Genomic DNA, 57,671 nt, shown 5'->3' with positions numbered 1-57,671 from the left:
TCTCAGTCCAGTCCATGTCGATCAGGTCCCGATGAATTGGGAACCGGGCCGCCTTGAGTTGGTAGCGCAGGCTGCGCACTTGCCGGTCGGCCTGTTCAGCGTCGATCAGTCGGTGTAGCCAAGCTTCGGGCTGAGCGGGTTGGCGGGACTCTTCGGCCAGCAATTCCGACCAGGCCGTCGCCATGCCGTACAGATGCAGGGATTTGAGTTGTGCTGCGCGGTCAATGGACATGTTGGCGCCCCAGCAAATGGTCGTAGCGGCTGCAGTCGGCCATGGGCTCGACTTGCAGGCGCAGCTGTTCAGGCAGGCTGATGCGCTCGGGCCGCTCGGGCGCCGTCAAGCGCCGTAACTCGTTCATGACCACGGCGGCCGTGACCACGCCGCATTCCAGCGTCAGCTCGCAAGCCACTTGCAGCGTATCCAGCCCCACCTCGCGAGCGGCCAGCAGGAGCTCAACAAAGGCGCGGTCGCCTCTGGGTTGCTTCAAGACGCGGTCGCGCACGGCCTTGACGGCCTTGGGGAGATCCCACTCCACAAATGGCGCCCCGTTGCGCAGCGCGCCAGGTTTCTTCTCCAGCACCGGCAGGTAGTGCCAGGGATCAAAGATCAACTGATCGCGCCCAAACCGGCGGCCATGCTGGGCGATGACTTGGCCGTCGATGACGAGCCGAATTTGATCCGCAAACACCCGCACCGACACCACCTTGCCCGCGAAGTCCGCCGGTACGCTGTAGCGATTGCGATCCACGCGCACCAAACAGGTACTCGACACGCGCATCATCTGTTCGACATAGCCTGCAAAGTCGCTCGCCACCGGCCGCAGTCTGGCCCGCTCCTGCTCAAAGCACTGCGCAATCGTGCGCTCGATCTCGGCGGGGTGGCTCCGAGCTGCCAACTCCAAGCAGCGCTTGCTCAGCCATTCATTGAGCAACTCAAAGCTCTTGAAGCGCGCCATCGGCGTGAACAGCCATTCGCGCACATTACCCACCTGATTCTCGACCTGCTCCTTCTCCCAGCCAGACTCCGGGGTGCAGGCCACGGGTTCGAACAAATAGTGATTGGCCAGCGCCATGAAGCGCCGATTGAAGCCAACTCTCCAGCGTGGCCTGAAAGCAGCCCAGCTTGGGCGCGGGCTGATGCTGGTGGACATAACCCAGCGCTTCAATGGTTTGAAGATGCTTGCGCACCCTGGGCCGCGACAATTTCAGATCCCGCGCGGTGGAACTGATGATCTCCTTGCTGACCAAATGCCGCCGCCGGATTTCGGTAATAACTTCCATGTTTAACACCCCAGATTCCCCGGCGAAACCGCCGGATGGTTGCACACCCCAGGGTGGAAGCTATTGGACGCTGTTTACCCCGGGAACCTGGAAAGGTTTGCACGCTGTTTCACATCATGTGCTGGCCTAAACGATTTTTTTGCCGCTCAAATGAGCTTAAACATAACTAGTTATGTGATCGTATTTGATGAAAGATATTTTTATTGGTACTGCAAATTAAGCCTGCGTGGTCGGGTGTGTTTGACCTAACTGCAAATTGAAGTCAACTTCATCTTTTTGCAGCTCTTTCCGCCCTCGGGTAGGCTATAGACGGTGGTCTCACCGATCTGTTGTGCGGCCCCGCTCATGCCCTGGCGCGAGTCGACAATGAGTGTGATGTCATCTACCCGTTGCATAGTCGCGGTGCTGCCATCGGAGCGACTGACAAAAACAAGGTCACCAACCGTGATCATCATCGACCACCCCTCGGGGCCTTGGCAGATCTCTGTGTCGCCTGTGCTGGTGCAAGTACTGCTTTGAGCGAAGCTTGAATTTGCCCCGATGCTGAGCAGCACAAGCAAAACGCGGCCAATTGTTCGGGTGCAGATGCAGGCGACCATCTTTTCCTCTTTGATTGAATTCTCGATGGGGGATCGTCGCAATCGTGCGTGTCAGCGCGATGAATCTGCGGATCACAGGGAGTCAAATGAAGGCAACGATTGCACTTGGCACGTCGATCGATCAGGATCGATCTTTTTCTGGTCAATTCTGCGGCAGTTGACTTCGGTGGTCGTGCAGACCGCCTGTTCGTGCCTGCGTCACGCCCTTGTAACAAGGCATCTTTAACATTTGCTGCGAGTCAAGGCGCTGATGGTGTCTGCTTTGGGTGCGCGGGTGAATGGTGTATTGGTTTGCTTTGCGCTTAAAGGCCTTGTACTTAGGCTTATTCCTGTTTTGGTGAAGCGGTATGGTTATTTGGCGCAACTCTATATTTATTGCGCTACTGCCGTTTGCAGTTGGAATTGCCTTGGCTCAGACGGGTGAGTCGCCGTCAGCTCAAAATTCTAATGACAATATTTCAATTTCGCCGGAAGGTTTTACTTCTGGCGATAACTTTGGTATTGTCGTAAATCAAACTTTCACATCCGCTGGGCAAGAGTTTTATCGAAGATTTACAGATTTTTGGCGGGAAAAGCCAGATTTTGAAAATTACACGCTGGTAATTGTTGAGCGGCCGTCACAGCGATTTGGAAACAGAATTTCTATTAGTTTCAATCAAAAAACTGTATTCACTAGCAACATTCCTACGAAAGTTGATGCGATAAGATCTTTGAGCTCCGAGGCGGTTGATAAGACTCATGCGAATATTATTAGTCTGAGTTTGCGTATGACCGGGGATGGTGATCCAGATATGGGCGGCGATGGAAAATTTTGACCATTGTAAAAATAGTAGCCCTTGCATCCATTAAGAAAATCATGAATTACTCGTATTTTTCGTTTCGAGCTTTTGCTCTTTCGGTGCTTGCGTTGATGTCCGTCGTGGATGTGTCTGCGACCGAATTGATTTATGCGCCGATCAACCCTTCATTTGGCGGAAACCCGAATAATGCACCTGGTTTGATGGCTATTGCGAATGCCCAGAACTCTTTCAAGGCACATGTGAATTCACCGCTGGAGAATTTCAATAATTCTTTGCAGCAGGCAATTCTAAGTCGCCTGTCGTCACAGTCACTGGCCACCATATTCGGCAAGAGCAGTACTTTGGTGCCGGGTACGTATGACACCCTAGCCTATACCATCACGATTACTGACAGTGGCAAGGGTATGTTGACCATCGCCACCACCGACAAAAAGACCGGTGCCACGGTGACATTTGAAGTTTCGTCGACCGACGTGTCGGTAGGCCCCTGATCGTGGGCTTCGCATTGGACGGCGTTGCCGGACTGCCGGCGAATCGCTGGTGTGTGTTATTCGCGCTGATCATGGGCTTGGTGGCATGTACGACAGTACCGCCGTCGAATGTTCGCTCAAACGCTAAGCTCACCCCAAACACAGGAATTTCGCGCGACTTGACTCAATTGCCTAAGCCGAAGGCGCGAATACCGGTCGCGGTTTATGGATTTCGGGATCAGACAGGGCAGTTCAAAACTTCGCCGGAGAGTTCCTATTCCACTTTGGTCACGCAGGGCGCCGCCACGATCTTGATCAAGGCGCTGGAGGATTCCGGCTGGTATATCGCAGTTGAGCGCGAAGGTTTACAGAATCTATTGACTGAGCGGCGCATCATTCGCGCCATTGAATCGCCTGCAGAGAAAGGTAAACCAATCATAAATCTTCCAAATATGATGCCGGCCAGCATTATTATTGAGGGGGGAGTGATTGCGTACGAGTCCAATGTGCGTACGGGCGGTAAGGGCGCAAATTATCTTGGCATTGGCGCCAGTACCCAATATCGGGTTGATCAGGTTACTGTTAGTTTGCGTAGCATTGACGTCAGGTATGGTCAGGTATTGAATTCTGTTTCAGTGACCAAAACTATTTATTCGTATCAGTTTTCGGCCAACGTTTTCAAATACACGTCCTATCAACATCTTTTGCAGGGCGAAACCGGCTTTGCCACCAACGAGCCGGCGCAATTGGCGGTGCGAGAGGCGATCGAAGCAGCTGTTGTGCATTTAACGGTCAATGGTATTCGTGACCGCTATTTGGAACTGCAGGATGCAAGCACGTGGTTCAGCCCTGTCATTCAAAGCTATATGGCCGAAGCTTTGGGCAATATTGGCGAAGAACCGTTGGAAGATGACGCAATGATTCCCATGCGGCCCAACAACAATGCTTTCCGTGAGCCGGTTCAGCCGCTGCCCTTTGGTGTCGAGCCGCCGCAGGCCCCGCCGCGAACACGTGAGCGTGCCCCAGCAGCAAGTCCAGCCCCTTCAACTCAAGCAGTTCCTGGGCCGGTGGCCGCGCCTGTGGCCGTGGCAGCAGTGTCGACGGCAACGCCAACGCCTACGCCTACGCCGGCATCCACGGTGACTCAGCCACGGGCGCCCGCACAGGCCGCAGTTCAAGGCAATGTCGGGCCGACAGCGCAGTCGCAAGTGGCGGGGAATAAGCCGCCACAAGTGGCAGCGCCCATGCCGCAGGCGGCGAACAACAAGTCAGCGTCTGCGCCGGTTAAGCAGGCGAGCCCGGTCCAGCCTGCCCTGGCGCCAGCAGTGCTTGCGGCAACTGCTCCAGCAGCCGTGCCTACACCGCGACCTGGCGTAGTGCCTGCATCTGTGCCTTCGGCTGCTGCCAATTCGCGGGCGGCCCCGGCATCGGCATCGGCCTCAGCGCCAGCGCTGCCTCCAACTCAAGCTCCAACAAGTACGCCCGCTCAGCGGGCGGCCCCCACAACTGCGCAGGCTCCAGTTCCTACAGCTGCAGCCACGCCAAAGCCCGCGCCTGCGCCTGTCCCTGTCCCTGTCCCTGTCCCTGTCGTTGCCGCGCAAGCTCAAAGCAGCGTGACATCGTCTTCCACGGCCGCCACTTCTTCGCTAACACCTTCGGCCACATCGGCTAACGCTCCAATCGCGCCGAAGCCGGCGTCAGCGGCAGTTTCGTCCCAGGTCATTCAGCCCGAGAGTCAGAAACCTACAGGCAAGGAAGACATATTTAATCTGTACTGGAAGAGCCGATGAAAAAGCAGCTTATGGCTGTGCCCATGCAAGCTTGGGTACTTGGCGTGAGCTTGCTGGTGCAGATGTTTGTGCCAACGACTAGCTTTGCCAATGATTTGGTGCGGGCGAGCGATTTTGGCCGCCCTGATATCTTGCTTAACTCGGCCGCCATCATTCAAAAAAACGGCAGTGACTTGATCGGTCGAATCGATCAGCAGTTTGACGCATCAAGCACCGATCGCACACGCAATCCGATCGGTGATGGCAATTTCGCCTACCTGGACCAAGAAGGCTCGCGGCAAGAGGCGCGGTTGAGCCAAACGGGCAACCTTAACCAAATGCTTGTCAAGCAGTCGGGTCAGGGCAACTCGGTCATTGCTGAGCAAATCGGCAATGGCAATAGCTTGAAGGTCACGCAAGACGGTATCGGTAATATATTGACATCTAAGCAGGTGGGTGACCGCAACTCAGTCGATGTCGAGCAGATCGGCAATGGCTATCGCGCCGACATAACGATCTATGGCAACGACAATAGGTCCAGCGTTGTGCAGCCCGAACACGGTTTGACGGTCACGGTGATATTGGGAACGGCAGAGTTGCCGGTCAACGGTTTGACGGTCAAAGGGACCGCCTACTATCCGCCCAAATGAAGTGATAGGGCGTGCAGGGCTATCCTCTCGGCTGATGCGGATTTGAAGGCCTGGGCGAAGATTACGACTGTGCCGCTGAGTGAAGCCAAGCAAGAGGCAAGTCAAGCAAAAGTGCTCGCCTGAGCGTGTTCTCAGCGCTGGTTGATCGTTGCTGTGTTGCCATTGCCGGTCTGGCTGACGTAGGCGAAATTGCGGCCTGCGGCCTGGTTCAAGGTAATGGAGTTGTTCGAGCCCGTTTGCAATAGCGTGGCGCTAGCGCCGCCCAACTGATTGGCGAGGATGCGGTTCTCCGCGCCGGACTGGCGGGCGTTGAAGGAGTTGCCGACACCATCTTGGCTCAAAGCAAGGCTGTTGCCGTTGCCGCTTTGTTTGACGTCGGCAAAGTTGTTGTTGCCGGTCTGGCTGATCAAAGCGCGATTCGTTTCACCGATTTGGTCGATGGCCGCCTGGTTGTTGTTGCCGCTTTGAACGATGGATGCCGAGCCCAACACGATATCGGCGGCGGCTGCTTGGCTGCAGCACAGCGCTGCGGCTAGGCCAGCGGCTGCGAAGCTGATGGAAGCCGACTTGGAAATGAAGTTGACCTTAAGCATGGCGATCTCGTTCCCGTGAAGGTTGGGGCGAGGGCCACGCTTGGAGCAGCAATGATGTACCGTTTGGTACATCGCACCGAATAAGTCGGTGCTTTGCTGGCAACCCCGCTACCGTGGCGCTTTCGCGCTGTAGGCCGGAGGCTTTGCGTCCCCACCTTTCGGCGGGTTTGCCCTCTGTTGAATGTTCGGTCAGCTGGGTTCTTGAAAGTTCCTTGCTGGCCTTGGGATCAAGTGTAGGAGCCGCCTGCAATCAATGCGAGGGCCCGACTGACATGTGCTTGCGTGAACCGCCATTTGTTCACGGTTTTGCTGCTCAGTTTGTGAGCTTTGGCGCGGGGCTCGACGCAATCTTCGTTCGCCTCGCCGGTTCAAGCTCAGCGCTGATTGATCGTGGCTGTGTTGCCATTGCCGGTCTGGCTGACGTAGGCGAAATTGCGGCCTGCGGCCTGGTTCAAGGTAATGGAGTTGTTCGAGCCCGTTTGCAATAGCGTGGCGCTAGCGCCGCCCAACTGATTGGCGAGGATGCGGTTCTCCGCGCCGGACTGGCGGGCGCTGAAAGAGTTGCCGAAACCGTCTTGGCTCAAATCAAGGCTGTTGCCGTTGCCGCTTTGTTTGACGTCGGCAAAGTTGTTGTTGCCGGTTTGGGTGATCAAAGCGCGATTCGTTTCACCGATTTGGTCGATGGCCGCCTGGTTGTTGTTGCCGCTTTGAACGATGGATGCCGAGCCCAACACGATATCGGCGGCGGCTGCTTGGCTGCAGCACAGCGCTGCGGCTAGGCCGGCGGCTGCGAAGCTGATGGAAGCCGACTTGGAAATGAAGTTGAGCTTAAGCATGGCGATCTCGTTCCCGTGAAGGTTTGGGCGAGGGCCACGCTTGGAACAGCAATGACATACCGCTTGGTACATCGCACCGAATAAGTCGGTGCTTTGCTGGCAACCCCGCTACCGTGGCGCTTTCGCGCTGTAGGCCGGAGGCTTTGCGTCCCCACCTTTCGGCGGGTTTGCCCTCTGTTGACTGATCGGCCGGTTCGGAACTCGGGAGTTCTTCGCTGGCCTTGAAAACGAGTGTAGGAGTTGTCAGCGCCAATTGCCATGGGCCAAACTAGCCCTGCGCAGGGAAAACGCTACTTCTTCACGCTATTGGCGCGCTATTCAAGACCTCTTGGGCGGAGATGATTGAATGGCATTTGGGGCTGAGTTTGCTTTCACGGCCTGCCACTTTCCGGGGGAAGATGCGGGGCCGCAAGAGTCAAGCTAAGCTCGTGGAAGCGTGGAAGCGTGGACTCGGGGCCCCGCTACTCCATTGAAAAAGCCCGCCGTTTCGTCATGCCGAGGCCAGAGCCAAGGGCTTGAACGAAACAGGCGGGCCAAGCTTCAAATTCAGCTCGTACGACACGAGCTCAAACGCCGGGCGCAACAGCGTTTAGCGGGGAGTAGTGGCCAGGTTCAAGGCGCCGAGATGACGGCCGTGGTGTGACCCGTCTTGGTCTTGATCGTGTAGTTGTCCTTGTCAAGACCCACCAGTGTGTTGGTGAAGTTCACCACCGCAGCGTCATTGGGCTTGGGACTGGTAAAAGCGCCAAGCTGCAGCAGTGCCAGCTTGTCGCCCGCAATCACTCCAGCCAGTGTAGAGCCGGTTTGCAAGGTGGCCAGCGTGGTGCCGTCATAGACCTTGTCGGCGAACACCACTTCACCGTTGTCGATGGATAAGAGCTTCGGTCGGATCGTTGCCTTCTCGGTCCCAAATACCTTGGTCGGCACGTAGTTCTGGCTGTCTGCCCCGGTCAGGACGTTGCTGTAGATAACGACCTTGTCTTTGGCCGCGTTCTTGTCTGCAAAGCTGCCGGCCTGCACCAGCGTCACCTTGTCGCCGGCAATCACCCCGGCGAGCTTGCCGCCGCTGATGGTGGCGTTGGTGCTGCCGTCGTAGTCGCGGCTGGCTACTTTGGTGCCGCTGATGTTTAGTGCTTTGGGGCTGATATTGGCAACCAAATTACTTGGTTGGGTGAAAACGTAGTTGCCGGCGTCGCCGCCGCTGATCGTGCTGGTGCTGGTGACCTTGATGCTCAGACCGGCATTCTTATTGGCGAACTCGCCCTTTTGCGTGAGTTTGACCTTGTCTGCGCCTATCACGCCGCTGAGGCCTCCACCGCTCAAGGTGGCCGTGCTCTTGCCGTCATAGACCTTGCTTGCGGCCATCATGCCGTTGATGGTCAGGGTCGCCGGTGTGATGTTGGCAGTGGTGCTGCCGGCGTTGGCGCTGAGGCTGTAATTGGCCGCGCCATTGCCGCTGAGCTGGTTCTTGTATTTGACGGTCTTGGCGGTGCCGACATTCTTGTCAAGGAACAGCCCGTGCAAGGCGACCTCTTCACCGGCCAAGATGCCGACCAGATTGCCGCTCAGATTGGCATCCTTGTTGCCGTCGTACACCTTGTTCGCCGTGGCGGACGCGGCTACGTCAAGCGTGCGCTGGCTGATATTGGCCTTGACCGAACCGCCTGCTGCCGACAACACGTAGTTGCCGGCGTCGGTTCCGCTCAGGATGTTGTTGAACTTGACCAGCTTGTTCTTGTCAGCATTTTTGTCAGCAAAATTGCCCGTCTGTTTGAAGGCGAGTTGGTCGCCGTCGATCGCGCCGCTGAGGCTGCCGCCGCTGACTGCCGCGGCGGTATTGCCGTCGTAGACCTTGTCGGCCGCCACCGTGCTGGCGCTCACGGTGAGTACCTTCGCCGCAATGCTGGCGCTCAGGCCCGTGGGCTGCACCAGCTTGTAGTTGCCCGCTGAGGCGCCCGCCAAGGTGCTGGTCGAGGTGACGGCTAAACCACTGCCGACATTCTTGCTGTCGAACTGGCCCGCGCGCTCCAGGCTGACGGTGTCGCCGCTGAGCACGCCGTTCAGGTTGCCGCCGGACAGTTGTGCGGTGGTGTTGCCGTCGTAGGTCTTGTTGACGGCTACGACGGTGCCGGCAATTGCCACGTCCTTAGGTGTGATGTTTGCAGTCAGGCCGGTGGGTTGAACCAGCACATAGTTGCCGGCCGAGGCCCCGGCAATGCTGTTGGTGGCGGTGACGGCGATGCCGTTGCCCGCGTTCCTGTCCGCGAACCTGCCCGCTTGTGCCAGCGTCACCGTATCGCCAGCGAACACACCACCAAGGCTGCCACCGGTGATCGCAGCGGCGGTTTTGCCGTCGTAGACCTTGTTGACGGCGCTACTGCCGCTAACGACCAAGGTGGCCGGTGTGATGTTCAGGCCAGCGCTGACAAAGTTCAGCGCATAGCCCTGCTGGGTCGAGTAGAGGCCCGTCGGCGTGAGCGTGTAGCTGCCGACTTGCTTGGCCGTTGTCGCGGTGCCGGTGAATCCAAGGCTGCCGAGCAAGCGTGCGTCCGGCGTGTCTGAATAGCTGACACTGGCGCCGGCAAAGACCTTGGTGTCATAAGTCTTGCTCGCGCTATTGGCGGTCACAGTCAGCGGGGTCATGAAGGAGCGCAGCAGCGGCGCGCTTTTTCCTTCGTATTGAATCCAGGTGTTGCCGAAGTCCCAGCCCGGGTTGGCATTGCCGTTGGCGGTCGTGGCCGAGCTGAAATTGGCTTGGCTGCGCAGTTGCACGGTGCTCAAGCCATGGGCACCGGCGTCGCTGCCCAGACCCACGCCGTCCGCGATCACATCGCTGTTCCAGAAGCTGTCGCTGATGGCGCCAGCGAAGGCTGAGCCGACCAGACCGCCGGCTGCGGATCCGCTAACGGTGCCGCTGGCATAACTTTGTTGGATGGTAGCGCCGGTATTGCTGCCGACCAGGCCGCCGACTCTGCCTGAGCCGCTGACATTGCCCGAGGCGTAGCTATTGCTGATGCTGTTGTTGAGCGTGTTCAGGCCCACCAGACCGCCGATGCTGTCGCCACTGGTGCCGCCGCTGACCGTGTTGGCGCTGTAGACATTGGCGATGCCGCCGCCGCTGGCATAGCCGACCAGGCCGCCGACATTGTCCAAGCCGATCACGCTGCCGCCAAACAGGCCGATATTGCGCACGCTGGCGCCGTCGAGGTAACCGATCAGGCCCACATTGCTGCGGCTGGCTGCATTGATGGTCAAACCGCTGATTGTTTGATTGGCGCCGTCCAGACTGCCCGTGAACGGGGTGCTAGCTGTGCCGACCGGGACGAAGCCCTTGGCATCCCAAACATCCTTGCCGCCTGGCCCGGTCTTGCTTGCGTCAATGGATAGCCTCAAGTCATAGCGCGCGGCCGGCGCCATGGCCATCAGCTGCAACTGATGGGCGTTGCCGATTGAATTTGCGTATTCGGAGGCGAGCATAGGGCTGCTTCCGCCTATGCTCGCGCCGGTCTCGCTGTTCAAGCTGCCGTCGGCGTTGACGATGACCCAGCCCGCTGCGCCGGGCACATTGGTGAAGCTGAAACCACTGAAATTCGAGGCTTGCCGCATCTGCGTAGCGCTAAGTCCCGCGGAGGTCGTCAAGCTGCTGCCTGCGATGCTATTGCCTATGCCAGTGGCGTTCGCGCTATTCCAGTAGCTGCTCGCGATGGATTTGGTGTTGCGACCCACCAAGCCGCCGACGCCGCTGCTGCCGCTTACGATGCCGCTGGCATAGCTGCCGGACACGCTGCCCGAGTTGACCCCGACCAGGCCACCGACATTGCCGTTGCCCGACACATTGCCAGTCGCGTAGACATAGCTGACCGAAGAGGCGCTGCCGATGTTCTGGCCGACCAAGCCGCCGACCGCCGAGCCGCTGGCGCCGCCGACAACAGCGGCGTTCGAGTAGGCGCTGCCAATGCTGCCGCCGTTGCTATTAGTGCCGACGAGGCCGCCCAGGGCGTTCGTGCCGTTGACCGAGCCGCTGGCAGAGGCGTTGCTGAGGCTGCCCTGGTGCTCGCCAAACAATCCGCCGACCGATATGCTGCCGGCGCTGCCCGTTACGACGCCACTTGCCGAGACCTGCTTCACCGTCCCCGCGTTGAAACCCGCCAATGCGCCAACAAACGATCCGCCGGAAATGCTGCCACCGACCAGCGAAACATTGCTCAGCGTGCCCGAGCTTTCCACATAACCGAACAAGCCAACGCGGTTGGTGGACGGGCGCTTGAGCGTCATTCCACTGATCGAATGGCCCAAGCCGTTGAAGTTGCCGCTGAACGGGTTTACCGCATCACCAATCGGCGCGAAGCCGGCGCCACCGTTCCAATTGGACGTGGCCGCTGCGTTGATGTCGCTGCCTAACGCATAGTTGCCTGCCAAGCCGCCATTGATGCCTTGCAGGCTCAGGGTCGAGCCATCGCCGGCCGTGCCCAGACTGTTGATCACGGTGTAGCTGGTGTTGCCGATGATCAAGGCCGTTGTGGAGCTGGCCGACACATTGGGCAAATTGATGCTCGCACCCTTGCCAAGCTTGAAGCTGCCGTTGCCGCTCGCAACATCAGCGCCATTGGCAGTATTGGCTTGAATGCTCAGCCCTGCGTCCGCTCCCTTGGCGGTGATGCTGGCGTTGACATTCACATCGTTCGAGGCGGTCAGCGTCAAACGGGTGTTGGCCGACCAAGTGACCGCATCATTGATATTCAAGTTGCCTGCGCCATTGCCTGTGCCGGCGCTGCTTAGAAGGCTGACATTGCTACTGGCCAAGCTGGTCGAAAGGGCGGCGCCAGTGATGTCGCCGCCGCTGGCGGCGACCGTGTAGTCCTTGGGGTCGATCAACCAATTGCCAAAGCTGCCCCGGGCGGCTGCCGTCGTCACGTGAGCGTCGGCCGCCACTTTGACCCGTGCGGCCGAAGTTTCCACAGCGCCGCCATTGCCGGCCTCGGGGGCGGAGGCGTCCAGCGTGCCGCCCACATTGACCTGGCCTGCCTGCATATCACCCAGCAGCGAAATCACGCCGCCGCGGTTTTGCAAGGTTTGCGCGCGGATCACACCGCTGTTATTGACCACGGCGGTGACCAGGCGGTCCGCAGCCTTGGCGCTCAGAATCACCGTGCCGCCATCGGCCTGGATCAGTTCTTGGTTATCCGCCAAGGCCTGCAGCGCACCTTGGTCGACCGTCACGCGGATCAGCTTGTCACCGGCAAAATCCAAGGTGCTTTGTTGGCCGGCGGCCAGCGTAATCGTGCCGAGCTGGGCCTGCAAGCTGCCCTTGTTGCTGACCTGCCTGCCCAGCAGGGCGATATAGCCGCCGTCTGCACGGATCTGGCCTTCGTTGATCACCGCTGCCTGGCTGTCACCCTTGAAGACGCGCTGCTTGGCGTCGAGCGCCTTGTCCGCGATATTGAGGGTCGAGGCCACCAGACCGCCAACATTGACCTCGGCCGACTTGCCGAACAAGATGCCGTTCGGATTGATCAGGAAGACTTGGCCATTCGCGTTGAGCTTGCCGTAGATCGCGCTGGCCTCATTGCCCAGCACCCGGTTCAAAGCCACCGCCGAAGCATTCGGTTGCACAAAGGTGACCGTTTCGTTGGCGGCGATACCAAAGCTCTGCCAGTTGATCACTGCATTCTGGCTGTTCTGCAGGACCGTCAATTGTTGAGGTCCGGGCTTCAGGCTCACATTGCCGCTGACCACCAGTCCGCCGCTGGGGGCTGCCTGCAAGGCCGAGCCGGCGACCAGCCATGCGGCGGCGACTGCAATCTGCCGCAGTTGCGCCCGGCTGGCCTGCTGGCGGCGACCAAAGGCAGTTTTCGAGGCTGGTATGAGGCGAAAGGCTTGATACATGATGATCCTTGCAGATGAATAATTGGGGTGACGTCGGGCGAAGGGGCTTGAAGGTCGATTTGAGGCGGTAGGGCGATTGAGGGGCGATCAAAAAGTCTGTTGCGCGCTGGTCCACAGTCGAGGGGAGCGATCTTGGTCGGACAGGGGTGCAGGGCCGGTGCGCCAGGCCAGCGAAGTGATCCAACTCAACCCGCTTGGCCCACTGAAATTGGCGCCAAACCCCAGGCCCGACAGACGCGCTTGATTGCGTGAGCTGTTTTGGATTGGGTTGTGGCTCAATCTGCCAGCGCCGGCATCGAACAGTGCGCTCAATTGCCAAGCCGGACTCAGGTCTAAACGCAATTCAAGATTGAGCAACCAAGCGTCATCACAGGCGGCTTCGCCCTGCGGGTAGGCGCGCACGCCCTGCGCTCCGCCGAGACTGAATTTCTCCGAAGAATCCAGGTTTTTCCCAGCGCTAAACTGGCCGCCTATTTGAGCAGTTATGCTCAAACTCTGAGCGATGGCGGAGCCGCTTGGTGTTGGTGCGGCCGGCTCACTCGGCGCCACCGTCGCGGGCTCAAACGATGTTTTTGGCGCCGGCCTTAACCATGGGTCTAATGCTTGGCCAAGTACCCCCAAGCTCTGCTGGCGCGTCAAGGTGCCGGTCCATTTGGCGTAGCGGCCCGCACTTTGAGGGCCTTTTGCCGCGGCTGCGGCGACGACCGGATCAATTTTCAAACGCCCCTGCACATGGCCGAAGCTCCACCGCAGACTGCCACGGCCGGCCGCATCCAACTGATCGCCGGACAGGCCCAGCAGCAGGACATCGATCTTTTTGTCACTGTGGCTCTGCACACTGTCGATGCGGTCTTGGAGTGATTTGTGATCAAAATTCAGCTGCAATTGCAGCTTGCTGCTGCGGCTGCGCTGCAATGTTTGCAGGGCGTAAACGCTGGCGACCTCGGCCCGGCCATGGGAGAGCAACTCGGCAAAGTCGCCGCCCAGGCGGTAGTTCATGGCCGAGCCGGCCAGCCCCAATTGCATGCCCTGCTGGCCGACCGGCAACTGATAGGCCAGCCGCCCATAGCTATAGGGCCGCCCGGCGGAATAGGCGTTCAATGACAAAGCATCCCCGAGGCCCAGCGGGTTGCTCAAACCGAGCGCCGCATTAGCGCGCCAGATGCCGCTGTAGCGTGTGCCGAAGTTATCCAGTCCGAGGCTCGCGCTGACAGGTGGTAGGCCCTCGGCGCGGATGTCCAGATCGGTGCTGCCGACCGAGGTTCCAGGCGTCAAGGTGGATTGCACCGATACGCCGGCAAGGCTGTTGATCAGCAGCAGCTTGCGCTCCAGGGCGGCGCCTGCCAAAGCTTGCCCGGCTGGCAAATCGTCAAGGTGGGCGCGCAACACCGAGTCCTTGACCCTCGATTGGTTGTCTAGCCGTACTTGGCCAAGCCGCCCTTCCAACACAGTGATATCGAGCATGCCGTCGGCAATGTCTTGCGCAGGCAGATAGGCATTGGCGAGAAAGTAGCCCTGCTGCCGGTAGTGGGCGGTGATGCGGTCGGCGGCTTCGTTCAGTTCCGCCAAACTCAGTTCGCGCCCGATCAGGTCGCTCAACAGCGCGCCCAAAGTGGGCGAATCGAAAACACTGTTCTGGCTAAAGCGAAAGCCCTTCACGAGTAGCCGCGGCCCCCCGTCAGCGACCGCAGGTGCGGGTGGGCTTGGCTCATACAATACCGGCGCGGCCAGCGTGCGCACCGGGGGAGGGCGGCGCAGGCGCTCTTGCTCGCGCATCAGCTGACCGGTGTCAGGCGCGATCTGCGCGAATGAAGAATCCGTTGCCAATAGCAAACACAGCAGCAATGCGCCTGCTCGGCTGTTGAGCATAACTTTAAATTCAAGTGGATTTTTGGCGCAGCTCGCAGCGATGCGTCTGCCTATCAACGCAAAGTAGCGCGCAGGTCGATTCATGGTTCAGCGTGAAGAGGGGGTTCGGTGGTGGCGGCCTGGTGGTAAAGGCTCGTAGTCATGCCTTCGCCCTTAAGGCTTGCGCATACTCTCTCCATCCTGCTGGTTGGCGAATGTAGTGAGGCTTTGTGTCAGTACTGGGGCTCGCAAGCATGATCCGTTCGGTCAAAGGGTATGCCCTGTGGCGCCGGCAAGGCATTGGCCCAAGCGGCGTGCCGATGTGAATTCGAAGTCGCGGCGTTGTTGCCCAGTGCGTGAAATTGAGCGTCAGCGATCGGGCCTTAAGTTGAGGCACTCAAATTAGCCGGCGCCGAAAAAAGCAGAGAAATAGCCTGCTTGTAGTCCGCTATTCACGGCACCGTCAAATTGCTCTCCTACATTCCGTTTCGGTTGCGGAACGTTAGATAAGTCACGGAGAAGGCGCCTACTTGGCCCGGCAGACTTGATTCATCTGACTTCCCGCAGCGCCGAAGTCCCCAGCTTGGATGGCGCGCTCTGCAGGGCGCGGTATCCAAAGAATGAATATTCCCTTTCGACAAACCATTTTTTTAAGAGACCTCACCATGAACTTCAAAGCACTCGCCGTTGCCGCTACCCTCGCATTGACTGTTGGCGCTTCTTTCGCTGCCGATATCGACCTGAATGGCAGCACTCTGGTCACAGCCGCTCCTGGCGATTCCAGCGTATTGTTGGGTTTGGCTGAAGCAGCTCTGCTGGTCGGCGACACGCACGCAAACAACAACGCCGTGATCTATCAAGATGACAGCGTTGGTGCTGCTGCTCTTGAGCAACTTGCTTACATCGACCAAGTGGGTACATTGGGTGGTCTGGCCATGATCGTTCAGTTGGGCAATGCAACTGTTGCCAACGTTGCTTACGTCCAGCAAGTTGGCACCACCAACGCTCGCGCCGTCATCACACAGCGTTAATTCAGTCAGTCCCGCCGCAAGGCGGGGCCTGGATTTGATCTGCGAGAGTGCGAAGCGTTCTTCCTGCCCGAAGTACGGCTTCGCTTGCCTTTTGATGCTGACTGCTTGCCCGCAGTCGGCATCTACTCGTTTGGGGAATGCACCCCTGCAAGCTGCAAGGTCACAGTCGTTTTCCGGGCTGTTTGATCCTGCCATTGCGATGCTTTGCTGCGCGCGATTTCTATATATGGACATGCATGCAAGAACTGGTCATCCTCAGTAGATTGGAGCAGGAACGATTGGTGCGCGCGATCGAAGCGGGCGCGCAGGTGCGGGTCTTGCGCCAGATGTTCATCTGGTGCCAAGGCGGCCTGCGAGGCGTCTTGCCCCATGGCATCATGGTCTGCCTCAAATTCGACCGGGAGGAGCAGGTCACCCATGTCGAATGCCTGAACAGCCTGGTGCGTGATCCCGTCGAATTGGAGCGTTTGTGCAATCCGCTTGACGGGCTGAGCCTGCAATTGGCCCAGTATTGCAGACAGGTGGGGCGGCTGTCCCTGCATATAGACGCAAGCGTTGCTGACGCTGGGCATGCGGGCCAGCATCAGAACATTGAGTTGCAGGGCCTTGGCCTTGCGCAGTTGCGACGGGAGATGAGGCGGCAGCGATTAAGCAATGTGCTGGTGCACGGCAGCGATTGCTTGCCCGGTGGCTCGACCTTTTTTGCCTTGTTCGAGTTGGATGGCCCGCCCACCGAGCGCCATGACTATTTCTTGTTTTTGATGTTGCCCTATTTGCATATGGCTTTCCTGCGCGTGCTCGCCAACCGCGCGGGCTCGAGTGCTGCGGCTGGCCCGACCTTGGCGCTTTCGGCGCGAGAGCTTGAGGTCTTGAGTTATGCCGTCAAGGGCAAGACTAACTTCGAAATCGGCATGATTCTCGAACTCAGCGCCTTGACGGTAAAGAACCACCTTCAAAAAATTTATCGCAAGCTCAATGTGCATAACCGGGTTCAGGCACTGGCTCGGTCGAATGAATTGAAGCTGCTTGCTCCTAGTGCGGATATCAAACAAGCTGCCGAGCCCAAGGGCTTGCGCATGGCGGCACAAGACTGATCTGTTCGGCTCACCGTTGATGAGCCGAAGCGCTCATCCAAAGCCAAGAACCATGTATATGCCTGTCGCATTGCGTGAATAAAGTCTCGAATGTTGAAAGCGACTGTTCGAGCAATTCGCAAAAGCTGTGGCGTAGAACGCGGCAGCGCAATCTGCTCTTGACCAGATGACTTTCAAAGTTAGGGCCACCATCTTGGGCTAGAGGGTGTTGGCTCAGGAGAGGGCCTCGAGGGCAATCGAGGTGCTCACCGCAACAGCAAGTTTCCATCCGTTTGCTTTCACTAACAAACTCACCCACATCATCATGAACATCAAGCAAAACCTCATCGCCGGCGCTTGCCTGGCTGTCTGCTCGGCCGCTTCGTTCGCCGCCGTGACTCCTTTGACCTGCCCAGCCGTCGTTGACCAGGCTACGGCTCAGACCTTCGTGAAGAACTGCGCCGTTGGCCAGACCATCTTCATCGGCGGCGCTTCGACCTTGAAGTCCAACACAACCACTTTGATCAACAATCTGTTCGACACCTCGGTGTCCAACGTCGTCAAGATCAATGACCAAGGCAGCGTCTCCGGCAAGCGCGGCAACGTCGTCGCGTTCTTCGGCATGTCCAAGGCCGCTTTGACCGGTGGTACGTCCAAGCCTTTGCTGGCCATCTACAACTTCAACAACGGTTCCGCTGCCGGTGTCTCGCAGTTGTATGGCAAGCCAGCGCTGATCGCTGAAGCCGACGTTGTAACCGTGGGTTCGACCAAGAACGTCGCCAACGCCCTGTGCTCCACAACCGTGGCTATCCCTGGCTTCACCGACACCGACGGCAGCGTCGTTCCTGAAGTGAAAGCAGGTACCGATGCAGCTCCCGCAGTGACTTGCACATCGCACGCTGCTCAGCAAGCCGATGTCGCCATCTCCGACGTGCGCGCTCAAGAGCTGTATGCCGTGTATGACGCAGCGGCCAAGGGCAAGGCTTCTGACTTGACAGGTACACCGCTGTTCTCGCAATCTTTCGGCGTGAATGTCTCTTGGCCTTTGTACACCGCCTTGCAAGCCAAGAACGGCCTGACTGTTGGCAGCACCGCTGCTGCCGACCAGCCTTCTATCACCAAGGCTGAATATGCCAGCTTGGTGAGCAAGACTGGCGCCATCAAGTCGCTGGCTGCTTTGACTGGCAATAGCGCTTTGACAGCTCCTTTGACTTTGGCTCGTCGTGACGACCTGTCGGGCACACAGGCTGCTTCGAACATCTTCTTCGTCAATGGTCAGTGCGGTGGCAACGGCAGGCAACTGGTTGCCAAGAGCGTTGACCAGGCTGTGGCCAAGGCCGGTGGCTTGGGTGGCGGCTTGGCCATCGTGGAAAAGGCTGACTCGACAGATCTGCTGAAAATCCTGTCGGCTTCCGTGTCGCAAAACGTCAAGGACGCAACTGCTTCGACGACCGACTACGCCATCGGCGTGTTGAACGTCGGCGGTGGCGGCCAAATCGCGGCTAACAAGGCCAACTTCGTCAAGATCGACGGCATCAGCCCAACTTACTATGGCGGCGCTGTTGATTCGCGTACCGGCCTGATCAAGGGCGAGTACCCATTCGCTGTGACCAGCTATGCCTACACCGTGACCAAGGCCATGGCCAAGGCCCCTGAGAAGGCTGCTCTGGCTAAGGCTGTGATCGACGGCTTCAAGAGCTCGGCTCAGTTGAATGGCGGCCTCGCCTACTTCGACGGCTTCAACGCAGCAGTGCAAGCCAAGGCCAAGCGCGCTGGCGACAACAACTGCTCGCCTATCAGCAAGCTGTAATTTGAAAACGGGTGTTCGCACCCGTTGACCCGGACCGGGTCTGAACAGGGCAGGCGCCTCCTCTGGAGGGGCCTGCCCTTCTTTTTTTGGAGGCATTGATCGGGTGCCCGGCGGTTTTCATGCGCATGTCATACCTATTTTTTACATTCTCTTCCCATGACTGATTTGACTCGGCGCATTGTTTGCTCGCCTTCGCTCCATACTTTGAAGACCATGTTCGCCCTGGCTGCAGGCCTGGGTTTGATGGCGGGTGCGACCGTTGCCGCTGAGTCATCGGCGCAGTCACGCGCGCCGGTGGCCAAGGATGAGTCGGCCAAATTGCCTGTATTCGATGTGTACCAGTATGTGGTGGCGGGCAATAGTGTGTTGAAGCCCTTGGAGATCGAGGCGGCGGTAACGCCTTTTCTGGGTGTGGGCAAGAATATCCGCGATGTCGAAGCCGCCCGCGCTGCGCTGGAAAAGAGCTATCACGATGCCGGCTATTTGACCGTGCTGGTGTCGATTCCCGATCAGGCGGTGGATTCCGGCGAAGTGTCGCTGCAGGTGGTTGAAGCGGTGGTCGAGCGGCTCAAAGTTGCCGGTGCCGCATACACCCTGCCCAGCGATATCAAGGCCGGCGTGCCTGAGTTGGCGGCAGGCAATGTGCCCAATTTCAAGACCATTCAAGATCAGCTTGCGCTCGTCAATCGGCGCCCCGACGCGCGCGTCACCCCGGTCTTGAAGGCTGGGCTTTTGCCTGGTACGGTCGAGGTGCAACTGGATGTGGAAGATCAACTGCCGCTGCATGGCAGCGTTGAGCTGAATAACCGCCAAACGCCTAACACCACGGCTTCCCGCCTGATGGGTAGCTTGCGTTACGACAATCTTTGGCAACTCGGCCACAGTGTCAGCTTGACCTTGCAAACCTCGCCGGAACGTACCGGGGACGCCAAGGTGGCGGCGCTGACCTATGTGATGCCGACTGGCCGAGCCAACGATGCCTTGTCGATCTATGGCGTGCGTTCACGCAGTGTCTTCGCCAGCCTTGCCAACGCACCGGGCATGGGGCTGCTGGGCGACTCGGACACGATGGGTATGCGCTACTCGATGCCGCTCAAGGGCAGCAGCGAAACCGCGCAATCGCTGTCCGCCGGCTTCGACTACAAAGATATCCGTCAAACCACCAAATTGGCGGATGGCAGCGGCATTGCTTCGCCGGTGTCCTATATGTCAATGGCGGCCGGCTACTCGCTCAATCTGTTTGGCCCCGAGCGCAGCAGCAGCATTGATCTTTCTACGGCGCTGGGTATGCGGCGTTTGGGTGGTACCAGCGATGCCGAATTCGACGCAAAGCGCAAAGGGGCGTCGGCCAGTTTTGTAGCGTTTCGCGGTGGTCTGAGGCACAACGATGGCTGGCAGGGCTGGGGTTTGCTCGGCAGGCTTGATTTCCAATTGGCCAGCGGGCCGCTATTGCCCAGCGAGCAGATGTCGGCCGGCGGAGCCGACAGCGTACGCGGCTATCTTGAGGGTGAGCGCGCCGGCGATATGGGCTTGCATGCCAGCTTTGAGCTGCGCACGCCGCAATACAGCCCGGCCGGTGTTGGATCGGCCTGGCGTTTGGGGGGCTTGGCCTTCCTGGATGTGGCGCGCTTGACGACCTTGCGGGCAGTGGCGCCGCAACCGGGGCAGTATTCCTTGGCGGGGATTGGTGTTGGCCTGCGCTTGAGCGCGCCCGGTGGTGTGGCGCTGGATCTGGATGCGGCATCGGCACTGATTGATGGTGACACTACTTCCGCCCATTCAGTCCGCGTGCACGCGCGTGCCGTCCTTGCTTTTTGATCGCCATGGACGTCAGATCTTTCCTGCCTTTCGTGCTGCCCGCTATGCTGCCATCAGGTCGCATTTCGCGCCGCAAAGCGGCGGCGACCTTGCGCCAGTGCTTACGCGGCCGCCGGGCGGCCAGGAAGCAGCAAGTTCAGCAACTGGCTGACCGGGTTCGCCTGTTTGGCTTGGCCAGTGTGGCCGTTTTGATGGCGGCAAATTTGCTGCCCTGTACGCAGGCTGTGGCGCAGACCCTGCCCAAAGTTCCCGTCAATGCCTTGCCCTTGGGGAATACTCAGAAGACCGGCACACCGGTCGTCCTTTCATCGGTGACGGTGAATGCAGGTGTTAGCACCAAGACCCTGACGCAAAAAGATGCCGTCAACATCGTCGATTGGAAGAGCTTTGACATTGGCGCCAAGGCCCGCCTCGACATCGTTCAGCCCTCGGCTAACGCCGTATTGCTGAACAAGGTTGAGGGTGGGGCGTTCCAGGACAAGACCGTCATCGAGGGGGTGATGACTGCAACTGGCCGGGTCTATCTTTACAACCCGAACGGCATCGTCTTTGGCAAGGGTGGCACGGTCAATGTCAACAGCCTGATCGCGAGTAGCCTGAAGTTTGACGAGAACCGCGTCACCTTGGGCCTGTTGCAGCCCAGTGCTGCGCCGGTGTTGGCGATGGACGCCAGCCGTGGCCGAGTGGCGGGCGCGGTGGTGACCGAGGATGGTGCGGCGTTGACGGCAACCAAAGGTGGTTTGTTGATGCTGGCGGGCCCGCAAGTCAGTAATAGCGGCAGCTTGAGCGCGCCCGATGGTCAGGTGATGCTGGCGGCAGGCAGCAAGGTCTATTTGGCGGCGCCCAAGACGACTGATACCGGTACCAGCTTGCGCGGCCTCTTGGTCGAGGTTGCCAATGATGATTTGAAGGGCACGCCGGAGTTGGGCGACCGGGCGGTCGTCAATGGCAGCAGCGGCACGATCAATGTGGGCCGCGGCAACGCCACGATGATCGGTTACGCGGTCAACCAAAAAGGCATGGTGTCGGCCAGCACCTCGGTCAATTTGAATGGCTCGATTTACCTGTTGGCGCGCGATCAAGCGGTATTGAGCAGCAATGGCGTGGACTATGCGGCCTCGCGTACCGGCCCGCTGGTCATGGGTGCCGGCAGCGTCACGCAGGTCTTGGCGGATGGCAGCGACGGCGCGGGCATTACCGCCGCGACAAAGTTCAACAAGTCCAGCGTCAAGATCGATGGTTTGGACATCCGGGTCGAGGCCAACGCGGCCATCGTGGCGCCGGGCGGCGATGTGGCGCTGACCGCCCGCCTGCTCAACCCCAATCCGAACGATCCTGGCGGCGTGCTTGACCCCAGGGCCGAGCAAGTGCGCGTGGATTTGGCGCCGGGCAGCGTGATCGATGTGTCCGGCAGCAGTGGCACGAAGTTGGCTATGGCCAGCAATGTCATCGAGGTCGATCTGCGCGGCACCGAATTGGCCGACAACGTCGTGCTGCGCGATTCGCCCTTGTATGCAAGCAAGGCCTATATCGATATCCGCAAGGGCACGGGTATCGCCAATGTGTCAGGGTGGCTTGGCCTGGTCAATCAAAGCCTGGGTGAGGTCAATGCTGGCGGCGGCACCGTCAGCCTTAGCGCCGGCAGTGCGATCATTCAGCGGCCCGGTAGCAAGATCAATGTGGATGGCGGCTACGTCGACTATCTGCCCGGCTATGTCAACACCAGCCAAATGCTGCTGAATGACAAGTTGGTTGACATCGGCTCGGCTGCGGCCGGCACGCTCTATACCGGCATCATTCGGCAGACCGACAGCCAGGCCAGTTATGAAGCCGGCTACCGGCGCGGCAGCAGTGCCGGTACGGTCAGCTTCAATGCGCCGATTCTGGTGCAACAAGGCGAACTCAGTGGCAAGACGCAGGTCGGTATCTATCAACGCGACCCAAGCGTCAAAGCTGATCTGCGCGTCGACCCGAATGCCACGGTTGTTGTCAACTATGAACGCGAGCCCAGCCCCAAAGCTTACCCGCAGGGTGGGCAGTTGCAGATCAAGGCAAGCGGCGACACCGGCCTTTATGGCAAGTTGGTGGTGGGAGGTCAGGCCACGTTGGCGGCACAAGCCCCCGTAGCTGGCCAGGCCTTTGACCTCGGTCAGGCGGATCAGCGGCTGCTGACGACCGAATTCGATCTTGACTTGGCGGCCTTGGGCAAGGCTGGTTTTTCGCGTTTCTCGGCGGCTACTTTGGGCAATGCGGAGGTCGCCAAGCCTGTCCAATTGGCGCCGGGCGGCAGTCTGGCACTGAGCGCCAAGCAATCCAATCTGATCATTGGTGGTGCTTTGGTCAAGGGCGGTGATGTTGGCCTGAATGCCGGCGTCACAAGCCCTGGCGGCTCTCTGAGTCTGGAGGCTTCCGGCGCTTTGAAATTGGCCGAAGGTGTGAGCGTAGATCTGGCTGGCCGCTGGACCAATGATTTGGCCGCTACGGCGCCAGCGCTTGATGCGGCCGGCAATCCCATGACGCCACTCTTGCTCAAGGGCGGCACATTCAGCAGCACTGCAGACAATTTGTTGGTGGTCGGCAATAAGTTCAGTGTCGACGTTTCGGCCGGCGCTTGGATGAACAAGGCCGGCATCCTGCGTCAAGGATCGGCAGGCTCGATTGCCTTTGGCGACCCCAAGGTCAAGGGCACGCAGATCTTGCGACTGGGTTCGGATCTGAAACTCAGCGCTTATGGTTTCGCGAGCGGTGGTTCCTTGAGTTTGTTGGGCCGCAATATCTGGCTAGGCAAGGGTCAGAGCAATATCTCCGGCGACGATGTATCCCTGTCTCCAGAATTCTTTCAACAGGGTGGGTTTAGCAATTACAGCCTGATTGCCCATGGCAATCTGACCGTCTTGGCAGGCAATGTGATCAGCCCGAAAGCGCTCAGCTGGCAGCTTGCATCGGCCGCCAGTGAACTGCCATCGGCCGCCATGAGCCGCGTCGCGGCGCCGGTATTGCTGGACTTGGCAAGTGCGGGTGCTGTCAGGCCCAGCACCGACCTGTCGCTGCGTGCGGATTTCAACCTCAGCCAGAAACCGTTCAGCACCGGCCTGATCTCGGTCGATGCCGGCGCGCAAGTGCTAATGGACCCGGCAGCCAAGCTGGGCCTTTTGGCCGGGCAGGGCATCAAGGTGCAGGGGACTTTGAATGCGCCAGCAGGCCAAATTTCACTGTTGCTGGACCAGAGCAGTGCGACTGATAGCTATGTATGGCTCGGGCCCAAAGCCAAGCTGTTGGCGAATGGCAGCCGGGAGCGCCTGTTTACCGGTGGTGATGGCATCAGCAGCGGTGATTTGCTCGCGGGTGGCAGTATCACCATTGGTAGCGTCAAGGATGGAGGCATATTCTCGGCTTTGAATGGCTATATCGTGGCCGAGAAGGGTGCGGAGCTCAGCGTCGACGGCATCAGCGCCCGCGACCTATCGTTCAGAGCCGCCGGCGCAGTGACATCGCCCGAGCTTGTTTCCAGCGCCGGCGGGCGTATCGATATGCGTGCCAGCAGCGGATTGCTGTTCGATGGCTCGCTGTCCGGTTCTGCCGGCGGGGCCAATAGCCGAGGCGGATCCTTGACCGTTGCGTTGGAAGGTGAGGGCAGCGAGGAGAGAACAGTGTCGACGCGGCCGGACGGCAGTGGCAAACCTACGGCCTTCGTCACCACGGATTACTTTCCGGTTCAACTGACCTTGTCTTCAAAAGCCCCGGCCAGCGGCGTTGTGCCGACGGTGCTGGTTGCTGGACAGCCGATTTTCGACGCCAAAAATCATTTGCTTGGCACTGGCAGCAGCGGCAGCAATTCGCGCTTGATCAATCAGGGCTGGATCACGGCGAGCAGTTTTTCTGCGGGTGGCTTTGGCCGGCTCAATTTCAAGAGCAGTGACACCTTGAACTTTGATCTGGGCAGAGCTTCATTGAGCTTGTCGGCAGCGGATTCATTGGTTTTGAATGCGCCCAATCTATTGGCTGACCGCAATATTGATCTGACTTCGGCTACGTTGCCGGCCGGCTATTCTTTGAACCTGAATGCGGCATTTGTTCAATTGGGCAGCACCGAACTCAACCGCCAACAGCCCCTGCTCCCGCTGCAGCAAGTCGTCACCCAAGCGGCCGACGATATCAAGAAAATCGACAGAACGGCGCTCAAGCCGGTTGATCCCATCAGCGGCAACGCCTTTTTGAAGGTCAGCGCCGGCACGATAGACCTGATAGGCAATAGCGCTTTGCAGGGATTTCATTCGGCCGATTTGGTGGCCCGCGAGGACATTCGCCTGACTGGCATGAAGCAGGCGGCCGGCTATGTCAGCGGCAGCCTCACGATGGCCGGCCAACTCAGCTTGAGCAGCGCACAAACCTATCCGACCACCTTGAGTGACTTCATGTTGAAGGTAGCTCCGGTCTTGGGCGAGCGGGAATCGGGTACGCTGACTTTTGCCTCCAGCAACAAAGCTGGCAATAGTGCACCGGCTGTTTTGTCTGCCGGTGGCAGTGTGAGTGCGATCGCGACGCACATCATCCAGGCGGGTCGCCTGGTGGCGCCGTTTGGCAGCATTAGCCTGGGCAATCTGGATGCGGGCTTTGACCCTGTCTTGACCCAGGACTTGGAATACCGGGACGGCAGTGTCACGTCGGTGGCCGGTGTCGGTGTGGTGCCACTGGGCTCGGTGAACAATGGCAGTGTGCCCAATGCCAGCAGCTGGGATGCGGTCTTGGCCGACGGCACCGTGGTGAGCTTGAAGCAGAACCCGCAAGGTGCCAGCGCCTACGCGACCGACCGCGTCTTGCCGTCCAAGGCCATCGCCTCGCATGCCACGGCCATCAATGCCTCGCGTGGCGCTTTGCTTGATTTGTCGGGCGGCGGCTCGCTCTACGCCTATGGCTTCACGCCCGGCAAGGGCGGCTCCAAAGATGTGCTGGATTCAAGCAAGACCTTTGCCATTAATCCGAACTTCAGCGGCTCGGTCGCCCCTATTGATGCCAGCTATGGAGACGGCGGGCTGCAAGCGGGCGATCGCATCTATCTATCGGCCAGCCCGGGCCTGCCGGCCGGCTACTACACCTTGTTGCCGGCACATTACGCGCTGCTTCCGGGGGGGTATAGCGTTAGCCAAGCGGCAAGCAGCAGCCGCGACATGTTGGCGAGCAATAACACCACGCTCGCCGACGGATCGATGTTGGTCGCGGGCAAGCTGTCATCGGCGGCGAATAGTCGCTCCCAGGGCTTTGTGCTGTCATCAGGAAAGGTGGTGCGCAGCAAGTCAGCGTTTGACGCCTTCGATGCCAGCAGTTACTTCAAGGCCAAGGCGCTCGCAAATGGCCTGGCGGTGCCCGAATTGCCGGTCGATGGCGGGCATCTGATGTTCGAGAGCAATGGCCTGACAGGCACCGCGCTGAACTTTGACAGTCGAATTTTGTTGGGCAAGGCGGACGGCGGTCGCGCTGGTATTGCAGATATTTCAGCGCCGGATATTGAGGTGGTGTCGATCGCCGGCGTTGGTGCTCGCAATGGCGTCAGGTTGGTCGCCGGCAAACTGAACGATTTGGGCGCTGACAGTCTGCTGCTTGGCGGCCTGCGCAACGCTGGCCCGAATGGACTGAATTTGAATGTCGGCGCAACCAATGTGACATTGGACAACGATGCCCAGCATCCATTGCTAGGCTCGGATATCTTGCTGAGCGCAAATCAGGCGATCAACCTGAATGTGGGAGCCTCACTGCAAGCCAGCACAGCGCCGGAGCGCGCGCCTCAAGACTTGACTGTCAGCGGGTCTTCAGCCTTGCTGCGCGCAAGCGGCGCCGGTGCGGTACAAGTCACCAGTAGCTCAGGCCAGAGTGGCAAGAGCAGCATCAATTTGGCCTCGGGTTCGACGGTAGCTGCAGCCGGCTCTGCCTACTTTGACGCTGCACGAATCAGCTTGGATGGCGACTTGTTGGTCTCCAGGGGCGGGGCCCTGGGTTTCGGGGCTACCAGCATCAGCCTGGGCTCGCAATTCCCGAGCGGATTGGCTGCAGACGGCGGCCTGCTGTTGAGCAATCAGAAGTTGAGCGACCTCGGTAGCTTGTCGCAGTTGTCGTTCAATAGCTATGGCAACAATATTGGCCTGTATGGCGATGTACAGCTAGGCAGTGCGACGCTGGATCAGCTCAGCTTCAAGGCTGCTGGCTTGCAAAACCACGGTGGCACCGCGAACTTTATGGCCGGTGCCGTCCTATTTGACGGGGCTGCCGCTGTTCAGACCGTGGGTGCCGAAAAGACCGGCAGCTTGACAGTGCAGGCCAAGGCCATCGCGATCGGTAGCCAGAGCTTTGCGCTGCGCGACTTTGCCGATGTGTCGCTGAATGCGCAAAGCCAGATTTTCGCCACCGGACATGGTGGGCAATTGTCTACCGAAGGCAATCTGCTGATGGCGGCCGGCCGCTTCAGTGCCATGGCGGCCAGTGATGCCGAATTCAATGCTGGCGGCGATATGCGCTTGGCGCAAGTGGCGAATCCCTTGGCGCCGGTTGCGGCACCTGGACTGGGCGCAAAGCTTAGCTTTGTGGGCACAAACATCACATCCAATGCGTTGATCACTGCGCCGTCAGGTACGGTGGCCATGCGTGCGGACGATATCCTGGATGTGCGCAGCGGCACGATCTCCAGCGCAGGTTTAGGTTTGGGTTTCGGCAGTGCAAAGGTTGCTACACCTGGAGGTACGATCAGCTTGCAAGGCGGCAGGGTCAAGCTTGGATCGGCAGCCACTTTAGATGTCTCGGCGACGGCTGCGGCAGCTGGGTCTTTGCTGGTGGGCGCCGCCAGGCAGGTCCAATTGGACGGGACCTTGAAGGGCAACGCTTCGGCCCTTGTCGGCGGTGATTTGCCTGCTCAAGGCCAGTTTGTGATGCATGCGCCAGATGCGGGTGCTGGCGGCGAATTCGGGCAACTCAATCGCAAATTGAATGAAACGGGATTTACCGAGTCCCGGCAGTTCAACTTCGCTCAGGGCGATGTGCGGCTTGAGGGTAAAGACAAGGTGATTGCGCGCAGCCTGCTGATCGCCGCCGACAACGGCAATATTTTGCTGGGCGGTGACGCCCTGCTCGACGCCTCAGGCCCCAAGGGTGGCAGCATCGAGTTGTATGCGACCAACGCCGATGCCAGCGCCAATCGCGGACAGGTCATCCTGAGTGGCGATGTCAGTTTGCGCGCCAAGGCGACAAAGACGCCGCTTGGTGATGCGGGATCAGTCGGCAATGGCGGCCGGGTGGTGATCGGCAGCTCCAACCGCGATGGTTCGGCAGCCGGCTCGATGAACGGGGGCGCGAGCATTCACTTGGACGGCGGCAGTATTGATGTGGCCGGTATCAGGGCTGTGATCGATGGCGTCGATGGTGCCGATCGCAATGGCAGCGTGACCTTGCGGGCGCCTCAACTGGCAAACGGTCAGGATGTTGCCGTGGCCAGTTTGAAGACGAATATCAAAAACAGCCGTACGACCGAGATTGAAGGCTTCAAGGTTTATCAAGCGAGCACGGTCTCTGCCAACGCGGATAGCACGAGCAACCTTGACGCCGGTAATACCGGTCAGATGTATCTTGACGCGGGCAGGTTCGCCAGCGCAGGAGTGGCCGTGCTGGACCGTTTGAAGGCGGGCGATGTCAAGCTGCGCCCTGGCATCGAAGTTCGCTCACTGGCGGGTGACAACACAGGCGATCTGACCGTGTCCGTGAATGAGTTTGCCGCCAAAGCGGTAGACCGGGGTTGGAATTTGAACGAATGGCGCTTTGAAGGCCAGCCGATCGAACTGACGCTGCGTGCCGCGGGCAACTTGAATGTCTTGGGCTCCATCAGTGATGGCTTTGTCAAGCCCTCCGATGACAAGCTGTCCATGCCTAACTGGGCCTTGGACTCGGCCGCTTCCTCGAGCTTGCGTCTGATCGGGGGGGGCGATTTCACGTCAGCCAATCCTATGGCGGTAAACGCAAGTTTGACGCGCGGTGATGTGCACCTGGGCTTTGCTGATCGCAGCCCTACTTCGGCTGCACCGTTGAAGAATACCGATGCGCCGGTCAGTTTGCTGCGTACCGGCACGGGACGCATCGACATTGCCTCGGGCCGCGACGTTACGCTGGACATGGCCAAGTTCTATGTCAAGGGCGGTAGCGACCTGGATACCAAGGGGACCCCCTTGATTTACGACAAGCTGTTGCCTGGTGCGGGAGATGACACAGGTCGCTACAAGGTCAGCGTTTACGGTGCCACCATTTACACCGGCGGCGTGGCCGACTTGAGTGCAAGCGCCTTAGCGCCGCTGAATCAGCTCAATATTCACTATGGTGCTGCGGCCGGCACATTGAGTCCGGCCGTCTTTGCCCGTGACGGTGGCGCCATCACGATGGCGGCCGAACGGGATGTGGTCGGACCCCATAACTTGGGCGCCGATTGGTATTACCGCAATCAGGGTACGGCGGCCGAATATCAAAAGAAGATTGACCGCACAACGGGCCAAGAAGTTGATGATCTGACCAAGCTGATTACCCCGGCGGTGGCTGGCAGCATTGTCCTCCTGCCGCGCACGGTGTCGCCGCTGGTGAATAACTGGTTATTCAGACAGGGCCGCAGTCAGTTGGACGCCGAGGGCAATACCGTGTTTGAAAGCCTGGCCGATGGCAGCAAGTTGAGCAGCGCCTGGTGGGCCCGCCCAGACTATTTCAATCAGGGCTTGGCCACCCTCGGTGGCGGTGATTTGAGCGTGCGCGCTGGCCGCAATGTCAGTGATTTGCCCGCGAGCGTGGCGACCAGCGCCTATATGCCGGTGAATAAACTGGCTGGCCAGGCGGCACTCCAGGAGCAGGGCGGCGGCGATCTGCTGGTGCAGGCCGGCGCGACTATTCAGGGCGGTGCCTTTTACGTGCAAAAAGGCTTGGGTCGATTGTCGGCGCAGGGTTCGATTTCTGGCGGACCGAGCTCAAGCTTTGTCGACCCGAGCAAGGACCCGGCCAATCAGCTTATTCCGGTAACGCCTTTGAAGCCGGTGCTGGCCTTGGGCGATGCGCGTTTCGAGCTGACTGCGGGGCAGGACCTGGCCATTGAGGCCAGCTACAACCCAATGATGACCGAACAAAGCGGCATCAACAGCGGTGTGGTGAAAGATGATCCCAAGCACCCGCTGGAACAGTTCACGCCTCTGTTCGACGCGCGTTGGGAGGCCATCAGTCCGGCCGGTCAGTATCCAGAGGCGATTGCATTCCGCAAGAACTATGCGCAATTCAGCAATTTCTCGACCTATGGGACGAGTAGTGCGGTGAATCTGCTCGCCATGGGTGGCGATGTCTTGTTATCGAATGACATCGCAGCTTTGGCTTCCCCAAAGACCTCGATAGGCATGGCCAAAGATGCGGTCAATGTCGATGGTGTGGGCAATTTGCTGGACGACGCGTCGATTCCTTTCCAGCGCTTGTATTCCCTGGCGCCGGCCGAATTCAAGGCAGTGGCGGCCAGCGGTAATTTGGCCACCAACAATGGTTTCGTTGTAGCGCCGCGCAGCAATGGTCAACTGGAGCTGATCGCGGCTAAAAGCTTGACATTGAACACCGGCGCGAATGGGGCCATCCGCATGCTGGACAACGATCCGCAAGCGATGACCCGAATGGACGCACCGCGGATCTTGTCGGGCAGTGATCTCAGCGTGCTGACAGGCTTCAGTGTCGCTGGGCAAAACGCTGACGGCATTGCTTCTCACAAGGCCGGCCAGCTACATGCAGGTGATAGCCAGCCGGTGCGCTTGATTGCCGCTACCGGCGATCTTGTTGGCGATGTCGGGGCTGCATTGACCATTCGCCTGCCCAAAGCTGCCGAGATCTTGGCAGGTCGCGATATCAAAGATCTGGGGCTGAATATCCAGCAGAACAGTGCCAGCGACGTCACCCGGGTGAGCGCCGGGCGCGATTTCGTCGACAGCACGACGGCGGTGAACAGTTTGGTGACGCATGTGTTCACCGGACCGGGCCAAGTGGATCTGAGTGCAGGCCGCCATGTCGACTTGGGCAATGCCAATGGTTTGGTCACGCGAGGCAATCTGGAGAACGCCTATCTGCCCGAGGGGGGCGCAGGCTTGCAAGTCATGGCGGGCGGCGGTCGGCTTGACTACGCGGCTTATGTCGCCAAGGCCAATCTCTATGGTTCGGCCTATGACGTGGAGTCGAAAGCCGATCGTGAAGCCTTGGCCAAATTTGTGCGCGGCTTCAAACCGACGCTGGCCGAAGCTGCGTCGAGCGAGCTTGTTTGGGCGGCATTCAGAGATCTTGACAGCGACAAGCAGGCCCAGTTCCTGGCTGTTAATCCGGCGGTGGCAGATCGGGAAGCCCTGGCCAAGTTTGTGCACGGGCTCAAACCGACGCTGGCCGCAACTGCTCCAATCGAGTTGATTTGGGGGGCGTTCAGAGACCTTGACATTGACAAGCAGACCCAGTTTCTGGCTGCTCATCAGGGTGTGGCCGCCAGATTGGCAGCCAGCGCCAAGCAGCTGAATCAGGCGCTCACAAGCGGCGACACCGAAGCGCTGAAGGCCAGTTTCTTTGCTCGCGTAGTGGAGACCTCAAAGCTGGGCCAGAAGGACAAAGACAATCAGGTGATCAAGTCCAGTCTGAAGGTCTTCGATGGTTTGATCGCCAGCCTGTTGCCTGGCGCGGCTAGCTCTTCGGGCGGTGACATTTCCTTGTTTGCCAGCCAGGTCAAGACCGAGCAAGGCGGAGCGATCGATCTGCTGGCGCCGGCAGGCAGTGTCTTTGCCGGGCTGACGCAAGGTGTTGCGAACAAGAAGGCGTCTGAGCAAGGCATCTTCACGATCCGAGGCGGAGCCGAACGAGCCTTGGTCAAGAATGATTTCCTGGTCAACCAGGGGCGCGTCTTCACCGTCGGTGGTGGCGACATCACCTTGGCGTCACAAGCCGGCAATATCGATGCCGGTCGCGGCGCCAAGACCGCATCCTCGGCGCCGCCGCCTTTGATCACGATTGACCCTAACGGCAATATCAAGGTGGATGTTTCGGGATCGATTGCGGGCTCAGGCATTGCGACGCTGAAGACGCGGGACGATCAACCCAATAGCGACGTGTTTGCGGTTGCGCCCCGGGGCATTTTTGACGCCGGTGATGCGGGTGTGCGCTCTACCGGCGCGGTGCTAGTGGTCGCACCGGTGGTGCTCAATGCCGGCAATATTTCTGCCTCGGGTGCGGTCACGGGGGCGCAAGTGGCGGTGGCCGCACCATCCCTCGGAAGCGTGGCGGCGCCCGCCAATAGCACGCCAAAAGATGACGATGTGGCCAAGGCCGCTGTCTCAGCTGCCGCCGGCAACTTGGCCCTGACCGTCGATGCACTCGGCTACGGGCCAGACGAGACGGAATGCCGTGACGCCAACGGCAACAGCACCGGTAGCGATTGCGAAGAGAAGAAGAAAAACAAGAAGTAGGGGCCGCCCTCGGGCTCTCAATACGCGTCAACCCAATCACAGCCAATTTACTGATTCAGGATCATTTTTATGCGCAAAGCAATACTCGGCCTCGCCCTGGCCATCAGCGGCATCGCCCTGCCGGGCGCCGCTCATGCTTGGTGGAATGCCGACTGGTCGCAGCGTACCCGCATCACGCTGAATACTTCGACCCAGGGTCTGGAGACCAAGGAGGCTGCCAGCAATGTGGCGGTGGCGGTGCGCTTGCACTCGGGCAATTTTGATTTCCTGAGCGCCAAGGAAGATGGCAGCGACTTGCGGGTGCTGGCAGCGGATGACAAAACACCGCTTAAATTCAGTGTCGAGCGCTTTGACAATGCCAACGAGTTGGCTGTGTTGTGGGTGCAGATGCCCAGCGTGCTGCCGGGCAGCGACAAGAATCAGTTTTATGTCTATGCCGGCAACGCCAAGGCTGAAAAGGACCCTGGGGACTCGGTCGCGGCGGCTGGTTTCGATGCTGCCACTTTGGCGGCATTTCACTTCAGCGATAAGAACCCCACCGGCGCCGATCATCAGGGCGGTGTGAAGCCTGTCAATCCCGTGGCGGTGGATGCCAATGGGCTGCTTGCCGCGAGTGCCAAGCTCGATGGCAAGCCGATCACCTACCCTTTAAGTGACAAAGCAATTGTTGATGGCGGCAATCAGCTGACCATCAGCTTGTGGGTCAAATTGACCGATGTGGCGCGTGCCGGCTTGTTGGAGTGGGGCGGGCTGAATCTGGCCGTCAAGCAGGGCAAATTGCAGCTCAGTTCAGGCAAGACGGAGTTGGCCGGAGGCGAGTTGGTGGCCGGTAAGTGGACCCATCTGGCGATGCGTCTGGGCCTAGGCAAGGCGACCTTGTTTGTTGCCGGCGTGCAGGTCGCTCAAGGTGATATGGACACCCCCTCGCTGGGCAGCGAGCTGCGCGTGGGCAATGGTGCGCAGGGCCTGCTGGATGAGTTGGTGGTTTCAAGCAACCTGCGCAGCGCCGATTGGCTGGCGGTGTCGGCGGGCGCGCAAGGGGCCGAGAGCAAGCTGGTGGCCGCGCAAAAAGAGTCGGCCGACAGCGCCGAGGGCGAGGAGCATGGCGGCCATATGGCCATTCTGGTCAAGAACCTGACCACCGACGCCTGGGTGGTGATCATCATCCTTGGCATCATGTTCGTGATCGCGGCTTGGGTCACGGTCGCCAAGGCGGTGTTGGTCAGCCGCGCAGCCAAAGACAACCTCAGCTTCCTCAAACGCTTTCGGAATGCCGACAAGGATTTGCTGACACTCGCCAATGGTGCCGACCATAAGCATTCGCCGCTGTTCCGGCTTTACAAGGCCGGCGTCTTCCAATTGGATAAACGCAGCATTGGGCAGCCCGATGGCCCGATCTTGACTGGCCCGGCCATGAATGCGGTGAAGGCCTCGGTCGACGCCGACTTTGTGCGCGAGAACGCGCAATTGAATTCAAACATGGTGCTGCTGACGATTGCGATTGCGGGCGGGCCTTTCCTGGGTCTGCTGGGCACCGTGGTCGGCGTGATGATCACCTTCGCCGCGATTGCCGCCGCCGGCGACGTCAACGTCAATGCAATCGCACCGGGTATTGCCTCGGCCTTGTTGGCCACTGTGGCGGGCCTTGGTGTGGCGATTCCAGCGCTGTTTGCTTACAACTACCTGGCCGCCATGATCAAGAACATCTCGTCCGATATGCAGATTTTCATCGACGAGTTCATCACCCGCGTGGCCGAAGTCCACGGCGCAACTTAAGTCAGCCGGGGAATCGACATGTCGGCCGACGTCAAAAGTGACAACCAACCCTATGACGACATCAACGTTACGCCGATGTTGGATCTCGCCTATGTGCTGTTGGTGGTCTTCATCATTTTGACGACTGCCTCGGTGCAAGGCGTGAAAGTGAAGTCACCCGTCACGCAGGCGGCCAACAATTTGGCCAAGCCGCAAATTCACGCCATAACTATTACAGCAGACGGTGCCGTGTATCTGGATGCCTATCCTGCCAGCATGGATCAGTTGCGTGACACATTGGCGCAGTACAAAGCAGCCAATCCAGCGTTTCCTCTGGTGTTGAAGGCCGACGCCGCGGCGCAGTACGACAAGGTGATGCAAGTGTTGGAGATTGCCAAGAAGCTCGACATCACCGAAATCGGTCTCGTGACCAAACGCGCCGCGCCGCAATAGAAGCTGGAGTGAGCCATGCAAGTACAAAACGAAGTCAAACCCATCGACACGATCAACGTCACGCCCATGCTTGACCTGGCCTATGTGCTGCTGGTGGTGTTTATCTTGATGACGACCGCATCGGTGCAGGGCCTGTCGATCAGCATGCCCAAGCCCAGCAACAAGCCCAGCACCGAAAAACACGACCTGAAGATTGTTCAGGTCGTGGCCAATGGCAGCTTGCTGCTCAACGGTGTCGGCGTCAGCCTTGAGGAGTTGGAGCAGCAGTTGGTGCGGGCCAAGGCGGCTGACGCACAAATGTCTGTCGCGATCAAAGGGGATGCCAGCGCGCAGTACGCCAGCGTGGTGGCCATCGTCGACCTGTGCAACAAGCTGGGCGTCAACATGGGCCTGGTGACGGCCAGGATCGGGACCTGATGATGGTCTGCCAAAGGGAGTTGCCATGACGGGCTTGGCCGAAGAGCATCTGGATGATGCGCCGTCACGGGTCTGGATGATCCGCGCGGCCGTGGCCGTGGGCTTTGTGCTTCTGGTCTTGGCCGGCCTGTGGGCGGTCAAGAGCCTGAAGAGCCCGGAGGGCGAAAAACGCCAAGTCGCCAAGATCACCATCTTGCCGGACACGCCGCCGCCCCCGCCACCGCCGCCGAAAGTTGAAAAGAAGCCTGAGCCTCCAAAAGATGAGCCCAAGCAAGTGATGCGTGAAGAGCAGGTCAAGCAGGTCGAGGCGCCCAAAGAGCCCGACCAGCAATTGAAGATGGAAGGCGCGGCCGGCGATGGACCTAGCGCGTTCAGCTCGGGCAAGGTCACCAGTGAAGACCTCAGCAAAGTCGGCGCAGGCAAGGGTGGCACCGGACCAGTGGTCGAAAAGACCGGCATGTTCAATCCCTTCACCAATTACACCAACCTGGCCAAGGGCGAGGTGCAGCGCTATCTGAGCAAGCGCGAGAACTTGCGGCGCAAACGCTATGCCGCGGAAGTGCACTTATGGGTCCTGCCCGCCGGCACGATCAGCCGCTTTGAGTTGGTCGGCCGTACCGGCGACGGCGAGACCGACGAGTTGATCACGCAAGCGCTGGCCACCTTGCCCGCTTTTTCCCAAAGCCTGCCGGCCAATATGCCGCAGCCGATTCGTCTGCGAGTGACGACCGGCGGTTGAAATCAACGTCTTACCTGTCCTTAGAAAAAACATGAGCATCCCATCTTTCATGAATAACAAGCGCGTGCTTGTCCTGTCCTTGACCGCCGCTCTGGCCGGCTTGCCATTGGCAGCACATAGCGAAGAACGCGAAGATCTGGAGAAGTTGCGGGCGACCGTGCTGAGTCTGATCGATACCTTGATCAAGACGGGTGTTTTGCCGCGCGACAAGGCGGATGCCTTGATGCGCGATGCGCAAGTCCGAGCCAACGCTCAGCTGGCGCAGTCGCCGCCGGCGGAACTCGGCGCCGACGGGAAAAAGATCGTGCGGGTGCCTTATGTGCCCGAGGCGGTACGGGTCCAGATGCGTGACGAAATCAAGGCCGAAGTGCTGGCAGAAACGCGCGGCGCAGCGGCTGCCACGACAGCGGCCGGCAGCCGCTTCCAGGTGGAAGGCGATATGCGCTTGCGTGCCGAGACGATACGGCCGTCATCCGACAACAGCTTGGCGAAGGATGTCAGTTTTGGCAATCCCGATGCGACACGCGCCGCTGATATCTGGGCCAACCCCAATTTCAATACCAGTGAGGTGCAGAATCGTAGCCGCGTGCGCGCCCGCTTGGGTTTCAACTTCGCCGTCACCGACACGGTTTCAACCGGTTTGTTCCTGAGCACGGGCAGCGTCACTGGCCCCACCTCGACCAATCAGACCATGGCCACCGGCGCAAGCCAGACACCGGGCTTCTTCAACAAGTATGGCGTCGTGATAGACCGTGCCTTCATAAAGTATCAGCCTCTTGTCGGCCTGAACTTGAGTGGTGGTCGTGTTCGCAACCCGTTCATGGGCACCGATTTGTTGTGGGCTGATGACCTCAATTTCGAAGGTTTCGTGTTGGATTGGAGGGCGCCGGCTGGCCAGTTGATGGACAGCTTTGTGACCGCTGGCTGGTTCCCGCTTGCATTCAATGTGCCGGCTCAATCCAAGAGTCGTGACTTGCTGGCCGTGCAAGGTGGTATGGGCTGGCAGTTCGGCGTCAAGGAAAACAAGTTGAAAGTTGCCGCCGCGCTGTATGGCTACAGCGGGGTCGAGGGTATCAAGGAGACCACCAGTGACAAGTCTACGGTCCCTGGCTATGTGGTGCGTTCGGAATATGGTTCCGGCTATCGTCAGCGCGGCAATACCTTGTTCCGCATCAATGCCAACCCGTTGGTCGATAGCGCCACCAACTGGGGATTGGCGTCGAGCTTCCGCGAGTTGAACCTCACCGGCACCGTTGATATCGCCCAGTTCGATCCGATGCATATTGTTTTGACGGCTGACTTCGTACGTAACCTCGCCTTCAAGCGGGGTGAAATGCAAACACGCACTGGCCTTAACGTGCAGGACGGTAGCGGGACTGGCTTCTTGTTGCGGGCGCAGCTTGGCGCGCCGGTCATCAAGGTGGCAAACGAGTGGAACGTGTCTATGGCCTATCGCCGCCTGGGCAGCGATGCGGTCTTGGATGCATTCACCAACTCGGACTTTGGCCTGGGCGGGACGAACAACAAGGGCTTTATCTTGGGCGGCAACTACGGCCTGACCAAGAACACCTGGTTGACTGCGCGCTGGATGTCGTCTCAGTTGCTTGACTCCTTGGTGCCGGCCGTGCGCGCCAACCCCACGCAGACCAAACTTTCGGTCGACACCTTCCAACTCGACCTCAATGCCCGTTTCTGAGTCGGTGAAGAACGTGAATCAGCATCCTTTGCCATTATTTGCTCGTGACCTCGGGGCCGCGCTGCTTGCCGTGCTGTCAGCCGGGCTATTGTTTGCCGCTTGGCCTGCGACTGCTGCCGACAAGGACGGCAAAGATCAGCTGAGAGTTTTGCAGCAGCGTGTTCGTCAAGCTGAGCAGGCCAAGACTCAAATGGCCCAAGAGAAAACCGAGCTGGACGAGCAAGTCAAAGCGTCTGAACAAAAGCTCCAACAGAGCAAACGCGATATCGAGGTGGCCGACCGAAAGCGGGCCGCTGCGGCCAAAGAATTGGCCGCAGCGGCGACTGAAAAGGCTGAACTTGCCGAGAGGCTGGCGCAGGGTGAGCAGCTCTTGTCTGAGGTCCAAGTGGAGTTGCAGCAAAGCAAAAGCGCGCTCAGCAAGACCGCTGCTCTCTTGAGTCGGAGCGAAGCGAATAACAGGGCGCTGGCCGACACGCTGGCGAAAAAAGAGCTGGCTTTGACAGAGAGCTCAAGCAAGAACGAGCAATTGTTCAAGGTTGGGGAGTCTTTGTTGGCGGAGCTCGCGAATGGTGGGGCCGGCCGCGCAATTGGCCTGCAAGGTGAGCCGGTGACGGGTCTGGGGCGGGTCACGCTAGAGAACAAGGTCGAGGCCTACCGTGAACAGTTGGAGCAACAACGCTTGGCTCAGCAACAAGCCGCAGAAGAAGCGCAGCGGCAGGTGGTTGCGCAGCGTATTGAGGCCCATCAAGCAGCTTTGCTCGAACCTCAGAAGCGCAAGCAGGAACAGGACCGGGTACGTGCGGCCCAACTCAAGCAGCAAGCCAAGCTCGACAGCTGGACACAGAAGATCAAGTCACTTTTCGACAATGTCGAATGGTGAGCATCCAAAACTATCCGGAGCAATGCATGAGTCTGAATGTTTCCATGATGGAGCGGCCATTGTTTGACCGCGCTCCACGTCACGCCGCTAGGGCGATCGGGCTCCAAGCCAAGACGGCGGGCTTTACCCTGCTCGAATTGCTGGTGGTCATTGTGATCATTGGCATGTTGGCCGCCTATGTGGGTCCGAAATACTTCTCTCAGCTGGGCAAGTCGGAAGTGACCATAGCGCGGGCCCAGATAGAGGGATTTGAAAAGGCTCTGGATACTTATCGCCTGGACATGCGGCAATACCCCAGCACCGAACAAGGCCTGGCAGTGCTGTTTGTCAAGCCGGCCGAAGGTGCCGAGAAATGGAACGGGCCCTATCTGAGCAAAGCGGTACCGCGCGATCCTTGGGGACAAGCGTATGTGTATCGCAATCCGGGTACTCATGGCGCATTTGACATCATCAGCTATGGCTCTGATGGTCAGCCCGGCGGTACCGGTGACGCCGCCGACCTCAGCAATTGACAGACAAAGCCATCGAACTTGCACGCCATGCGCTTTGACGTCCACACGATTTCCGCCGACAACCGTGCCTCCATGCAAACTGTCGAGGCCCAAAATGAGGCCGAAGCTCGTGCGCAAATTGCGGCACTCGGACTTGTTGCCGGCTTGGTGCGGCCGGCTGGCTCGCCTTTGTTTGGCGACTGGGCGGGTTCATTTGCTGGTGGTCCACGCTTCGCGGTTGAACTGTTCAGCCAGGAATTGCTGGCTTTGCTGAATGCCGGGCTGAGTTTGGTCGAGGCATTGGAGGCCTTGCAGGAAAAGGAAGCACAGGACGGCACACGCGGCGTGCTGACTAGGCTGTTGGGCGCTCTGCGCGAAGGCAAACGGTTTTCGTCGGCGCTGGCGGAGCAAGCGCAAGTCTTCTCGCTGCTCTATGTTGGGATGGTCAGGACGGCCGAAGGCACCAGCGACCTGCCACGCGCCTTGGCCCGATTCATCGAATATCAGCAACGCCTGGCCACCTTGCGCAACAAGATCGTCAGCGCAGCGATCTACCCGGCCATCTTGTTGCTGGTTGGTGGCAGTGTCAGTACTTTCCTGATTTGTTTTGTCGTGCCGCGCTTTGCCGAGGTCTATCAAGGCACCGGCCGCAGTCTGCCCTGGATGTCGCAGATGCTGCTGAATTGGGGGCAATTTGCAGCCGAGCATGCCGCCTCTGTCTCGGCCCTGGCTTTGTTGATGATTGCTGCGCTGACTATTGGCGTTAGGCATGTTGTCAAAACCCGTGGCGTTGCGGCCTTGCTTGCTTTGATCCCCGGCGTCGGCGAGCGTATCCGGGTGTACGAGTTGTCGCGCTTGTACTTGGCGCTTGGCATGCTGCTCGAAGGCGGCATTGTGATTGTTCAGGCGATGCAGACAGTGGACGCCACCGTGTCGCCCCGGCTACAGACTGCTTTGCGAGCGGCGCGAGCACAGATCGAGGCAGGAATGCCTTTTTCGCACGCCTTCGAGGCGCAGCAGTTGACGACGCCTATTTCTTTGCGAATGTTGCGGGTTGGTGAGCGGACCGGTGAGATGGGTTCTTTATTGATGCAGTCGGCTGCGTTTTATGACGGTGAAATCAGCCGCTGGATTGATCGATTTACGCGCACGTTCGAACCCTTGCTGATGGCTGTGATTGGCTTGGTGGTGGGTGCGATCGTGGTGATGTTGTATATGCCGATCTTCGATCTGGCCGGGAATATGTGATGAACGCAATAAATCAAACAATCTCTGCTTCATTGCAAGTGCCACTGCTTGATGCCGCATTGCTGCAACGCGCCCATCTGCAGGCGAAGGCTTCTGGGCGGCATCTGATCGACGAGTTGCAGGAACACACCGGCTTGGAAGCGCGCGCCTTGGTGCGCGGTGTGGCCGCGGTGTTTGGCCTGCCCGTCGTGGAGACGGCTGATCTCTTGAATCTGGTCGGTGCTTTTGATCTGCTGCCGCTGTCCAGAGCGCTGCAGCGAGGCTGCGCTCTGCTGCGCGCCGGCAGCGATGAGCCTGGTAATGAAACAAGCGGTAGCACGATGATCGCCGTGCTGTCTGACCCATTTGATGCCGATCTGCAGACCTGGTTGGAAGCGCAGGCCCGGGGGGCAATTCAATTGCGTTTGGCCTTGCAGGCGGATATTCAAGCGTATCTGAGCAAGCAGGAAGAATCGGCGCGGGCTCTCGACACCCATGTGTCTGCCGCCGGCGACGCGCAGCGCGACGCGAAAACCGCTGCAGTACTTTCATTTTCATCGGTCAGCGAGGCAGTCAGCCCGGCAGTCAGGCTGCTCAACTCGACGCTGTACGACGCGTTGAAGGTGGGCGCATCGGATATTCACCTGGAAACTACACCGAGCGGTTTGGCGGTGAAATACCGGATTGATGGTGTGCTGGACCATGCCACTTCGGTCTCTGGCGTTGAGGCGGCCGAGCATGTGATTTCGCGCCTGAAGGTCTTGTCCGAGCTCGATATCTCGGAGCGACGCGTGCCGCAAGACGGCAGCTTCCGGGTTGAAACAGGGGGCAGGGAGATTGACCTACGCGTCTCCATCATGCCCAGCATTCATGGCGAAGATGCGGTCATCCGAGTGCTCGACAAGCGGGCAATGATTGAGGCCTATGGTGCCTTGACGCTTGAGGCCTTGGGCTTCGATGCGGACTCATTGGTGTCATTGCGCCAATTGGTGGAGGAGGCTTACGGCATGTTGCTGGTCACCGGGCCCACCGGCTCAGGCAAGACCACCACGCTTTACGCGGCGCTGACCGAAATCCATAACGGGCGCGACAAGATCATCACCATCGAGGATCCCGTCGAATATCAATTGGCCGGCATTTTGCAGATCCCGGTCAACGAAAAGAAGGGTTTGAGTTTTGCCAAGGGCCTGCGCTCGATCTTGCGCCATGACCCGGACAAGATCATGGTCGGCGAAATTCGAGACCGTGAAACGGCTGAGATTGCCGTGCAGTCCGCCTTGACCGGCCACTTGGTACTGACCACGGTGCACGCGAACAATGTGTTTGACGTGTTCGGCCGTTTTTCACATATGGGCATTGACCCCTACGCTTTTGTTTCAGCGCTGAACGGCATCTGGGCGCAGCGGCTGGTGCGTTTGAATTGCCCTCATTGCAAGGTGGCATACCGACCCAGCGACGCCGAACTCGCCCGTGCGCGCCTGAGTTGGAGCGAAGTGGCTGCCTTTGATTTTCAGCAGGGCGTGGGCTGCGGTGACTGTCGGGGCACTGGCTACAAGGGCCGCAGGTCGGTGGCGGAAATCCTGATTCTCAATGACGAAATTAGAGAAATGGTGGTGGAGAAACGGCCGATCCGCCAGATCAAAGAGGCTGCGCGTTTGAATGGCACACGCAGTTTGCGCGAGGCGGGGCTGGAGTTGGTGCGGCGGGGTGAAACGACGCTGCTGGAAATTCGCAGGGTGACGCAGAATGCCTAGTATTCAAGCCGCACCCCGTTTGCGTGGCGGGGAATTACGCATTGGACTGTCGCGCGCGGGTATCGCTTTGCTGCATAGGCAGGGCCCCCTGCGCAGGCGTTTGCTGCCATTGCAAGACTGTCGATTTGCGGCCAATTCTGACCCGCAAGTTGATCATGTCGCGGCAGAGTTGGACCGGCTGTTGACGGCAGTATCCTGCCAAGGCATGTCCGTGAGGGTGATTCTGGCTGATCACCTGGTGCGCCATTGGATGGTCATGCCGCCTTTAAACGGAGCCCAGATTCTGGACTGTCAGGCGGCTGCCGAGATTAGATTTCAGACGCTGTTTGGGGAGCCGCTGACTGATTGGAAGATGGCCGCCGACTGGCAAGCAAGGACCGCATTTTTGAGCTCGGCCTTGCCCAATGCGTTGCTGAACGCCTTGCAGGCGGTGGGTGCCCAACATGGCTTGCTGATGCTGGCAATAGTCCCCGAATTTGTGGCCCGCTTCAACCGTGCTGCTTCAGCGTTAGTTGCAGGAAATTGGTTTGGCGTTTTGCATCAGGATTTGCTGACCTTGGCCGTCGTGGAGAAAGGCCGTTTGTTTGATTTGCGCAGCATTCACGTGCCAGCGCTGGCCTTGACCGAGCGGGATTGGTTGCGTTTGAGCGTTGAGCGAGAGGCCACTCGTCTAATGCGGCCTATGCCTGATGGTGTCGAACTCTGCGGCAAGGTCCCGACTGCCTGGTTGCAAGCGGCGACCGAGCCGGGCTCGTGGGCTTGTGTCCAACTGGCGCAGGTAGAGCTGCCGGAACCTGAACTTGAGCCGAAACAGTTGGCCGGTAGTTTGGAGGCGCCGGATTTGTATCAACTCGCGGCGGCAGGATTGTGATGGCACAGCAAATTGACATCAACTTCGCGCCAACATCCCTGGCCAGGTCCTTGCGTGGCAGTGCTTGGCCGATTTGGGCTTTGGCATTGAGCGGCCTGCTCTTGTGTCTGAGTGCGGTTTTCTACTGGCAGGGCTTGCAGTCAAAGCGGGCTTTGCTGCGGGGCGAAATTGCTTCACTGGAGGGGCAACTGGAAGCGCGGCTAGGCCGCGTCATCGCCGCACCTCGGGAGCCATTGACGCAGACACAGGTGCTGGCCATGAACGCCATTACCGCGCAACTCAATTTGCCGTGGAGCGAGACGCTCAACGCAATGGAGGCCGCAGCGGGGCAGGGCAGTCAAGGCGGCAAGGGCAGCAAGACCGGAGCTATCGCCTTGCTGGAGCTTGATCCTGATCCAAAGAACAAGTTGATCAAGGGCTTGGCGGAAGCGCGTGACAGCCAGGCCATGCTCGGCTATATCGAGCGTCTGAAGCGGCAAGCAGCATTTGCTGGTGCGCGTCTGCTCAAGCATGAATACACCGAGCAGGATGCCAGTACCGTCATACGGTTCGAGTTTGAAGTGATTTGGCCGGGGCGCGCGCCATGAGGAATTTTGACGGTTCGGCGCTGGGTCTGCGATTGCAGATTGTGTTGCGGCGTTGGGGAATTTTGCCTGTGCTGGCCCTGCTGGTCCTCTTGCTCGGAGTTGGAGCTTGGGCGCGCTTGCTGGCTCGCCCGGACAGCGTCAGCGCCAGCTTGGAGGCGCTGCTACTCCAACGAAAGGCGGAGCTACGCACAGCGCGTGCCAGCGTTTCTGAAGTGCCTGCGCAGCCTGCCTCTCATGAAACCTATGCGCTGGCTCTGGGAGATAGCGCCCAAGTGGAGCACTACGTCAATGTACTATTTGAGATGGCCGAGCGCAGCGAGATCCAGTTGGATACCGGTGAATACAAGTGGCAGGCCGAGCGTGGCATTGGGGTGGATCGTTACTCAGTTCGTCTGCCGATCAAGGGCAGCTATGTGCATATTCGGGAATTTTGTGAACGGGCCTTGATCGCGCTGCCATTCGCCTCGATCGACCAGTTGAGCTTGAAGCGCGAAACGGCGGCAGACGAGAACGTCGGCGCTACCTTGCAACTGACGCTTTTCCTTCGTTCGCCAGATGTGCGGCCGGCATCCGGCTTAGAAGGAAATCGCTCATGAAGCCGCGTCATCTGCTGATGTCGACGGGCCTGTTGCTCACCGGCGGGTTACTGATGTTCGGCGATCACGATGTGGCCGCAGACCTTGCCCAGCCGATGGCACGAGAAAAGCCAGCCCTGGGGCCAACGCAGGCTATGCCCGCCCCAACTTTGTCTGCCGAGCCAGACCGTGTAGCCGACAAAGCCGGGGCAGTGAATCCGGCAAGTGGCGACCGAGGCGACAAGGCTGACGCCGCTCGCGATCCCCTGCTGGTCTTGTTGGACCGTGCCGCAATGCTTGACGCTACGCACGCCGGGCGACGGTCCGAGCAGATGTTCTCCGCTCATTCATGGGCGCCGCCGGCACCTGTCAAGCCAGTCGCGGTGGCCGCCACTGCCCCGGCAGTTCCGCGAGCGCCGCCCCTGCCGTTTAGCTACATAGGCAAGCAGTCGAATGGGGGGGCGGTTGAAATCTTCTTGGCCCAGGGCGAAAAGACCCTCGTCGTGCACGAAGGCAGCCTGATCGATGGCGCCTACCGTGTCGACGCAATCGGGCCGGTTGAAGTGCTCTTCACCTATCTGCCATTGAATCAAATCCAACAGCTCGCCATTCGAGGCACCGACTGATGTCCATTTTTGCTATCTCCCCATCCGCCCGCCCAGCTGTTGTAGTTCGTCATATCGGTCGCAGATTCGCTGGCTCCTTGCTGGCCCTGCTCGCCGCCGGCTTGCTCGGCGCATGTGCAGCCAATCTGAATTACCGGGAGGCCAAGTCCCTGCAGGCAGACAACCGTGCCGATGCCGCTCTGGGAAAATTTCAAGAGGCCCAGACGCTGGATCCCGAGAATCTTGAATACCGCAACGCCTATCTGCTGGCGCGCCAAAAAGTGCTGGCGACTCACCTGCAACAGGGCAGCCAAGCCCAAGCGGCGCGTCAGCGCAGTGAAGCTGAGCTTCACTACAAACGCGTGCTGGAGATTGATCCGGCCAACGCGCAGGCACTCAGCGGCATGCAAACCATGGAACGTGACGCGCGCCATGAGCGGATACTGAGTCAGGCCGCACATGACATGGAGGAGCGCAAGCTTGACCGCGCGCGTGATACGGTGAGAAGCGTGCTGGAAGAAAATCCGCGTAATGACAAGGCCCGCGAACTGTTGGGGGCGATCACGGCAAAAGAAGAGGCCAAGCAGGCCCAAACCAGCTTGGCTTTGGCCAAGCTGAAGCCACTCAGCATCGATTTCAAAGATGCAACCATCAAGCAGGTTTTCGATGTCATTGCCCGCAGCTCGGGGCTCAACATCCTGTTCGACAAAGACGTCAAGCTTGACCAGCGGGCTTCGATTTCGCTGACCAATAGTTCGGTAGAGGCGGCGATCCACTATGTGCTTCTGACGGGGCAGCTTGAGCAGCAGGCGCTGGATGCGAACACGATCCTGGTATTTCCCAATAACGCTGGCAAATTGAAGGACTATCAGGAGTTGGTCGTCAAGACCTTTGTGCTGGCCAATGCCAACGCAAAATTCGTCGGCGAATTGATCAAGACCATGGTCAAGTCGCGCGACGTGGTGATTGACGAAAAGCTCAATATGGTGATTCTGCGCGACAGCCCGGATGCGGTTCGACTGGCAGAGAAGTTGGTTGCGCTGCAGGATGTGCCAGAGCCGGAAGTGATGCTGGAAGTGGAAATTCTGGAGGTGGCGCGTGACCGCTTGACCGAGCTCGGAGTGGCCTGGCCCTCCAGCTTGACGCTGACTCCTTTGGCAGGGGGCTACGGCCCGCTGACGCTCGCAGACCTGCGTGGTTTGAGCAAAGAGACAGTAGGGGCGACCATTGACCCGCTGAAAATCAACGCACGCAAGGTCGATGGTGATACGAATTTGCTAGCGAACCCGCGGATCCGCGTGCTCAATCGCGAGAAGGCCAAGATTGTGATCGGCGAGAAGGTTCCGTCGATCACCACCTCGGTGATCGCCACCGGCATTGTGAGTGAGTCCGCCACTTACCTGGATGTGGGCCTGACCTTGAATCTCGAGCCTTTCATCTATGTCGACAACGATGTGACGATCAAGATGACTTTGGAAGTCAGCAACATCATTGGCTACCAGACCAGCAAGCAGGGCACAACCACGTACAACATTGGCACGCGTTCCGTGAACACGATGCTGAGGCTAAAAGACGGTGAGAACCAAGTGCTGGCCGGGCTGATCAACGATGTGGACCGACGCACGGCGAACAAAGTGCCTGGCCTGGGTGATTTGCCCTTGGCTGGCCGCTTGTTCGGTAGCGGCCTGAACGACGGCAAGAAGACCGAGATCGTGTTCTCCATCACGCCCCGTTTGATCCGCAATATCCAGCGACCCGTGGGCGAAGTGGCCGAGTTCAGCAGTGGCACAGAGGGCAGTTTGCGGCGTCGGCCGACCCTTACGGTGGTGCCGCCAGCCGCGAGCCCAGCGCCGATTGTTCCGGACAAAGATCCGGCGGCGGTCGGCAAGACTTCCGGCGTCGCATCAGGCGCCTCTGCGCAATAGGTCGGTGGAATGATCCGGCGCCCCATCAAGTTCGCGACTGAAAGAAGCCTGCGCGGCAGTGCGGGCTTCTCCCTGGTCGAACTATTGATCACGCTTGCCATCATGGGCATTCTTGCCGGCATGCTGACGCCGGTCAGTCAACTGATCATCCAGCGCAGCCATGAACAGGAATTGACTCGCTCCCTGATCGACATTCGTCGCGCCCTGGATGACTATCGGCGAGCTGTGGACGAGGGGCGAATCGCCAAACCGGCCGGTGGCTCCTCCTACCCGCCTTCGCTCGAGGTGCTGGTAGCCGGCGTGCCGGATCTTCGTGACGCCAAGCACCGCAAGATCTATTTTCTGCGTCGTGTGCCACGCGATCCAATGCAGACGAACACCGCCGTCTCGCCGATCGACAGCTGGGGCAAGCGCAGCTACGACAGCGACGCCGCACAGCCGCGCGAGGGGGGCGACGTGTTTGATGTCTATTCGCTATCGAACAAGGTCGGCTTGAACGGCGCGCCTTACTGGAAATGGTGACATGAAAAATCCACTTAGGTTTGACGTTAGATCCAGTCGACGGCGTGCAGCGTTCCTGGGTTTCACCCTGATTGAACTATTGGTGGTGCTGGCCATCATTGCTTCGCTGCTGACCTTGGCCATGCCGCGCTATTTCAAGAGTCTGGACAAGGCGAGCGAAACCGTGCTGGCGGAAAACCTGCGTGTGACACGCGAAGTCATCGATCACTACTATGGCGACACCGGGCAATATCCTGATTCACTGGAGCAGTTGGTGGAGAAGCAATACCTGCGTGCCCTGCCGATTGATCCTGTCACCGAGAGCTCCCAGACCTGGATCCTTGTTGCGCCGGCTCCTGGTGTCCGCGGCCGGGTGTACAACATCCGCAGCGGTGCGCCGGGCAGCGCCAACAACGGCCGGCGCTTTGCCGATATGTGATGCATGCGTTGATGGCAAGGAAGCGCGCCGCTGAAGGTTTTAGTTACCTCGGCGTGCTGATCCTGGTGGCGGTATTCGGCCTCGTGGGCGCTGCAAGTGTGAAGCTGGCCGCCGCCCAGCATAGGCGCGTAGCTGAGCAAGCCTTGCTCGAAACCGGTGCGGCCTTCAGCCAAGCGCTGGCCAGCTATGCCCGTGCCACGCCGGCAGGGCAGGCAGACGCGCCGCCCTCGCTGCAGGACTTGCTGCGTGATCCGCGCTTTCCAGGTACGGTGCGGCATCTTCGCAAGATCTTTGTCGATCCTATGACGGGTGGCAATGACTGGGGGCTTGAACGGGATTCGGATGACGGCGCCATCATTGCTGTGTTTAGCCTGTCCTGCGGCAAACCGCTCAAGATTGCCGGCTTTGACGGCCGCTTCCCGGATTTCAATGGCAAAACTTTCTACCGCGAATGGAAGTTCAAGCGCCCGATCGAGTCGGGAGTTACGGCAGGAGGCCTCCGTAAAGGCTTGATCGACCCCCGCGCACTGCAGCAGAATGCTGACTCCAGCGAAGGTCGAAATGACCTTGGCAAGGTCAGGTCGGCGTTGCCACCATGCGGCGAAAAACAAGGTTAGGCCCAACAGTCGTCTTCATGGCATCAGCTGCCAAGGAAAAAGCCGCTGTGGGCACTTGCACAGTGCCCCGTTATGAATAGTTCGACGCTAGAACCGGACGAATGGCCAGTGTCTATTCGGGCGGGGCTTTCAAGCGTCGGGTCGATTTGAGTTGATCTTTTGTTGCAGAGTTCTGCAACGAACCATTAAGTACTCGAAAGACTCTGCGTCGTCGAGCAATAGGCCGTCATCAACCATCAGATGGTAGTCTGCGGCTAGCTTCGACATCGCGTCTGCCCCGGGCACGAGTTGAATGCCGCCGGAAACCGCCGCGTGGTAGTTGACCATATCGCCAGTCGCGGCCTTTTCGGCAAAGAAAACACTCTTGTGATTGGCAACGGCCTGTGCCAAGGATAGGTCGGCGATGGCGGCATCCGCGAAGCCGGCGGCGTCTAATCGGGTCAGGTCATGCCAATGATGAGCGAAGCGCTCACCTCCGCGAAATTCGCGCCGGCAAGCCATGTTGCTCCAAGGCTTGTTGGAGGCGCGGCGTGATCTCCTTGCTGACCCAGTCCGACAGCCTTGCTCGGATTTCCTTGCTCCATTTCTTTTCCTGGCTTTTGGTGGCCGGCAGCGGCGTGTGCGCATCGCCGGTCAGGTCACCAGCGATGCTGCGTATGTTGTAGGTTAGGTCCACATCTTCCAAGAAGCGACGAATGACGCCGTAGGCCTTGGACAAGGATGTGCCGCCATTGAAAACCAGGTGCTCGGCATACGGCCCGGCGTAAAGCTCCCGCAAGGACCAGGCAACCCAGATGTCCTTTTCAAGTAGATGGGGCGGGCGCCCTGACGCGTTGGCGGCCAGGTCAAGCGCGTCGCGCCGATCAGCGTCAGAGAGTTGGAAGAAATCAGTCATTCAGTCAGGCGCTTGGGCTGCTTGCGTGCGGCAGCAGGGCGCTGACCTCCTGGGCCATCTAGGTTGGCAAGCGAGCCCTGGTCGAGGCGACTTCATTCAGTTCAACGGGGAGGAGGCGCGCGCAGGGTCGAGATCGCCATGCCAGCCTTTTCTGGCCCGAGCCAGGCCAAGGCGCGAATTACATCGCCAGCGGCTTGCCAGGGCAAGATCTGCTGCCACGCCGGAGCATGCCGAAGTTCGATCACCTGGGCGCCCAACTTCAGACTGCGGCTGCGTCCCGATGTGAGATAGATCGCCCGCATTGGCACCTGTGTCGTCAACCCCAATGCATTGGCAGCGCCGGCGCCATGCGACACGATGGTCTCGCCGCGTTGAAGCGCCATCCCTTCAACCATCTTGGCGGAAGAGGGCGCGCGCGCGTCAAACCGGTTCACCACGGGCAGGGCGTAAACGCCCCGACCAGCACGCAGCAAAGCCGCTCGCTTGACCAACCTCGACAGCGCTTGATCCACCGCTGCGCGTTCGCTCAGGTGCAATAGCCCCTTGGCGACCAACGGTGCTCCTTCTGGCAACTGGGCTGCGTATTCAAGAATCTGATGGGCGAGGGTTGGCATGGTCTTGATGAAATAGTGTCAGAATTTTTCAATATTTTCTGACAGTCTGTGTGGTTAAAAATTGTTCCAGAAGTCTTAGGGAAAGAGGGCGCACAGACCCATGCAGCCCGCGTCAAGCATCTGCGCCGACCCGGCCCAGGATTTGCAAGTTGCTGTGCTCCCTGGATCGACTAGGTCGGCGTGGCCTGAAGCAACTCGAACAGTGTTTCCAAAGCGGCTCGTTTTTCTGGGAGATAGTCATGGTCGTCGTAGTGCCGGGCTTGAACGCCTGACAAACCATGGGACTGCAATTGGCCTCGAATGTCTTTGCTGACTTGTTTCGACGCAAGGGCCGTTCCCACGCCGGACCTGACACGCTTGAGTTGGAATCCATCGATGCCGGTTGCGAGTTCTTGCGACCAATTGCTTCGTGTCATGGCGCTAACCGGCGTTTTGCCTTTTTTTGTTCGACGGCACGAACTCACCGTCTGGCTTCAATTCGGATATCGCGGCCTTGATCTGGGGCGTCATCGGAAGTGTGTGGCGCCGAGGTCCTTGGCCGGGGCGACCCTTGTTGTCATAGATCGTGAAGCTGGCCTCAGAGACATCTCTCTTCTTGAGCTTGGAAATTTGGTCAACCCGCTGCCCGCCCGACCATAAATGCAGTCGAAGCGCAGCACCTTTGATCCCTGGCGCAGTCTTGATCAGATTCCAATAGGCCCGCAGTTCCGGAATGTTCAGCGGATTCTTGTCCGCCTTGTCGTGCTTGGCGTCCCGTTTGGTCAAAGCCGCGGGATTGCTGGTGATCTGAAAAGTTTTGAAGACCGGTGGAATCGAGGCGAGCGAGTTGACGTCAAGGGCGCTCTTGGGTGCGGCAACGAACAGAAGGCACGCGCTCGAACGCGCAAGATCAGTGCATGAATTCGAACATCCCGCCCTCCCAAACCGCAAGGATCTGCCCATCATGATCGCCTTTCAAGTCAGTGATATGAGCTGTGCTCGCTGCGCCGGTGCCATCACCAAGGCGCTTAAAGAAACCGATCACGGCGCGCTGGTGCGGGTGGATATGGCCACCTTCACGGTCGAGATTGAACCTAGCCGCGCCAGCGCCCGGGAGTTAAGCGACGCAATCAAGCGGGCCGGCTATTCGCCGGTGGCGGCATGAAGACCTTTGCGGTGTCCAAGGTCGGCTTGGACGCGGGCGGGCGCATCACCTCCGTGCTCTGGGGGCAGGTGGATACCGAGCGGAATGTCTGGGCTGCGCCCGAGGTTGAGGCACCTGTGCTCGCGGCGGTCGAGGCCCTCAGCGCGGGCGACCGTGTGTTCGCGTTGTTCCCTTCATTGCACGGTCATGTCCCGGAGCGTCAGTTCGTGGTGGCAGACTATGACGGCGGGCGGGCGACCATTGTGATGGATGGCCCCGCAACCCACGAACGCGAGGTTCACGATATGGACCGGCTTGGCTGAGCAGCAAGATATGAACACCCTTACCAAACTCGCCTTGGGCCTGATGGGAAAGCTCAAGCCCTTGCCACCAATAGGCGATGCAGTCGCGCGGCAGGCCTTGCCGCCGCCCTCGCTCACCGGCGGCATGCCGCTGATTGCGGCGCTCGCGAGCCGGCAATCGCGGCGCGAGTTCGCGCCCGAGCCCTTGCCCGAGCAGCAGTTGTCCGATTTGCTGTGGGCGGCGGCCGGCATCAACCGCCATGTTGACGGTGGCCGCACCACACCCAGCGCGATGAACTCGCAGGAAGTGCTGCTCTATGTGGCGATGCCGCAAGGCTTGTTTCTTTACGAGCCGCACGAGCATCAGCTCAGCTTGGTCGTGGCCAGCGATGTGCGCCGGGTCACCGGCCAGCAGGACTTTGTGGACAGCGCGCCGCTGGATCTGGTTTTTGTGGCCGACCACTCGCGCATGAAGCTGGTGCCGGCGGCGCAGCGCGAGGCCTATGCCTTCGCGGCAGCCGGTGCGATGGCGCAAAACGTCTATCTGTTTTGCGCCTCGGAGGGCTTGGCCACCGTGATACGCGCCTGGTTTGACCGCACGGCTTTGTCGCAGGCCATGGGTTTGCATGCCGATCAGCAGTTGCTGCTGTCGCAGACGGTGGGGGCGATCAAACCGGGAGAGGCGGCGTGACGAGCGCTCAATACCCGCACTCCGCTCCGGCAGCGCCGAGCCAGGCGACCAGGGAAATCTCCTCTACTCGCGGCTAGCACAGGCCGTTCGAACGCGGCCTGTGCTCAGCAGCTTCTAGGGCCTACTTGACGCCTGCGGAGATGTGGTGGCACAGGGTCTGAACCATGGTGACCAGATCCATCCTTGGCACGAAAATTCGTTCGCCGAGCCGCTCGCGCGGCAGGCCTGAAGTCGCAACGCTGCTGGCTCAGTCCAACAGCACCAGATGGCCATGATCTTGGGCGGCTTCGATGTCTTCGATCGGCAAAGCCACGGAACTCTGCCCCCGCGTGCCCCAGATGATGTCGATGGAGCGCCCGCCCAGGCTTTCCACCAAGCAGGGGCCGATGGGAATGTTCTGCTTTCTACCTCTGCCGGCCGTATAAGAAACGGGGCCGGTGATGCGCGCGCGATGTGTCGTGATGTTCATGCCCAGTACCTCGTCCGTGGTCTGCTCGCCTAGACGAGGTTCATTTTGTCGACGACATTGCGCACGCCGGCGCTGCTCCAGGCGGAGCGCGTGGCGAGGTCTCGTTCGGCCCAGCTGTGCACGGTGCCGGTCAGGGTCACATCGGCGCCTTTGACCTCGACGGCAATGGTCTTGGCATCCGCCATGGCGCGGCGCTTGAGCGCGGCCTCGATGTCCGATTTGACGACCGTGGCCGATAGCGAGGGCTTGATGGCGATCTGGTTGCTGACCCCAATCACACCCAACAGGTAGCGCACGCTGTCGGCAGCGTCCTGACGCTGGAATTGCCACTCCACATCGCCGGACAAGGTCAGCCAGCCACCTTCGACCAGCACCTTGACCGCGTCGGTCGGCAGCGAGCTCGTCCAGCTCAAGATATTGCGGGCCGAGCCGGCGATGTCGGCATCGGTGCGCTTGCCGAGCTGTGACAGTTTGATCGTCATGTCTACCGCCAGCGCCTTGACGCCTTGCACGCGTTGCGCGGCACGTTCGGCATTGAGCTTCTCGGTGTAGCTGCTGACCTCTCCGGCCAGCGTCACTACGCCGTCTTTGACTTCGACGCCGATCTGCGCTGCATGCACAGAAGGCTCCCACTTCAGTTCGGCCATCACGTCTTGCTGCAGTTGTGAATCAGTTTTCATCTTGCTTCATCCAGGTCGTTAAGGAAGCTTCAGCATGCGCGCGCCAACAGGGCCTTTCTGTGCGACAGCGCACGCTGAACGAATTTGAAGTTAGGGGGGCATGGCAGGCTTGTTCGGACCATGTGCGCTGTCGCACAGTCGAAGGAGCAGGCTCTGATTACGCTGCAGTTTCCAAAGCTGTTCGCCTCAACCTTTGATTGGAGTTCTTGATGAACAAAAAGTACCAAAGCCCCTGGCTCTCACCTGTGCCCGGGCGCCCTGCGAATCTGCTGCAATCAAAGGCCTCCAGCAAGCCGCAGTCAGGGCAGAGCGGGCCGGCTGCCCTGACCCAACCGAGCGAACCGAACGAGGTTTTGGGCCGGCACAAGAACACCGGTCAAAAAGACCACAAGGGCGCACGATGAGCCGCGCCAGCGTCAGCGCGTTCTTGCCGGCCTCCGCAGGCCCGCAGGCCGCCGATCTCGAAGTGCCCAGCGGGCGCGGTTTCATCGCCTTGCTCGAGGCTTTCCGCGCAACCGGCGGCACGGCGCCGGCTGAGATCGTGGCGCGCTTGCTGGAGGAACATCAGCCTGGCCCGGCCACCAGCCTGGCCCAACGGATCTACACCGGCCAGGTCTTTGGTTTTGAATGGCGCGCCAGTCTGTGGATCCCGATGTTCCAGTTCGAAGCGAATGACCTGGCCTTGAATGCGGCGGCACAAGCCGTGCGCGCCGAGCTGCCGACGGTTTGGTCAGGCTGGGCCTTGGCGGCTTGGTTTGCGGCCGCTAACGCGCAACTTGAAGGACACAGCCCCGTCGATATGCTGAGGTCGGATCTGGACGCTGTGCTGCAGGTGGCGCGGGCTCAGGAAACTGCCGATGAATTTGTGCCCTATCACGCGCGCCGTGCAGTAGGTCTTGGTCAGCATGCGTGATTGCAAGTCACGGATTCGGCCAAGTACTTACTTGAGTTTACCCAGCGCCACCCGGTATTCCTCCAGCTTGGCCTCGTAGGCGTCCGCCTCGCCGTAGTCCAGGAAACGGTTGTAGCGCGAGTGCGTGCCGAGGATCTTGTGGGCGTGTTTGATCGGGCAGAAATACTGTTCCGTGCGCGCCAGGATCTCGGCCATATAGCCCATCAAGCCATTGCCATATTCGCAATAGGTGCAGTGGAATTTCTCGATGAAATTCAGGTAGCCCAACTGGTGGCGGTCAAACACCAGGTAGTCGCTGCGGCGCACCTTGCTGATGCCGTAGATGGGAAAGCAGGCCCATTGGTAGAAGCTGACGCAGGCATCGAGCAGCAGCAGCGGGATCACCATGCCGTAGATCAGCGGCCCGGTGATCAGGTTTTGTGGCCGGTTCGTCACCAGCCAGCGGAAGAAATTGGTCTTGAGCTTGCGATGCGCTTGCCGGACCGAACGCTCAAACTCGACGCGCTTGCCTTTGATCTGGAAGAACATCCGGCTTTCCTGATCATGGACGGCGCTGTGCAGCTCCGCTTCGAGTTCGGCCATCTGGGCCAGGATTTGCTTGATTCGATCATTCATCGCTCAGCATAAGCCTGTGCAGCCCGCTTCGCCGCGATATCTGCTGCTCATGTGCGCAAGGGTCTGCCTTGTCGCCGCTGTCGCGTGTGCGCTGTCGAACAGACGCCGCCGCCGAAAACCCTTAAAAACGGCTCATCGAACCGCCACCGGCTGTTAACGGTGGTGGCATCACCAGAGGTCTTGAATCATGCCAAGCACAAACAGCAAGTTAGCTCGCCTCGCTTTCGCGTCGCTTGCCTGAGCAATGGCGAGGCGACTTATCTCGATCGGCCTGCTGGGCGCACTCGTGGCTTGCGCGGCCTTGCCTCCCATTGATGAAGGCGCGGCGGCCAAGCTTGCGACCCCGCTAGCCTGGTCAGGGGCCTATGCGCCTGGCCCGGGCGAGTCAAGGGTCAGCACGGCTTCGCTGGTGGCTTGGTGGCAGCGTTTTGACGATGCGCAGCTGGAACTGCTGGTCGGTCAGGCGATGCTGGCCAATACCAGCGTGCAAGTGGCCCGCGCTTCGCTGCGTCAGGCGCAGGCCTTGCGAGATGTGGCCGCCGCAGCCCTGTGGCCCCAACTTGACGGCTCCGCTTCGGCGCAGCGCGGCACGCTGGGCGGCCATAGCAGCGGCAATAGGTTTCAACTCGGCGGCGATGCCAGCTGGCAGATCGATCTGTTCGGCGCCCGCCGCGCCGGCGTGGACGCAAGCGAAGCGCTTGTTGGAGCGAGTCAGTCCAGCCTGGGCGATATGCAGGTGCAGATCGCTGCGGAAGTCGCGCTGAACTACATCTTGCTGCGCACGACCCAGGTGCGCAGCGTGATCGCTGGCGAGAATCTCGCCAGCCAAGAGGAGACGCTGCGGATCACGCTGTGGCGCCAGCAAGCGGGCTTGGTCACCGCGCTGGAGGCCGAGCAGGCGCGCGCCGCCGTCGAGCAGAACCGGGCGCTGCTGCCCCTGCTCCAGACCAGTGCTGTGCAAACCCAGCATGCTTTGGCGGTCTTGACGGGCCAAGCACCCGCTGCGCTGCCAGCGCTCGTGGACGCCCGGCTGGCGCCCACCGTGCCGCAGGCGCGCGAGGGTCTGAGCTTGAACGTCCCGGCCGAGACCTTGCGTCAACGCGCCGATGTGCGTGCCGCCGAATTTCAGGTGGCGGCCGCGCTGGCGCGCGAGGGCCAGGCGCAGGCGCTGCGTTTGCCCAGCTTTGCCATCGGTGGTTCGCTGGGCTTGAGTGCGGTCTCAGTCGGCGCGCTCGGCAACAGCAGCGCGGTGCTCGGCAGTCTCTTGGCCAGCGTGAGCTTGCCGATCTTTGATGGCGGTGCTTTGAATGCCCAGGTGCGGGTACAGCAGGCGGCCCTGACTCAGGCGCAACATCAATATCGCGCCGCTGTGCTCAGCGCGTTGCAGCAGGTGGAAGATGCCCTGGAGGCCTTGCGTGGCGACCGGCAGCGGCTTGACAGCCTGCGCTTGGCCGCCGACGCGGCCAACAATGCCGCCCTGCTGGCGCGCCAGCGCTACGGCAGCGGCCTGATCGATTTTCAAACCGTGCTGGAAACCCAGCGCACGCTATTTGCAACTCAGGACGGCGTGGCTCGTGCCAGCGCCGATGTCGGCAGTGATCAGGTGCGCTTGTTCACGGCCTTAGGGGGCGGTTGGTCGCCCACAGCGGGAACCCAGAACAGATGAACGCAGCCAGCCCAGCGGTGGATCCGCCGACCGCAGCGACGATCCCGCCCGTGTCGACCGCCGTGCCCGGCGCCGACATGAACACGCTGCTGGGTGAGCCGGCTGCGCTGCCCTGGTACCGCCGCCGCTGGCTGTGGATCGCCGTTGGGGCCGCGCTGCTGGCGGCGGCAGGCCTGGGCTGGTGGCTGATGGGGCGCGCTGCCAAGGCCGCGCCCAGCTACAGCACCGCGCCGGTCACGCGCGGAGACCTCACGCTCAGCGTGACCGCCAATGGCACGGTGCAACCAACGCGCTCCATCAATATCGGCAGCGAGCTGTCCGGTACGGTGTTGAAGGTCAATGTCGATGTCAATGACCGTATCAAAAAGGGCCAGGTGCTGGTGGTGCTGGACACCGCCAAGCTGCGCGGCCAGATCCAGCGCTCACAAGCGACCCTGGCGGCCGCGCACTCCCGCCTCGAACAGACCGGTGCAACCGTCGCCGAAGCCCGCGCCGCGCTGGGGCGCCTGGAAGAAGTGGCGCGGCTGTCCGGTGGCAAGGTGCCGTCCAAGGCCGAACTCGACAGCGGCAGCGCCACGCTGGCCCGCGCCATCGCCGACCAGGGCAGCGCGAAGGCCGGCATCAGCGATGCCTTGGCCGCCTTGTCCACCGACCAGATCAATCTCTCCAAAGCTTCGATTGCCGCGCCGGCCGACGGTGTGGTGCTGACCCGCGCGGTCGAGCCGGGCAATGCAGTGGCGGCCTCGCTGCAGGCCGTGACCCTGTTCGTCGTGGCCGAAGACCTGGCCCGGCTGCGCCTGTGGGTCTATGTGGACGAGGCCGATGTGGGCGCGGTCAAGGTCGGCCAAACAGCGGTGTTCACGGTCAGCGCCTACCCGAGCCGGCCGTTTCCGGCGCGCATCACGCGGGTCGGTTTTGGCTCGACCATCACCGACAACGTCGTCACCTACCTGACTTACCTCGATGTGGACAACGCCGACCTGAGCCTACGCCCGGGCATGACGGCCACGGCCACCATCGTCGCCACCCAGCGCAAAGATGTGCTGCTGGTGCCCAATGCGGCTTTGCGTTATGCGCCCAGCACGGCAGCCGCCGTCGCGAAGAAGGGCATTGCGTCCGGCATTGCCTTCGGCCCGCCCAAGACCGAGAGCCGGCGCCGGGGCGCGGCTGATGGCGCCAGCACGGCAGCGGCGCGCCAGGTCTGGGTCTTGCCGCTTGATGCCGAAGGCGTGGCCATCAGCGGCGGCGCGCCCAAGGCCGTGGCCGTGGTGCCCGGCATCAGCGACGGCCACATGACCGAGATTGTTGGCGGCGAGCTGAAGGTCGGCATGCGGGTCATCACCGCGCAGCAGACGGCGAGCGCCAAGTGAACGAGCACTTGAGCGAGCAATTGATCCAATTGCGCGGCGTCAGCAAACGCTATGGCAGCGGTGCGGCCGAGCTGTTGGCGCTGAAGGGCATAGACCTGGACATCGCGGCCGGCGAGTTTGTCGCCATCATGGGGCCGAGTGGCTCGGGCAAGTCCACCGCCATGAACATCCTGGGCTGCCTGGATACGCCCAGCAGCGGCCAGTATTTGTTCAAGGGCGCGCATGTCGAAGCGCTGTCGCGCGACCAGCGCGCGCGGCTGCGCCGGCGCTATCTGGGCTTTGTGTTTCAGGGCTTCAACCTGCTGGCGCGCACCTCGGCGCAAGAGAATGTCGAGCTGCCGCTGCTGTACCGGGGTGACAGCGCGGCCGCGCGCCGCAGCGCGGCCGCCAAGGCCTTGGCCGATGTGGGGCTGGCGGGCTGGGAGCAGCACACGCCGGGCGAGCTGTCGGGCGGCCAGCAGCAGCGCGTGGCGATCGCGCGCGCCATCGTTACCCAGCCCGCTGTGGTGTTGGCCGACGAGCCCACCGGCAATTTGGACACGCAGCGCAGCCACGAAATCATGGGCTTGCTGATGGCGCTGAACCGAGATCACGGCATCACCGTATTGATGGTGACGCATGAGCCCGATATGGCGGCCTACGCGCGGCGCATGGTGACGTTTGTCGATGGCCGCATCGCCAAAGATGTGCTCAATCCGAACCCGACGACCGCCGCGCCGGCTCTGAGCGCCGTGGAGACCGTCTGATGCTGTTCAGCGTCTTCATGCTTGCTTTGCGCTCGGTGCGGCGCAATGTGCTGCGCTCGTTTCTGACCGTGCTGGGCATCGTCATCGGCGTCAGCGCCGTCATCA

48 protein-coding genes, 1 pseudogene and 2 riboswitches (2 of these 51 cut by a window edge) are annotated in these 57,671 nt (G+C 60.0%); of the genes and pseudogenes, 35 read left to right on the top strand and 14 right to left on the bottom strand.

Features of this window, described 5'->3' with window-relative positions; translation table 11 throughout:
* Both istB and LNV08_RS09250 read right to left on the bottom strand, forming a co-directional pair.
* Positions 1–232: the 5' portion of an IS21-like element helper ATPase IstB gene (gene istB, locus LNV08_RS09255; protein ID WP_263533400.1), read on the bottom strand. 512 nt of this gene lie to the left of the window's left edge; the window shows 232 of its 744 coding nt (coding positions 1–232); the start codon lies at positions 230–232; its stop codon lies beyond the left edge, outside the window.
* A complete protein-coding gene (locus tag LNV08_RS09250; protein WP_263533399.1) occupies positions 222–1,073 on the bottom strand; it encodes a Mu transposase domain-containing protein in 852 nt (283 codons plus the stop codon). Before LNV08_RS09250 ends, istB begins: the two co-directional genes overlap by 11 nt.
* Between LNV08_RS09250 and LNV08_RS09245 the strand changes: the two genes are divergently transcribed.
* Positions 1,072–1,287 carry a hypothetical protein gene (locus LNV08_RS09245; protein ID WP_263533398.1) on the top strand — a complete coding sequence of 72 codons (216 nt, stop codon included), beginning with the start codon at positions 1,072–1,074 and terminating at the stop codon, positions 1,285–1,287. The genes LNV08_RS09250 and LNV08_RS09245 overlap by 2 nt on opposite strands.
* Before the next feature lie 239 nt (positions 1,288–1,526).
* On the opposite strand, the gene LNV08_RS09240 is transcribed toward LNV08_RS09245, so the two are convergent.
* The gene (locus LNV08_RS09240; protein ID WP_263533397.1) at positions 1,527–1,880 is read right to left on the bottom strand and encodes a hypothetical protein; all 354 of its coding nucleotides are present in this window, start codon (positions 1,878–1,880) and stop codon (positions 1,527–1,529) included.
* Between the two features lie 347 nt (positions 1,881–2,227).
* Here LNV08_RS09240 and LNV08_RS09235 point away from each other — a divergent pair, with 347 nt between their 5' ends.
* From LNV08_RS09235 to LNV08_RS09220, 4 genes are all read left to right on the top strand, one after another.
* Positions 2,228–2,695, top strand: a complete 468-nt coding sequence (locus tag LNV08_RS09235) for a curli production assembly/transport protein CsgE (RefSeq protein WP_263533396.1) — start codon at positions 2,228–2,230, stop codon at positions 2,693–2,695.
* A gap of 41 nt (positions 2,696–2,736) precedes the next feature.
* Positions 2,737–3,171 (top strand): curli assembly protein CsgF, encoded by a 435-nt coding sequence (locus LNV08_RS09230; RefSeq protein WP_263533395.1) that lies wholly within the window; start codon positions 2,737–2,739, stop codon positions 3,169–3,171.
* 158 nt (positions 3,172–3,329) lie between these two features.
* Positions 3,330–4,940 carry a CsgG/HfaB family protein gene (locus LNV08_RS09225; protein WP_263533394.1) on the top strand — a complete coding sequence of 537 codons (1,611 nt, stop codon included), beginning with the start codon at positions 3,330–3,332 and terminating at the stop codon, positions 4,938–4,940.
* 44 nt (positions 4,941–4,984) lie between these two features.
* Positions 4,985–5,569: a hypothetical protein gene (locus LNV08_RS09220; RefSeq protein WP_263533393.1), complete on the top strand. Its 585-nt coding sequence runs from the start codon at positions 4,985–4,987 to the stop codon at positions 5,567–5,569.
* 131 nt (positions 5,570–5,700) lie between these two features.
* On the opposite strand, the gene LNV08_RS09215 is transcribed toward LNV08_RS09220, so the two are convergent.
* The 4 genes from LNV08_RS09215 to LNV08_RS09200 form a co-directional block, all read right to left on the bottom strand.
* The gene (locus LNV08_RS09215) at positions 5,701–6,162 is read right to left on the bottom strand and encodes a hypothetical protein (protein ID WP_263533392.1); all 462 of its coding nucleotides are present in this window, start codon (positions 6,160–6,162) and stop codon (positions 5,701–5,703) included.
* A gap of 95 nt (positions 6,163–6,257) precedes the next feature.
* Positions 6,258–6,344, bottom strand: a riboswitch (cyclic di-GMP riboswitch).
* Between the two features lie 192 nt (positions 6,345–6,536).
* A complete protein-coding gene (locus tag LNV08_RS09210; protein ID WP_263533391.1) occupies positions 6,537–6,998 on the bottom strand; it encodes a hypothetical protein in 462 nt (153 codons plus the stop codon).
* Positions 6,999–7,093: 95 nt separating this feature from the next.
* A riboswitch (cyclic di-GMP riboswitch) is annotated at positions 7,094–7,180 on the bottom strand.
* 430 nt (positions 7,181–7,610) lie between these two features.
* Positions 7,611–12,884, bottom strand: a complete 5,274-nt coding sequence (locus tag LNV08_RS09205) for a YDG domain-containing protein (RefSeq protein WP_263533390.1) — start codon at positions 12,882–12,884, stop codon at positions 7,611–7,613.
* An 87-nt stretch (positions 12,885–12,971) separates the two neighbouring features.
* Complete coding sequence (locus LNV08_RS09200; RefSeq protein WP_263533389.1) at positions 12,972–14,753, bottom strand: ShlB/FhaC/HecB family hemolysin secretion/activation protein; 1,782 nt, start codon at positions 14,751–14,753, stop codon at positions 12,972–12,974.
* A 644-nt stretch (positions 14,754–15,397) separates the two neighbouring features.
* On the opposite strand from LNV08_RS09200, the gene LNV08_RS09195 reads away from it, so the two are divergent.
* From LNV08_RS09195 to LNV08_RS09090, 22 genes are all read left to right on the top strand, one after another.
* Entirely contained in the window at positions 15,398–15,763 is a 366-nt protein-coding gene (locus LNV08_RS09195; protein WP_263533388.1) for a hypothetical protein, read from the top strand.
* Positions 15,764–15,999: 236 nt separating this feature from the next.
* Entirely contained in the window at positions 16,000–16,857 is an 858-nt protein-coding gene (locus tag LNV08_RS09190) for a LuxR C-terminal-related transcriptional regulator (protein WP_263533387.1), read from the top strand.
* A 304-nt stretch (positions 16,858–17,161) separates the two neighbouring features.
* A complete protein-coding gene (locus LNV08_RS09185) occupies positions 17,162–18,646 on the top strand; it encodes a hypothetical protein (RefSeq protein WP_263533386.1) in 1,485 nt (494 codons plus the stop codon).
* A 156-nt stretch (positions 18,647–18,802) separates the two neighbouring features.
* The gene (locus LNV08_RS09180; protein ID WP_263533385.1) at positions 18,803–20,464 is read left to right on the top strand and encodes a ShlB/FhaC/HecB family hemolysin secretion/activation protein; all 1,662 of its coding nucleotides are present in this window, start codon (positions 18,803–18,805) and stop codon (positions 20,462–20,464) included.
* A gap of 5 nt (positions 20,465–20,469) precedes the next feature.
* Positions 20,470–31,950: a filamentous haemagglutinin family protein gene (locus LNV08_RS09175; protein WP_263533384.1), complete on the top strand. Its 11,481-nt coding sequence runs from the start codon at positions 20,470–20,472 to the stop codon at positions 31,948–31,950.
* 69 nt (positions 31,951–32,019) lie between these two features.
* Positions 32,020–33,726: a DUF2341 domain-containing protein gene (locus LNV08_RS09170; RefSeq protein WP_263533383.1), complete on the top strand. Its 1,707-nt coding sequence runs from the start codon at positions 32,020–32,022 to the stop codon at positions 33,724–33,726.
* Between the two features lie 18 nt (positions 33,727–33,744).
* Positions 33,745–34,158, top strand: a complete 414-nt coding sequence (locus tag LNV08_RS09165) for an ExbD/TolR family protein (RefSeq protein ID WP_263533382.1) — start codon at positions 33,745–33,747, stop codon at positions 34,156–34,158.
* A gap of 15 nt (positions 34,159–34,173) precedes the next feature.
* A complete protein-coding gene (locus LNV08_RS09160) occupies positions 34,174–34,575 on the top strand; it encodes an ExbD/TolR family protein (RefSeq protein WP_263533381.1) in 402 nt (133 codons plus the stop codon).
* Positions 34,576–34,600: 25 nt separating this feature from the next.
* A complete protein-coding gene (locus LNV08_RS09155) occupies positions 34,601–35,314 on the top strand; it encodes a hypothetical protein (RefSeq protein ID WP_263533380.1) in 714 nt (237 codons plus the stop codon).
* A gap of 31 nt (positions 35,315–35,345) precedes the next feature.
* Positions 35,346–37,010, top strand: coding sequence for a putative porin (locus LNV08_RS09150; RefSeq protein ID WP_263533379.1), 1,665 nt, complete (start codon positions 35,346–35,348; stop codon positions 37,008–37,010).
* A 28-nt stretch (positions 37,011–37,038) separates the two neighbouring features.
* Entirely contained in the window at positions 37,039–37,890 is an 852-nt protein-coding gene (locus LNV08_RS09145) for a hypothetical protein (RefSeq protein ID WP_263533378.1), read from the top strand.
* 44 nt (positions 37,891–37,934) lie between these two features.
* Complete coding sequence (gene gspG, locus LNV08_RS09140) at positions 37,935–38,402, top strand: type II secretion system major pseudopilin GspG (protein WP_414858712.1); 468 nt, start codon at positions 37,935–37,937, stop codon at positions 38,400–38,402.
* Between the two features lie 27 nt (positions 38,403–38,429).
* Positions 38,430–39,629, top strand: a complete 1,200-nt coding sequence (locus LNV08_RS09135; RefSeq protein WP_263533376.1) for a type II secretion system F family protein — start codon at positions 38,430–38,432, stop codon at positions 39,627–39,629.
* Positions 39,629–41,362, top strand: a complete 1,734-nt coding sequence (locus tag LNV08_RS09130; protein WP_263533375.1) for a GspE/PulE family protein — start codon at positions 39,629–39,631, stop codon at positions 41,360–41,362. Before LNV08_RS09135 ends, LNV08_RS09130 begins: the two co-directional genes overlap by 1 nt.
* Before the next feature lie 169 nt (positions 41,363–41,531).
* Positions 41,532–42,233: a hypothetical protein gene (locus LNV08_RS09125; protein WP_263533374.1), complete on the top strand. Its 702-nt coding sequence runs from the start codon at positions 41,532–41,534 to the stop codon at positions 42,231–42,233.
* Positions 42,233–42,820 carry a hypothetical protein gene (locus LNV08_RS09120; RefSeq protein WP_263533373.1) on the top strand — a complete coding sequence of 196 codons (588 nt, stop codon included), beginning with the start codon at positions 42,233–42,235 and terminating at the stop codon, positions 42,818–42,820. Before LNV08_RS09125 ends, LNV08_RS09120 begins: the two co-directional genes overlap by 1 nt.
* A gap of 68 nt (positions 42,821–42,888) precedes the next feature.
* Positions 42,889–43,416 carry a hypothetical protein gene (locus LNV08_RS09115; protein ID WP_263533372.1) on the top strand — a complete coding sequence of 176 codons (528 nt, stop codon included), beginning with the start codon at positions 42,889–42,891 and terminating at the stop codon, positions 43,414–43,416.
* The gene (locus LNV08_RS09110; RefSeq protein WP_263533371.1) at positions 43,413–44,021 is read left to right on the top strand and encodes a hypothetical protein; all 609 of its coding nucleotides are present in this window, start codon (positions 43,413–43,415) and stop codon (positions 44,019–44,021) included. Before LNV08_RS09115 ends, LNV08_RS09110 begins: the two co-directional genes overlap by 4 nt.
* Positions 44,021–45,925 carry a secretin N-terminal domain-containing protein gene (locus LNV08_RS09105; protein ID WP_263533370.1) on the top strand — a complete coding sequence of 635 codons (1,905 nt, stop codon included), beginning with the start codon at positions 44,021–44,023 and terminating at the stop codon, positions 45,923–45,925. Before LNV08_RS09110 ends, LNV08_RS09105 begins: the two co-directional genes overlap by 1 nt.
* Positions 45,926–45,934: 9 nt before the next feature.
* Positions 45,935–46,447 (top strand): type II secretion system protein, encoded by a 513-nt coding sequence (locus LNV08_RS09100; RefSeq protein ID WP_263533369.1) that lies wholly within the window; start codon positions 45,935–45,937, stop codon positions 46,445–46,447.
* Between the two features lies 1 nt (position 46,448).
* Positions 46,449–46,865, top strand: coding sequence for a competence type IV pilus major pilin ComGC (locus LNV08_RS09095; RefSeq protein WP_263533368.1), 417 nt, complete (start codon positions 46,449–46,451; stop codon positions 46,863–46,865).
* A gap of 11 nt (positions 46,866–46,876) precedes the next feature.
* Positions 46,877–47,482 (top strand): type II secretion system protein, encoded by a 606-nt coding sequence (locus LNV08_RS09090; RefSeq protein ID WP_263533367.1) that lies wholly within the window; start codon positions 46,877–46,879, stop codon positions 47,480–47,482.
* A gap of 129 nt (positions 47,483–47,611) precedes the next feature.
* On the opposite strand, the gene LNV08_RS09085 is transcribed toward LNV08_RS09090, so the two are convergent.
* The 4 genes and pseudogenes from LNV08_RS09085 to LNV08_RS09070 form a co-directional block, all read right to left on the bottom strand.
* Complete coding sequence (locus LNV08_RS09085; RefSeq protein WP_263533366.1) at positions 47,612–47,983, bottom strand: hypothetical protein; 372 nt, start codon at positions 47,981–47,983, stop codon at positions 47,612–47,614.
* Entirely contained in the window at positions 47,952–48,377 is a 426-nt protein-coding gene (locus LNV08_RS09080; RefSeq protein WP_263533365.1) for a nucleotidyl transferase AbiEii/AbiGii toxin family protein, read from the bottom strand. Before LNV08_RS09080 ends, LNV08_RS09085 begins: the two co-directional genes overlap by 32 nt.
* A 58-nt stretch (positions 48,378–48,435) precedes the next feature.
* A pseudogene (locus tag LNV08_RS09075) lies at positions 48,436–48,991 on the bottom strand (DUF6088 family protein).
* A gap of 420 nt (positions 48,992–49,411) precedes the next feature.
* The gene (locus LNV08_RS09070) at positions 49,412–49,936 is read right to left on the bottom strand and encodes a hypothetical protein (RefSeq protein ID WP_263533363.1); all 525 of its coding nucleotides are present in this window, start codon (positions 49,934–49,936) and stop codon (positions 49,412–49,414) included.
* On the opposite strand from LNV08_RS09070, the gene LNV08_RS09065 reads away from it, so the two are divergent.
* The 3 genes from LNV08_RS09065 to LNV08_RS09055 are packed head-to-tail and all read left to right on the top strand — an operon-like array spanning position 49,935 to position 51,107.
* Positions 49,935–50,135, top strand: coding sequence for a heavy-metal-associated domain-containing protein (locus LNV08_RS09065; protein WP_263533362.1), 201 nt, complete (start codon positions 49,935–49,937; stop codon positions 50,133–50,135). The two genes, LNV08_RS09070 and LNV08_RS09065, sit on opposite strands and share 2 nt — an antisense overlap.
* On the top strand, positions 50,132–50,437 hold the full coding sequence (locus tag LNV08_RS09060) for a hypothetical protein (RefSeq protein ID WP_263533361.1): 306 nt from the start codon (positions 50,132–50,134) through the stop codon (positions 50,435–50,437). The genes LNV08_RS09065 and LNV08_RS09060 overlap by 4 nt, the downstream gene beginning before the upstream one ends.
* Positions 50,438–50,447: 10 nt before the next feature.
* The gene (locus LNV08_RS09055) at positions 50,448–51,107 is read left to right on the top strand and encodes a SagB/ThcOx family dehydrogenase (protein WP_263533360.1); all 660 of its coding nucleotides are present in this window, start codon (positions 50,448–50,450) and stop codon (positions 51,105–51,107) included.
* Positions 51,108–51,354: 247 nt separating this feature from the next.
* Here the strand turns inward: LNV08_RS09055 and LNV08_RS09050 are convergent, their stop codons facing one another.
* Together LNV08_RS09050 and LNV08_RS09045 are read right to left on the bottom strand one after the other, a co-directional pair.
* Positions 51,355–51,576 carry a hypothetical protein gene (locus tag LNV08_RS09050; RefSeq protein ID WP_263533359.1) on the bottom strand — a complete coding sequence of 74 codons (222 nt, stop codon included), beginning with the start codon at positions 51,574–51,576 and terminating at the stop codon, positions 51,355–51,357.
* Positions 51,577–51,605: 29 nt separating this feature from the next.
* Entirely contained in the window at positions 51,606–52,256 is a 651-nt protein-coding gene (locus tag LNV08_RS09045) for a BON domain-containing protein (RefSeq protein WP_263533358.1), read from the bottom strand.
* A 400-nt stretch (positions 52,257–52,656) separates the two neighbouring features.
* Here LNV08_RS09045 and LNV08_RS09040 point away from each other — a divergent pair, with 400 nt between their 5' ends.
* Positions 52,657–53,169, top strand: coding sequence for a hypothetical protein (locus LNV08_RS09040; protein ID WP_263533357.1), 513 nt, complete (start codon positions 52,657–52,659; stop codon positions 53,167–53,169).
* A gap of 27 nt (positions 53,170–53,196) precedes the next feature.
* On the opposite strand, the gene LNV08_RS09035 is transcribed toward LNV08_RS09040, so the two are convergent.
* Positions 53,197–53,784 (bottom strand): hypothetical protein, encoded by a 588-nt coding sequence (locus LNV08_RS09035; protein WP_263533356.1) that lies wholly within the window; start codon positions 53,782–53,784, stop codon positions 53,197–53,199.
* A gap of 244 nt (positions 53,785–54,028) precedes the next feature.
* Here LNV08_RS09035 and LNV08_RS09030 point away from each other — a divergent pair, with 244 nt between their 5' ends.
* The 4 genes in view from LNV08_RS09030 to LNV08_RS09015 are tightly spaced (each overlapping or abutting the next) and all read left to right on the top strand, a layout consistent with a single transcriptional unit that may run on beyond the window.
* Positions 54,029–55,450, top strand: a complete 1,422-nt coding sequence (locus LNV08_RS09030; protein WP_263533355.1) for an efflux transporter outer membrane subunit — start codon at positions 54,029–54,031, stop codon at positions 55,448–55,450.
* Entirely contained in the window at positions 55,447–56,820 is a 1,374-nt protein-coding gene (locus tag LNV08_RS09025) for an efflux RND transporter periplasmic adaptor subunit (protein ID WP_414858706.1), read from the top strand. The genes LNV08_RS09030 and LNV08_RS09025 overlap by 4 nt, the downstream gene beginning before the upstream one ends.
* The gene (locus LNV08_RS09020; RefSeq protein WP_273599356.1) at positions 56,817–57,566 is read left to right on the top strand and encodes an ABC transporter ATP-binding protein; all 750 of its coding nucleotides are present in this window, start codon (positions 56,817–56,819) and stop codon (positions 57,564–57,566) included. Before LNV08_RS09025 ends, LNV08_RS09020 begins: the two co-directional genes overlap by 4 nt.
* Positions 57,566–57,671 carry the 5' end (the start) of an ABC transporter permease gene (locus LNV08_RS09015; RefSeq protein ID WP_263533354.1) on the top strand. It continues 1,109 nt past the right edge of the window, so 106 of the gene's 1,215 nt are visible here — the first part of the coding sequence; its start codon is at positions 57,566–57,568; its stop codon lies off the right edge, out of view. The genes LNV08_RS09020 and LNV08_RS09015 overlap by 1 nt, the downstream gene beginning before the upstream one ends.

Origin of the sequence: Paucibacter sp. TC2R-5 (assembly GCF_025717605.1) — a bacterium.
Lineage (GTDB): Bacteria > Pseudomonadota > Gammaproteobacteria > Burkholderiales > Burkholderiaceae_C > Paucibacter_A > Paucibacter_A albus.
Note: the sequence above shows the minus strand (reverse complement) of the source record. Positions and strands in the feature narration are given on the sequence as shown.

Bases quoted from the DNA above. Each gene is read 5' to 3' on its own strand.
- LNV08_RS09245 (WP_263533398.1), top strand. From the start codon at position 1,072: ATGAAGCGCCGATTGAAGCCAACTCTCCAGCGTGGCCTGAAAGCAGCC.
- LNV08_RS09250 (WP_263533399.1), bottom strand. From the start codon at position 1,073: ATGGCGCTGGCCAATCACTATTTGTTCGAACCCGTGGCCTGCACCCCG.
- LNV08_RS09240 (WP_263533397.1), bottom strand. From the start codon at position 1,880: ATGGTCGCCTGCATCTGCACCCGAACAATTGGCCGCGTTTTGCTTGTG.
- LNV08_RS09235 (WP_263533396.1), top strand. From the start codon at position 2,228: ATGGTTATTTGGCGCAACTCTATATTTATTGCGCTACTGCCGTTTGCA.
- LNV08_RS09230 (WP_263533395.1), top strand. From the start codon at position 2,737: ATGAATTACTCGTATTTTTCGTTTCGAGCTTTTGCTCTTTCGGTGCTT.
- LNV08_RS09215 (WP_263533392.1), bottom strand. From the start codon at position 6,162: ATGCTTAAGGTCAACTTCATTTCCAAGTCGGCTTCCATCAGCTTCGCA.
- LNV08_RS09210 (WP_263533391.1), bottom strand. From the start codon at position 6,998: ATGCTTAAGCTCAACTTCATTTCCAAGTCGGCTTCCATCAGCTTCGCA.
- LNV08_RS09205 (WP_263533390.1), bottom strand. From the start codon at position 12,884: ATGTATCAAGCCTTTCGCCTCATACCAGCCTCGAAAACTGCCTTTGGT.
- LNV08_RS09200 (WP_263533389.1), bottom strand. From the start codon at position 14,753: ATGCTCAACAGCCGAGCAGGCGCATTGCTGCTGTGTTTGCTATTGGCA.
- LNV08_RS09195 (WP_263533388.1), top strand. From the start codon at position 15,398: ATGAACTTCAAAGCACTCGCCGTTGCCGCTACCCTCGCATTGACTGTT.
- LNV08_RS09190 (WP_263533387.1), top strand. From the start codon at position 16,000: ATGCAAGAACTGGTCATCCTCAGTAGATTGGAGCAGGAACGATTGGTG.
- LNV08_RS09185 (WP_263533386.1), top strand. From the start codon at position 17,162: ATGAACATCAAGCAAAACCTCATCGCCGGCGCTTGCCTGGCTGTCTGC.
- LNV08_RS09180 (WP_263533385.1), top strand. From the start codon at position 18,803: ATGACTGATTTGACTCGGCGCATTGTTTGCTCGCCTTCGCTCCATACT.
- LNV08_RS09175 (WP_263533384.1), top strand. From the start codon at position 20,470: ATGGACGTCAGATCTTTCCTGCCTTTCGTGCTGCCCGCTATGCTGCCA.
- LNV08_RS09170 (WP_263533383.1), top strand. From the start codon at position 32,020: ATGCGCAAAGCAATACTCGGCCTCGCCCTGGCCATCAGCGGCATCGCC.
- LNV08_RS09165 (WP_263533382.1), top strand. From the start codon at position 33,745: ATGTCGGCCGACGTCAAAAGTGACAACCAACCCTATGACGACATCAAC.
- LNV08_RS09160 (WP_263533381.1), top strand. From the start codon at position 34,174: ATGCAAGTACAAAACGAAGTCAAACCCATCGACACGATCAACGTCACG.
- LNV08_RS09155 (WP_263533380.1), top strand. From the start codon at position 34,601: ATGACGGGCTTGGCCGAAGAGCATCTGGATGATGCGCCGTCACGGGTC.
- LNV08_RS09150 (WP_263533379.1), top strand. From the start codon at position 35,346: ATGAGCATCCCATCTTTCATGAATAACAAGCGCGTGCTTGTCCTGTCC.
- gspG (WP_414858712.1), top strand. From the start codon at position 37,935: ATGATGGAGCGGCCATTGTTTGACCGCGCTCCACGTCACGCCGCTAGG.
- LNV08_RS09135 (WP_263533376.1), top strand. From the start codon at position 38,430: ATGCGCTTTGACGTCCACACGATTTCCGCCGACAACCGTGCCTCCATG.
- LNV08_RS09130 (WP_263533375.1), top strand. From the start codon at position 39,629: ATGAACGCAATAAATCAAACAATCTCTGCTTCATTGCAAGTGCCACTG.
- LNV08_RS09120 (WP_263533373.1), top strand. From the start codon at position 42,233: ATGGCACAGCAAATTGACATCAACTTCGCGCCAACATCCCTGGCCAGG.
- LNV08_RS09110 (WP_263533371.1), top strand. From the start codon at position 43,413: ATGAAGCCGCGTCATCTGCTGATGTCGACGGGCCTGTTGCTCACCGGC.
- LNV08_RS09105 (WP_263533370.1), top strand. From the start codon at position 44,021: ATGTCCATTTTTGCTATCTCCCCATCCGCCCGCCCAGCTGTTGTAGTT.
- LNV08_RS09100 (WP_263533369.1), top strand. From the start codon at position 45,935: ATGATCCGGCGCCCCATCAAGTTCGCGACTGAAAGAAGCCTGCGCGGC.
- LNV08_RS09095 (WP_263533368.1), top strand. From the start codon at position 46,449: ATGAAAAATCCACTTAGGTTTGACGTTAGATCCAGTCGACGGCGTGCA.
- LNV08_RS09090 (WP_263533367.1), top strand. From the start codon at position 46,877: ATGGCAAGGAAGCGCGCCGCTGAAGGTTTTAGTTACCTCGGCGTGCTG.
- LNV08_RS09085 (WP_263533366.1), bottom strand. From the start codon at position 47,983: ATGGCTTGCCGGCGCGAATTTCGCGGAGGTGAGCGCTTCGCTCATCAT.
- LNV08_RS09080 (WP_263533365.1), bottom strand. From the start codon at position 48,377: ATGACTGATTTCTTCCAACTCTCTGACGCTGATCGGCGCGACGCGCTT.
- LNV08_RS09065 (WP_263533362.1), top strand. From the start codon at position 49,935: ATGATCGCCTTTCAAGTCAGTGATATGAGCTGTGCTCGCTGCGCCGGT.
- LNV08_RS09070 (WP_263533363.1), bottom strand. From the start codon at position 49,936: ATGATGGGCAGATCCTTGCGGTTTGGGAGGGCGGGATGTTCGAATTCA.
- LNV08_RS09060 (WP_263533361.1), top strand. From the start codon at position 50,132: ATGAAGACCTTTGCGGTGTCCAAGGTCGGCTTGGACGCGGGCGGGCGC.
- LNV08_RS09055 (WP_263533360.1), top strand. From the start codon at position 50,448: ATGAACACCCTTACCAAACTCGCCTTGGGCCTGATGGGAAAGCTCAAG.
- LNV08_RS09050 (WP_263533359.1), bottom strand. From the start codon at position 51,576: ATGAACATCACGACACATCGCGCGCGCATCACCGGCCCCGTTTCTTAT.
- LNV08_RS09045 (WP_263533358.1), bottom strand. From the start codon at position 52,256: ATGAAAACTGATTCACAACTGCAGCAAGACGTGATGGCCGAACTGAAG.
- LNV08_RS09040 (WP_263533357.1), top strand. From the start codon at position 52,657: ATGAGCCGCGCCAGCGTCAGCGCGTTCTTGCCGGCCTCCGCAGGCCCG.
- LNV08_RS09035 (WP_263533356.1), bottom strand. From the start codon at position 53,784: ATGAATGATCGAATCAAGCAAATCCTGGCCCAGATGGCCGAACTCGAA.
- LNV08_RS09030 (WP_263533355.1), top strand. From the start codon at position 54,029: ATGGCGAGGCGACTTATCTCGATCGGCCTGCTGGGCGCACTCGTGGCT.
- LNV08_RS09025 (WP_414858706.1), top strand. From the start codon at position 55,447: ATGAACGCAGCCAGCCCAGCGGTGGATCCGCCGACCGCAGCGACGATC.